We start from the raw sequence: 48,550 nt of genomic DNA on the forward strand, positions 1-48,550 counted from the left end.
AATCCAAAAGAATGTGTGAACTGTCCTCTGCTAAACCAATGTACCAAAAGTAAAAATCATCAACGAGTCATCACGAGACATGTTTGGGGAGATCTGATGGATGAAGTGGAACATCTTCGCCTAACGGATCTGAATAAATCAATTTACAAAAAACGGAAACAAACGATTGAACGAATATTTGCGGATGCAAAAGAAAAGCATGGGATGCGTTGGACCAAGTATCGAGGCTTGGAAAAAGTCGCGACGCATACGATGCTAGTGTTTGCTGCAATGAATTTAAAAAAATTAGCCACCTGGCTATGGAAAGGCAAGTCGCCTTTATTTTTTTGTCCTGAATGTCGAAAGAAATCAGATAAAAAGACGTCCCAAACTCAAATTACGAGTTCGAGACGTCTTTTGTCTACAGTCTGACTTGCTGATCCAGCAAGTTTTTTTGGTAATATATGTCAATTTTTTGGTAAGATATTGAAACATTTTGATTTATAAATAGCGTATGTTAGACCTATAACAATAAGTAAGGAGGTCTAATTAATGGCAGATTATCTAAAGAGAATTGAACGTATGAAAGAAAGAGTCACTAATACACGTCCAGAAGTTGATTTAGAGAACGCGCGCATTTTAACTAAATCTTTTCAAATGACAGCAGGACAGCCGTTAGTTATTCAAAAAGCAAAAGCATTCAGGGCTCAATGTTTGGAAAAAACAGTTAGGATTTATGATGACGAGTTGATTGTCGGTTGTGCGGGAAGTAAGCTTCGAGGAGGAATTATTTGTGCAGATACTTGTTGGTCGATACTAGATGATGAGTTAGAAACAATTAGTGAACGAAAGTATGATCCTTTCTATTTAACACCAGAGGACAAACAGATGTTTCTTGATGAAATCAAACCCTACTGGAAAGGCCGTTCGACTTTTGAAGCATGGTTAGAGCAAATCCCTGAAGAAACAAAGGATCTACGAGACACAGGAGTTATTTATATTAATCGAAAAGCTGTCCGAGGATTTGGAGAGGTAACCGCTGGGTACCAACAAGTCATTAATGAAGGGCTAGAAGGGATTCGTAAAACTATACTAGAAAGAAAGAGCAAACTTGATCTGACTATTCCCGGTGATTATGAAAAAAGTGTTTATTTGCAATCGCTATTGATCACGATGGAGGGGATCGAAATACTCGCTCGCCGTTATGCCAAGGAAGCTGCAAAAATGGCTCTTGCAGAAAAAGACCCAATTAGGAAACACGAATTGGAAACAATTGCAGAAACTTGTGAGCGTGTGCCCAAATATCCTGCTCGGAATTTTCGTGAGGCACTCCAATCACTGTTTCTTTACCAAATCGCTATTTTTATGGAACAGAATGCAGCCAGCTATAATCCAGGCAGAATAGATCAATATCTTTACCCGTTTTATAAGAAGGATATTGTTCAAGGAGAACTAACTGAAGAACAAGTTCAGGAGTTGTTAGATTGTCTATGGGTGAAGTTTAGCGAATCATGTCTATTTCAAGATGCTGAAACTGCGGAATTTGCGGCAGGCTATCCTATGTTCCAAAATGTTTGTGTCGGCGGAGTGGATTCTTCGGGAAAGGATGCAGTTAATGAGTTGTCGTATCAAATTATTCAAGCAACAATGGATGTCCAATTATATCAACCATCGTTATCTGTTCGTTATAATCTAGCCAAAAATCCGAATAAATTTTTACGCAAAGTCATAGATTTAATCAAGTTGGGAACGGGTTTTCCTGCATTCCATAATGATGATATTGGAATTCGAATGTTAATGAATAAAGGCATTCCGTTAAAAGAAGCATTCGATTGGAATCCTTGTGGCTGTGTAGAAACAAATCTTGAGGGAAGAACAAAGCAGTATACTGCTTTGGCTGATATCAATTTAGGCAGTATGTGTGAATTTGTTTTTACTAATGGTGTCAATCGTAAGTCTGGACACAAAGTATCAGTCGAAACTGGAGATCCTAGAGATTTTCAAACGTATCAAGCATTTGAAACAGCCGTGAAAAAACATCTGGTTTATGCAATTAGAGCCTGTGTAATGGGAAGTCATGTTATTGACGAAATATGTATGAATCGGCCCGTGCCGGCGCTTTCTCTGACTCACAAAGAGTGTATTACAAAGTGCTTGGATTATTCACAAGGTGGTACAAAATACAATGTCGGAAATGGCATCATTTTGATTGGTGTAGCTGACCTGATCAATAGTTTGGCAGCGGTAAAGTCATTAGTTTATGATCATCATTTAGTATCTATGGATGAACTATTCCAAGCACTATCAGCCGATTTTATTGGCTATGAGGAAATTAAGGAATTGTGTGAACGGGCACCAAAATACGGCAATGATAATGAAGAGGTCGATGACATTGCCAATGAAATGTTTACTTTCATCGCGGATGAAATTGAAAATTATCAAAGTAAATTCGGCAAAATGACGCCTGGTATTTTACCGGTATCAGGAAATACTCCTTTTGGTTTAGAAGTTGGAGCGCTTCCGTCTGGCAGAAAGGCTTGGACACCTTTAGCCGATGGTGTGAGTCCAAATGGAGGAACAGACACAAACGGACCTAGTTCAGTTATAAAATCTGTAGCCCATATTCCACATGATCGTTTTGTCCAAGGAACGCTGTTGAACATGAAAATCGAACCGGATCTATTGAAAAATGAAGCAGGAATAGCTCAAATGATGGCGCTTTTGAAATCAGTTTGCTCACTAGGTTTGTTCCATGTGCAATTCAATGTTATTGATCGGGAAGTTTTATTGAAGGCTCAAGAGCATCCAGAAGACTTTAAAGGTTTGTTAGTAAGAGTTGCAGGTTATACAGCCTATTTTGTCGAACTGGGTAAAGATGTTCAGGATGAGATTATTGGTAGAACACCTCAAACTGGCTTTGTGGCAGGCTAATTATGGAACGAGGAACTGTACTTCGTATGGAGAAAACATCGATTTATGATGGTGAAGGACTAAGAACTGTTGTTTATTTAAAAGGCTGTCCGCTAAGATGTAGCTGGTGCTCAACCCCTGAATCACAAAAAAGAACGATCGAAAAAGGCTTTGGAAGAATTATGACGGTTAAGGAAGTAATCAAGGAAATAGAAAAGGATGCGGTATTTTTTTTCCATTCGCAAGGAGGCGTGACGATCAGTGGTGGAGAGGCTCTGATGCAGGCTGACTTTGTTCGAGAATTATTGCAGGAATCTATGTATTTAGGAATTAATACGGCTCTAGAAACGAGTTTTTTTGCGGATTACCAAGAAATTAAAAAAATTGGTTCATTCCTCAATTCTATCTATATCGATATCAAATGTTTTGATACTGAAAAACATAAACAATGGACTGGGGTCTCTAATAAGTTAATTTTAAGTAACATTGAAAAATTTACTCAAGAATTCCATAGCTGTTCAGTACACATTAGAATTCCTGTCATTCCTACAGTGAATATGAATCAGAGCGAACTTCTAAAAATTGCAAAGTTTGTTGGAGAACTATCTGAGGTAGAGGACTTAGAATTACTTCCGTACCATCGTTATGGCCTTCAGAGCTATCAACAATTAGGTATAAAATACAGTATGGAAAATTTAGAACCTCCCTCTGAAGAAAAGATGTTTGAACTTGCGGAGTTCCTTGCAGAACAAGTTCCAAATATGAAGGTCTTAACTATGGGGAAAAGCTTTTAAGACAAGAGAAAAAAGAGCTAAATAGTGGCATTTAGCTCTTTTTCAGTTATAAATATTTCTCCAATCCCGCTGCGATCCCATCCTCATCGCAAGAAAGTGTCACATCATCAGCGATTTCTTTTAGTGCATCTACCGCATTGCCCATCGCAACACCGATCCCCGCGTATTCGATAATGGAGCGGTCGTTGTGCCCGTCACCAAATGCGATGATGTTCTCTGAATGGATGCCCATTTCAGGAAATACCGTATTCAATGCCTTCGCCTTATCAATTCCTTTGTCAGTGAACTCAAAATAAAACGGTGCAGAGAAGGCGGCTGTAACGATTTTGTCAAAAGGAGCATGGAGTGCTGGTGCAATCTTCTGCAAATATTCTGGTTGTGCTGCGATCAAAATCTTGTTGATCGGGAAGGTCGCAAAGGCTGCCAGATCATCAATCTCACTGAGTTTGAAATTACCGCCGCGTGCTTCATATTCAATAATATTGAATGCGCCATCAGGTAAATCCAGCATGCCGCTGTAAACGTCATTTACATAAAGATAATCTTCTTTGTCAATCATCGCTATGACATCAAATTTTTTCAAGTGTTCTAGAATTGCTTGGCCCGTTTCGATACTCATGGCCTGATTGAAGAGCACCCCTTTTGTCAGACAATCAGTGACGCGCACTCCGTTGTATGAAACGAGGAAGCCCTCATATTTAGTCATTTCCAATTGCTCTGCCAGCTCTAGCATCCCTGTCGTTGGGCGACCAGAAGCCAAAATGACTTTGATGCCTTTTTCTTGCGCCGCGATCAAGGCTTGTTTGGTTTTTTCCGCGATTATTTTTCCTGTGTTCAATAACGTACCATCAATATCTAGTACGATTGCTTTGATAATCATTCCATCACGTCCTAATCAATTTGTTACCTTAAGTCTACTATCGGCCAGATAAGGTGTAAATGGTTTCATTTGTAAATGACGGTGGAAAATCAACGAAAAAATCCTGCTCTTGCTTGGTAGAAGAGCAGGATTTAGTATCAATACGTCATTTAGTTTTTTTAACGTGGATGACAGGAATCGAACCTGCACCTCGTATTAAATGAAACAAACCGTCGTTTTAAGTCCCATTTCTGAGTTTAAATACCAAGTTCATCCACAAGAAGAGTGTACGACGGTTAGCTTATAGAAAGCTTAAACGGATGATAGAAAACAAAAAGAGCGAGAATCATTCATTAATTTTAGAATGTTCCTCGCTCTTTTCTTAATCTAAAAATGTCACAACTGAACTATAATGCTCTTTTACTTCGCTGAGAATTCCATCATCTGTGATCAACGCAGTTAATTGAGGAAGGTTAGCAAATGTCGCGATTGATTTTTTCTCGAATTTCGTGCTATCAATCAAAGCTATCGTTTGTGAAGCTAACTCTACCATCCGTTTTTTTAGTTCTACTTCATATAGATTGAAATCCGAAAGACCTTCTGTAGCAGAAATGGCATAGGCGGAGGTAAACAAGGTATCGATGTTGACTTTTTTTAGAATTTCAATTCCTAAAACGCCTTCCACCGCATTCGAACTCCCTTTAACGACGCCACCGATTAATACAACTGTCAAATTTAGATTTTCTTTTAAAAGAGAGGCAGTACGCAATCCATTCGTTAACACGGTGATACGTAAATCAGATTGACTGATGAGTTTCGCTAACTCATAGCAAGTAGAACTGGCGTCTAAAACAATACATTCACCATTTTCAATCAGCGGAAACGCCTTTTTGGCGATCTCGGCTTTCTTTTCAATATTCTTTTGTTTTCGAATGTCATAATTTTTATCGATTTTCAAGGTTTCGTCTTCTTTCGAACGAGTGGCACCACCATGTGTTCGGATCAACATATTGTTAGCACTAAGATAATTCAGATCTGAGCGGATGGTTGCCTTTGAAACAGATAATAGTTCGGTCAAGTCATTTACGGAAACAGAATCCCGTTCTTGCAACAAAGCAAGAATTTTTTCTCTTCGTTGATTTGTATACATAAGCTGGTCCTCCAAAAGTTCTAATTGACTATAGTATATAGTAGTAGTACCAAAAAAACAACAAAAAACAGCACTTCTATTTTCGTATTAATCGAATAAACACCTTTTGTTTTCGCTATTAGCAGAAGAAACGAAAATAAACGAAAATAATGATTGACAAAACGAAAGCCAACGCTTACTATGAGGGTACAAAGAGAAAAAGGAGAGAGAAAAATGAAAATTGGAATTGGATCAGATCATAATGCGTTTGAGATGAAACGTGAATTATTCGCATATATAAAAGCAAAGGGATTCGAAATAAAGGACTATGGGTGCTTTTCTCCAAATGAGGTTGACTATCCGGATATTGCCTTTAATGTTGCAAACGGGGTAGTAAATCAGGAAATTGATCGCGGGATTCTCTGCTGTGGAACGGGGATTGGCATGGCGATGGCAGCCAATAAAATTCCTGGAGTAAGAGCCGCACAAGTTCACGATACCTATTCAGCAGAACGAGCACAATTAAGTAATAACGCACAAATCATTACCATGGGCTCAAAGGTTATTGGATTAGAGGTTGCTAAAAAAATTGTGGACGAATATTTGTCAGTCACATTCGAAGGCGGCAATTCTGGCAGAAAGATTGATCAGATCATGGAAAAAGAAGCAGAGTATTCAAAATAGGAGGAAAAATGATGAAATTCTTTTTAGACACAGCGAATGTAGAGGAAATAAAACGAATCAATCAATTAGGATTGGTGGATGGTGTAACAACGAATCCCACGATCATTTCAAAGGAAGGTCGAGATTTTAAAGAAGTGATCACAGAAATCTGCGGTTTGGTCGATGGGCCTGTAAGTGCAGAGGTGATCGCTCTTGATACCGAGAACATGGTGAAGGAAGCTAGAGATATTGCAACGTGGGCGGACAATATCGTCGTAAAAATTCCTATGACAGAAGATGGCCTGCGAGCAGTGAATATCTTATCTAAAGAAGGAATCAAGACCAATGTCACCTTAGTTTTTACAGTCGCACAAGGTTTAATGGCCGCTAAAGCAGGTGCAACGTTTGTTAGTCCATTTGTAGGGCGCTTGGATGATATCGCTACCGACAGCTTGGCGTTAATCAGCAATTTGAAAAAAGTGTTAACCCAATATGGTTATCAAACAGAAATCATCGCCGCGAGTATTCGCAGCTTAAAACATGTGGAAGATGTTGCTGAGTTAGGTTCAGATATCGCAACGATTCCAGGTACTTTGTTCCCTAAACTTTGGTCACATCCACTGACCGATGCAGGAATTCAAGCCTTCCTGAAGGATTGGGAAGCCTTTAAAAAATAATTGTAGAAAAAATTTCTGAAAGGAGGAAATAGCATGCGTAAACCAATTGTTGGTATCAGTTTAAAGCTATATCAAAACCAAATTGACGATGCTCGAAATTTTGCCCACGCTATTGTTGAAGAAGTGGGTGACGAGAAAAAGGTTGAACAATTCATGTGTCCGGGAATGGGTGTGCTTTATCCGGTAGCTATGATTTTGAAGGATTCAGAAATCGGTTTGGGTTCGCAAAACATCGCACCTGTGCCAAACGGCGCCTACACAGGAGAATTCTCGATTGAATCTCTAAAGGAAATGAAGGGTGGCTATGCCGAGATTGGACACATCGAACGACGCACGCTTTTCAACGAAACGGACGATATGATCAATCAAAAAGTCCGCTTGGCACTAGATTACGAAGTGACACCGGTCTTGTGTATCGGTGAAGTTACGAAAACAGAGAATTATCAAGAGATTAAAGCGCTAATGAAGAAACAACTATTTCTGGATTTATTCCAAATCGAGGGCAAGAAGGCAGAGAAAATTATTTTAGCTTACGAACCGGCTTGGGCAGTGGGGAAAACCTGTGCAGCCAGCGCGGTTCATGTGCAGCAGGTTCATGGATTGATTCGTGAATGCATCAAGGAATTATACGATATCCAAACGTCAGAAAACATTCGCATCATATACGGTGGATCAGTTTCGCAGGAAAATACAAAACTAATCGTTTCCGATGAAAATGTCGATGGTGTATTCGTTGGTCGTTTTGGGCATAATCCGAAACAGTACGCGTCAATTGTTGAAACAGTAAAAAAAGTAAAGGAGGGGTAAACATGTTTGGCATTATTTTAGTATCCCATAGTCAGAAAATTACTGATGGAACCAAAGAAATGATCGAAGAAATGACTGGTACCAACGATGCAGTGCGAATTATTTCTGCAGGCGGTACAGGTGATGGGCGGCTAGGCACCAACTCGATCATGATCATGGAGGCAATCGAAGAGAATGCGGACTGCCATCATATATTAATTTTCTGCGATATTGGAAGCGCTATTCTAAGCTCGGAAACAGCGATTGACTTGATTGATGATGAAGAGCTGGCGATGAAAACGGAAATCATGGATTGTCCGTTAGTTGAGGGGGCATTTGCGGCAGCCGTTCAGGCAACCGTTTGTCAGGAGAAGGAAACCATAATCCAAGAGTTAGCACAGCTGTAAAGCTTTGTTGAATAAAAAAAGTGAGGAGCGAAAGAAATGAAGTTTCTGAGAAGTATGGTAGGTTACACGATCGCTGGCACTATTGTAATGTCTGTTTGGAATGAGTTAGGCAGTTTTGGCATCTTTGGCGGTTACTTGGCAGCTGGAATTATTATTGGACCCATGTGGTTTATGAATCATTACTTGAATTTGACAGGCAACGAAGATGATGCAGCATTTGTTGATATGGGGCTTGCAATTGGTATTTGCGGAATTGCTCGAGATACGTTCATGCAGGGTTCATCTGTATTAACTGATGCATTACCAACAATCGCATTAGTCATCGTGGGTGCGGTTATTGGTGGGATCGTAGCTGCAGCTTTTGAAAAAAGTGTGGCAAAAGAAGAACAACGCGATGAAAAGGCACCTGAACCAGGAATGACAGAAAAAGAGTTAGATCGTTTAGTTGGCGAAGAATAATCCATTAAGAAACGGAGGAAAAATAATGTCTTTGGGCTTAGGACTTGCAACAGTATGCGGCGGATTTTTATTCCCATTTGTAATTCGCATGGCATGGGGGAAAATGGTAGATCACTGGGGGCCAATCGGAGGCTGGATGGCCGCACTCTTTATTGTTGGAACTGTTTGGTGTATCAATCACGGTATTTCAACACCGATGATCGCACAAACAGGTGCGTGGGTCGATCAAGGGCTGGCAGCTGGTATCGGTGTCTGGGTAGCTTCTGCATTGGTCGGCGGGAACGTGAAAAAATCACTTCCTAAGATTGTCGCAGCCGTATCAGGAGGATTACTAGGCGGCTTGCTATTGTCATTGTTCTTATAAAAAAAATGCAGCATAACAACTAAAAACTATATTGTTAGGAGAATGGGAAGATGAAACGTTTAATCAATGATGGCTATGAAGTAGTAGAAGAAATGCTGGAGGGTTATGCAGCAGCGAACAAGCAATATGTGGACTTGGACTTGGAAAATCGTGTCGTTGTCAGTAAATTAATGAGTGAAGAACCGCGCGTTCGCGTAATTGTCGGCGGTGGATCAGGGCATGAGCCGATGTTCTTAGGCTATGTTGGAAAAGATTTTGCGGATGCGGCGGTTGTTGGAAACGTGAATACTTCACCGGCACCGGATGCTTGTTACGAAGCTGTGAAAGCGGTTGATAGTGGAAAAGGTTGTCTCTATTTATATGGAAATTACGCAGGCGATGTGATGAATTTTGATATGGGTGCGGAAATGGCGTTAGAAGAAGAGGGTATTCGGGTAGAAACGGTCACGACTACCGATGATGTCTATTCGGCTAAAGATAAAAAAGATCGGCGTGGCGTGGCTGGCGACTTGCCAGTCTTCAAAGTAGCTGGAAGTGCTGCGGCGAAGGGTTATGACCTAGATAAAGTCAAAGCAGTGACTGAAAAAGCCAATGACAATACCTATTCATTGGGTGTGGCGCTATCTTCTTCAACTTTACCTGTTACCGGCGAAGTGATTTTCCAAATGGACGAAGGCGAGATGGAGATCGGTATGGGGATTCATGGAGAACCGGGAATTGAACGTCGTAAAGTTGAAAAAGCCGATGTGATTATTGATGAGATGATGAAGATCATTTTGGAAGATTCTAAAATTGCAGCCGGTGATGAGGTGTATGTATTAGTTAACGGATTAGGGGCTTTACCGGTAATGGACCAATATGTCTGCTATCGACGAGTGGATCAAATCCTAAATGAAAAAGGGATTAATATCCATCGCACAGATGTGGGGAATTTTGCGACTTCGATGGATATGGTCGGAATGTCCGTCACATTGGTGAAGCTGGACGATGAGATCAAAGAATTGCTTGATGCACCATGTGATACACCTTATTATAAATTATAAGAAAAGGGTTTCATTTCTGGTATTAGGCTTTACCATAGGAACACGAAATTAGAAAGAATGAGGTGCGCTTTATGAGTGAAATGGTGTTAGATAAGCAGTTTTTTGCCGACAGTTTAGCGAAAATGGCAGAGCTTGCGGAAGTAAATCGTGATTATTGGACAAAATTAGATTCAGACATTGGTGATGGCGATCATGGAATCAATTTAAGCATTGGTTTTCGAGCGGTGAATGCCAACTTGCAGGATAATTTAGAAAAAGCGCCAGATATCAGTACGCTGCTAAAAAAATCCGGCATGCTGCTGTTGAGTAAAGTCGGCGGCGCATCAGGTCCCTTATATGGCAGCTTCTTTATCAAAATGGGCAAAGAGGATACAGGTAAAGAGACAGTCACTTTCCCAGAGTTTGCCGGGATGCTGAAAAATGGTGTCGAAGCCGTGCAACTGCGGGGAAAAGCAGAATTACAGGATAAAACTATGATTGATGCGTTGCTTCCAGGGATCGAATACTTAGAAGCACACAAGAACGATGAGGATGCCATTGCGGTAATGGAAGAAACAGTCGCGATCATGAAGCAAGGAGCAGAATCAACCATTCCTTTGGTTGCAAAAAAGGGTCGGGCAATGCGTTTAGGTGAACGTGCCGTGGGACATAAAGATCCTGGTTCGGAATCATCGTGGATGCTGATGAATATCTTTCTAGAGGAAATGAAAAAAATAGAGTGAACGGAAGATTATTATGACAAAATTAGAACAAAAAGCATTGGAGCTGCGGGAGTGGATTATCCGTTCTCTGGCTTCAGCAGGATCGGGACATCCAGGCGGATCACTTTCGGCGATCGATATTTTAACGACGCTTTATTATCAAGAGATGGATATTTCGGTGGAGAATTACGATCAAAAAGATCGCGACCACTTTATTCTTTCCAAAGGTCATGCGGCGCCAGCTTTATATACGGTGTTAGCAGATAAGGGCTTTTTCCCTAAAGAGGAGCTGCTTGATTTGCGAAAATTCGGCTGTCATTTACAAGGACATCCGGATCGGATCAAGACGAAAGGTGTTGATTCTTCAAGCGGTTCGTTAGGTCAAGGCTTATCCATCGCGAATGGGTTGGCTTTGGCTCAGCGTTTAGATGGGATTCAAAAAAAGGTTTATATTTTGATCGGTGATGGTGAGCTGCAGGAAGGGCAAGTCTGGGAAGCAGCTATGACAGCTGCGCATTACAAATTAAGTAATGTGATTGCCTTTGTTGATAACAACGGACTGCAGATAGACGGAACAAATGATGAAGTAATGGGTGTAAAGGATATCGGACAGAAATTTGCAGCCTTTAACTGGAACGTTTTGACTGCCGACGGACATGATTTTGATTCATTAACAGCAGCGATCAAGGAAGCGAAAGCCCAAGAAAAGGGACCGACTGTCATCGTCTGTCAAACGACCAAAGGCAAAGGGGTAAGCTTTATGGAAGATCAAGTCGGCTGGCATGGCAAAGCACCTTCGTCAGAGGAAGCTGAAAAAGCGCTCGCTGAGCTGAAGGAGGCGTTGTAAGATGAAAAAAGCCACAAGACAAGCCTATGGTGAAACACTAGCAAAACTTAAAGATCATCCTGACTTGGTCGTATTGGATGCCGATCTATCCGCCGCAACTAAAACCGATATTTTTGCCAAGACGGCACCAGAGAAATTCTTCAATGTGGGAATTGCCGAAGCAGATATGATCGGTACTGCGGCAGGCTTCGCTTTAGGCGGCAAGCGTCCTTTTGCCAGCAGCTTTGCGATTTTTGCAGCAGGACGGGCTTATGAACAGATCCGCAATGCCGTTGCCTATCAAAAGCTAAATGTGACAATTGCCGCTACTCACGCTGGGGTTACCGTCGGCGAAGACGGTGGGTCCCACCAGGCGATCGAAGATATTGCTTTAATGCGGGCGATTCCAGGGATGACGATTATCAATCCAGTGGACGATCTGGAAACAGAAGGTGCGATCGAAACGATTTTGGCGCATGAAGGACCGGTCTATCTGCGTTTGGGACGTTTAGCTGTAGAACGAGTTCACGAAGAAAAGCGACCTTTTGTAATCGGAAAAGGTGAAACGTTAGTAGATGGCAATGAAGGAACGATCATTGCGACAGGCTTGATGGTTCAAGAATCCCTCGAAGCAGCAAAGCAATTAGCCGAACAAGGTACTAAGATTCGTGTATTGAACTTTTCTACTATCAAGCCATTAGATGAAGATTTGGTCCTACAGGCGGCTAAAGAAACACCCTGGATTATTACTGCTGAAGAACATAGTGTGATTGGCGGATTAGGTAGTGCGGTTTCAGAATTCCTATCTGAGAATCAACCAACAAAAGTGATAAAAATCGGTGTTCAAGACCAATTCGGCCAATCAGGAAATCCAGAATTGTTGAAAGAACATTACGGTTTAACAGCGAAAAATATAATTAATAAAGTAAAACAATTAAGTTCCTAAAAAAAAGCAGATCAAGCGAAAAAATTTCGTTTGATCTGCTTTTTATTAATCGTAGGTGCTAGTTTTAGCTTTCTCCTGCTCAAAATCAATAAACAATTGAAATCCCTTGTCCTCTTCATCCTGATCCCAAATCTCAACTAATTTAGGCACTATTTCAATCAAAATTTCACTATCTTTATGAGGATAGGCGTTATAGCTTTTTTCCCAATATTTTTGATACAACTCCTGGAAGGAACAATCTGGCTGATCAACGACTAAGCCGTGATTTACAGCAATTCCTTCAATTTGAACTCCCCAATAGCAAATCGCCACTCGCGGATTCTCGATTAGCTGCTTTGTCTTTCGGAAATTCTTGTCTGTTTTAAATAGGATTTTGCCTTCGTGAATGATTACGCTGACATTGCGCACCATCACATGGTCGTTCAAACTAGTGGCTAATGCCATAATCTTTTTTTGTCCTAGTTTCTGATAAAAGTGTTCAACCGCTGTCTGAAAGTCCATTATAAATACTCCCGTCTAAGAAAGATGGCGCGCAATCGATCAAGAGAAAAATAGACAATCGCAGTGGTGACTCCGTATTTAATTAAATTAAAGGGAATGATTCCAATGACAACTAATTTCCAAACACTGTCTACCATTGGATTGACTGCTTGTGTCATGGCGATGATCGCCTCCATCGACATTCCGTATAGTTTGGTATAAAAGGGGATGATGAAGTAGACATTTGATAGACATGCCACAAAAGTAACCAATGCTGTGCCAGCTAACATTCCTTTTAGTGCCGAGCCTTTGTTAGTTGATCGTTGGTAAAATAGGCTCGCAGGTAAAATAAAACTCAGGCTTAAAATAAAGTTCTGAATTTCACCAGTAAACATCGAAGCAGTTCCGACTGTCGCTAACTTGATTAAAAGTTTGATCAATACGATAAAGATCCCCGAAACAGGACCTAATAAAAATGCTCCTAACAGCTCTGGAATCCCAGCCAAATCAAAGTCCATAAACGGCGGCATAAACGGCAACGGGAACTTGAATAGCATCAAGACGTAGGAAAGAGCTCCAAAAATTGCGATCAAGACTAATCTTCTTGCAGTAAATTTCATTTCTAACACACCTTTCTTTAAACATAAAAAAGAACCTTACAACAACATTTGCAAGGCACAGTCACAGTAGAAAAAGGTGGTTTGATTCATCAAATAGCGTTTGTTATCTGAAGATCAACAAACACACACTTTTCTTCTTCCATCCAGACTGTACTGTCGGTCTCAGAATTGCACTGAGTCAGCCAAAAGGCTCGCGGACTATCACCGCCGGTCGGGAATTAAACCCTGCCCTGAAGAACTTATTGTATTTATTTTCACATGGTTCTAGCGAGAATGCAAGCGTTTTTTTTAAATTCAAAGTAACTAGCTGAAGCCTGCATTAAAAAAAGTTTATGAAAAGTGTCATAAAAGAACAGATCTAAATCATTGATGTATCATGTTCCAGTAAGCATCGGGGACATTTATTTCTCGAACTTTTTTCCAGCCTTCCTTTTCATAAAAAGCTAGTGCCGGAGTGTTTCGTGATAAGCATTTTAATTTCATTGGTAACTCTAAGTGGTGCTTCGCTTTTTCCAAAAGCAGATGACCAGCTCCTTGTCCTTTGTAGCGAGCATCAACAAATAGGCAATGAATGAAGTTATCTGGAACATATAAAGAAATAAAGCCAATGACTGTTTCTTCGACTTCTGCAACGAAGACAAGTTCAGCCTCCGTATCACGATCAAAATCCTCTAAATGCATCAACTCGGGATCATCCCAATAAAAAGTTGTACGCCGACTTTCTAGATATAATTGTCTAAGTCTTGGCTTATCTTGAAGGGTCATTTCACGAATGTGAATCAAGCAAATTCTCCTTTCATTAAAGTATCTGACTTAAAAATTTTTTTCAAACTTACTTTAGCATATTTTAGTCGAAAGATTGAATGATTTTTATTACTAATGGTTGGTGAATAGAAGAATTAGAAAAACTCCGACCAAATAACTAGATGAAAAATACACCTTTCGACCCATGACGAATTAAAGGAGATTGAGCATAATATTGACATAAGATAAAAACACATCGCGAGTGGGAAAAACAAAATACATTCAAATCGGGTTCCAAAAAAATGTTTTTTGGAAAAAGGAGAAAATTAAAATGAAAAAATTGACGAAATCACAAAACAATCGAGTATTAACAGGGATGTTAGCCGGAATTGCGGACTATTTTGGAATTGATCCTACAACTGCACGTGTCATCTTTGTCTTCCTAAGCTTTTTCTTGGAAGGTGCACCAATCTTACTTTATCTATTGCTTGTGTTGCTTGTTCCTAAAGCAGAAAGTGAGAGCAGAGCCTACCAACAACCCTATGAATCATCAACAGGCAATCAGGCAAAACAAGCAGAAGCAGTTGCCGACGATACATGGAGCGATTTCTAATTAGAAAAACAACGCTTAAATCTTAAGCTTAAAATATAATCCGAAGAGTGAACTAAAAAAACAGTTCACTCTTTTTGTCAGTCCGACTTTTCGCAGTTTATTAGGTATAAAAAAAGATCAAGAATTTTATTCTAAAACGTTTGAAAATGTGTAGTCGGATGATATGCGAAGCGAAAACATCCTCATTTTTCTGGTTTTTAGAAAAATGAAGTCACTAAAATGAGCTAGCTGCGAGTCAAACTTTTTACAGTTTTTATTTTTAGAATTGAATCAACAACAAGAATAAATTTATTCTATGAATATAGTCCTTTCGACCCATGACGTGACGACGAGGGTTGTGCATAATAGACTCATAGAACATTTCGTCGAGGAGAGATTATCATGAATGAACGGCAAAAAATTTTAGAATCCATTAAAAAGGGGATATTATCGCCAGAGGAAGGCTTGGATTTATTAGAGAGTCTTGGATTAAATGAAGAAACAAAATCAGAATCAGCACCAGAGACTGAAGAAGAACCAATAGTTGAAGAACCATCAGCAACTGAAACAGAGAAAGAAACAGTGGAAGAACCTGTAAATAAATTAGAACAAGAGGAAACATCCCAACATGTAGCTGAGTTTGAAGGGGAAATCGAATCAAAAGACTTTTTAGGACCTGTTGAAGATGAAGAAAAGACAGAAATTGAAAAGGACTTGGAATTTGATAACGATGTAACAATTGAAAAAATATCCGAATCGGATTTAGCGGATGATGACCTTCTGGAGCAGCCAGCATTCGAAGAGCCAGCAGAGGTCGAAACAGAATTAGAGCTAGAACCAGAAACACCAGAAGAAGCACTATCAGAAAAGCCCCAGTCCTCTGACAGTGTTTCCAGCATGATTGATGAGTGGGAAAACAAGAAATCAGAACCTAAAGAGGAAGATCCAGTACGATCAAAAATTGATGAATTTGATGAAGCGTTGCAAACGAAAATAGAAGCTTTGCGAGAGAAAAAAGAAGAATTTAGAGAACTTAATCTTGAAGCTGAGCTGGGAATCATTTCAGCTGAAAATGAAGTAATCTATAATCAAATGAAGATCGAGCTGAAGGAACGGGAAGAAGAAATCGAACTATTGAAGCATGAGCGTCGAGCGATTGACGAGGATATGTTTGTTTCGCCAGAAGGTCCTTATGTATCAGATGGATTTTTTGAAGTCCCAGATGATTTTGAAGAGCAAAAGTACCGTCCAATGGATCGTCCTCATGAGGAACCAACAGACTTGGCCAGCCGTATTGCACGGATGGTAACGAGAACAACCGAGAGAGTTTCAGACAAGGTAACTAATGATTTCGACTGGAAAAAGATGAATCAAAAATTTTACGGAACGGCAAAAACACATTTTAGTCATCAATTCACCTTTGAAGATATAGATGCCAAAACCATCGATATTAAATTGGCGAAAGGGAAAGTAATTTTGAAGACTTGGGAAGATGAGACAATCAATGATATAAAAGTTGAGGCAACAGTCGCTCTTCTAGGTAAAATGGAGGAGCCAGATCCAATCGACGCCTTTTTAGAACGCAGCCATATCGACATTAACAACTATCAAATACTCTTCCATGTACCGAATAAACGAGTGGACGCCAAATTGACCTTCTACTTACCAAGACGTCAATACAATCATCTTTCTGTCCGTTTACTGACAGGTGATTTGATGATTGAGGAACTTGTAGCTAAGAATGCTTCGATTAAAGCAACGAATGGAACAGTGTTGATTAAAGAACTTGGTGCCTCGATGCTGGAATTTGAAGGTACCAACAATGACGTTGAAATTCGCGAAGGACAGATTACGAATGCATTGATTGAGACAGTTACCGGTACAATCATTTCAAAAGCGGATGTCGTGCGATCAGAATATTCCTTGATCAACGGAGACATCAAATTATCCGCAGGCAATGAGAATTTGAAAAAAATCGAAGCTCAATCCGTCAATGGCAATGTCAAGGTTTCATTGCCGCAAACCGTGGGTATCGAGGGTGTAGCCAAAACAGGAGTCGGTACGATTAATTATCGCTTTGCCAATTGTGAAACCATACAAGAACGAAATGGCAACACCCAGAAAGTATTGCATTTTCAACGAGCAGCAGGAGAATCAGCTGAAATCGAGGTTTCTTCGAAGGCTGGTAACATCTTCTTGAAGGACTATGAGAGATAGAAGGGACAAATTAAAATGAGAAAAAGAATGACAAAATCACAATCAAATCGAATGCTCACTGGAACCATTGGTGGGATCGCCGAATATTTTGGGATCGATCCTACTATCGCACGTGTCATCTTTGTTTTTATCAGTGTCATCTTGGTAGGCGCACCAGTATTTCTTTATATACTACTGGCATTAATCATTCCAAGAGCTGACAGTAGCAGAGGAAATAATTACCAACAATACCATTATGAACGTCCAAAACAGTCGAAAAAGCAACGCAAACGTGCAGAAGCAGTCGAAGAAGACAATTGGAGTGACTTTTAGTCGCCGATTTGAGAATTACTTAATTCAATCAAAAAGACATTTCTTGATTTTTTTAGAAATGTCTTTTTATATAGGGAAAGCATAAAAATTTCTCATGAATAATTCCTTTTACAGCAGGTATATCCATATCCGGCTTTACGAATGAGCTAGTTTACGCAGACAATGATTGCTAAATTCCTTTAAACACCGACAATAAGTAAAAATATTTCGAAATTACCAAGAAACACAATGATCGAAGAAAACAGATGTTGATTAGTGCCTAATTGGGTCCTAAAAGTTGAGCGACTCCGCAAAGCCTTTCTTAAGGAGATGCGTAAGAAAAATTCTTCGTGCTTATTTCAATAAAAATGGCGAAAAAAAACACTATATCCATACGTAGAAAAAGGGTAAAATAAAAACAATAAAAAAGTAGAATCAAAAAACGTTATTTAATTTAAAACTTTTGAATTCACGCTTTAGGATTGGTAGAAGTATGATACCGTACAAAAGTATCATTGTTAACGAAGTTGGAGGAGATAGGATGGATTTTCGTCAGGTTTTAGGAACAAGCAACAGACGACGATTAGAATTGATTGAACTGTTGTATTATAACCGACAAGGGGTGTCGAGCGATGCGATTCTTAACGAGTTAGATTGTTCATTGCCGATTTTATTGAATGATATTAGTCTTATCAATGACTTGCAGGATGATTTTATTGTTGAAAAGTCAAAGGGATTGCATCAGGTAAAGCTCAAGGAAGGGATCAGCATTGGAAAACTGTATGCTGAGGCGTTGACCAATTCACTCGAATTCAAGATTGTTGAACATTTATTATATGAGACCAGTGACAACATCGAAGGGTTATCGAAAAAATTATATTTGAGTTCTTCTAATACCCAACGGTACTTAAAAAAGATAGAGATTGATTTAAAACGTGTAGGTATTCAACTATGCTATCGTCCGTTACGTATAGTGGGGAAAGAAAGTGTGGTCCGGCACTTTTATTATCGGTACTTTACTGAAAAACAGTATACATTAAAGACAGTATTGCCAGATTTGAGCGAGAACTATCTAAAAGTGATTAAAAATTTTGTTCTAGAGTTTATTAAAATAAATGGGATGCAAAACCAGCATATTTTTCAAAAACGTGTGGCTTACAATCTGTTTATCAGCTTGTGGCGAATAAAAAACAAACATGCTTATCCTCAAGAAGAACTCCGAACGAAGCCGTTATTATTGCCAGAAGGAAAAACAGTAGAAGCACTCAGTTCGATGATTAAAGAAGTTTTTCAACTGACGGTATCAGATGAGCTGTTACGGGATTGCTTATGGTTGTCCTTCTCGGATTCACTTATTTTTAGTCAAGAGCATAGAAAGGCAGCACTAAAGGATAATCCCCGTTATAGAAAGCTTTTCAAGAAGCACATGGAATTGACGGAAGATTTTACAAGGTTGTTAGGCGGAGCATTTGATGAGGAACGAAAAATCGAGTTAACGACCGTTTTATTGAATGCCACATATCTTTTTGATGAAAAGGGTGACTTTCTCTCCATTTTGCGAAAAAATCGGACTATTTTTCTAGACATGGTCGCCATTATGCACCAGCATGCAGTGGAGAAGGTGACAGATATCGTGGAAGCCTTTGTCCATAAGCACGCAATCTATCAGACGCGAGATTTTATTACAACGTATGTCTATCTCTTGCTGACAGAAGAAGAAAAAAGTCTGGAGCTGTTGGCTTCACAGGATGAACCTCATCATTTATTATTAGTTTCCGATCTTACCCCTACGGAAGAGAAGTTTATCTCAAGGGTGATCACTCAGATCGTTTATGGAAATTTTGAGATACACCATTTAGACGAATTATGGGACAGTCATGAGGAGATGGTTAAGAAGGTTCTATCTTATGATGGGCTGATTACAACAGGGCCGAAAGAAGGTATTCCTAAGGATTTTCCTTTTGTTTCAATGGACCCTTACGTAACACCGCAAGCGATTGTGGCGATTCAAAATCTTGTCAATGATTTATCCGAAAGAAAACGGCATGTTCTACTATCTGGAAATAGTATCAACGAATAGTAAAAATCAGGTATCTCTTTGAAAAGGGACACCTGATTTTTTGCATAGGAAGAATTTTTAGAAGTTAATATTCAGCCATGATCCTTGTTAATATTTTACTCAAGGTTTCTAGATCAGTATCAATCGTTGATTCTAACCAATCTGACAAAATACTGATTATGCCCGACACAGCAAAGGAGACCTCGATATAACTTTGGAGATCATTTGGATCGAGGCTTTCGGCGGCAATCACTTTTGCGATCAATACTTCTTTGATTTTTCTCAAATCATTTCTACGTGTAGTTTCTTTAACGAGTAACTGAAAGATCGTTTGGTTCTCTGAAACAAAAGAAACTAAGTTCTGACAAAAGGTTTTAAAATCTGTGATTTGGTCGTTTGGATAGGTTGTGTCGAAAAGAAGGATAAGTGCCTCCAGCTTTTCATCAAGGAGCTGGTTATGCAGATCATAAATGTCAGAATAATGAGTGTAAAAGGTGCCTCTGCCGATATCTGCCAGCTCGGTGATTTCAGAAATTGAAATTTTATTGATTGGCTTGTTCTGCAACAGTGAGAGATAAGCCGATGCAATCGCCCTTTTTGTTTTGCGCGTTCTTCGATCCATTTTTCACCTTTTTCCTAGACAACTGTCTTCAAACTGTTCAAAAATGAACAGTTTTGTAGAGATTGCTTATAGTATTCTTGTCTTGTATTCATTATATTAGACATATGAACATTATTCAACAGTTGTTCAAGAATAGGAGGGATAAAATGGATACTATCGAAATCAAACAAATAAGTATTAATGACTTGGAGCAGGCAAGAAAATTCGCGGAACAGGGCATGCACCTTGATTGGTACGTCAATAATTCCCTCGAGCTATTTCTTTACAGCAAATACGTGCTGTATCTTGAGCTCTCGAAATCAACAGTTGCTTTAGGTGCTTATTTAGGTGAACGTTTAGTAGGATTTTTGTTCGCACGATTTAAGAATGAAGAACCTGCCATTGAATCAATAAAGCATAAGCTGTTTTTAAAACTTGGATCGGGCTTAATTAATCTATCTGGTCATAAGGACAATTCTGATGCTTACGATCAAGCGAATAAAGAGATGCTTCAGGCATTTTCAAAGAAAAACTATGAAGGAGAGCTGACATTTTTTGCTGTTGATCCTGAACTAAAAGGAAAACGAATTGGAACACTACTGCTTGAAAAGCTGGTCTCATTGAAGAGAGGCAAGACAATTTACTTATATACAGATTCAGGCTCTACTTATCAGTTCTATCTTCATCGTGGATTCGAGATTTTCAGTCAAAAGGAAGTCAATATGACAGTGAACAAAAAAGAAATCAAACTGACCTGTTTTTTGATGTACAAGCAACTGTAGAAAAATACTTTGTCAAGAATCGCTTGAATTTTAAATAACTAATTTCCTGAGATTATTTTTACATGTCGAAAAAAATACATTATTAAACTGGAGGTATATCTTATAACAATTTAAAAAATAACTTTTTAAATAACGTCAACACGATCGTTCGAAAAGCTATTTTCTGCTGCTTTTTGCTTGAAAAATTATTTATCATGAGTAAAATTATAAGTGAAGGAAGATAAAAAAAAGAAAGGAATGGTCAAAATGGCTAACAACATGATTCCTCGTCGCTCTGATTTATTTGACATGACACCTTTCAATTTTTTTGAGGACTTTGGACGGAATTTTTTTGAAGGCTTCAAGGGCAATATGGTTAAGACAGATATCCACGAAACAGACAACGAGTATTTGCTAGAGGCGGAATTACCTGGAATTCCTAAGGAAAACATCCAAATCAATTATGAAAATGGCATATTGACGATTGAAGGAAAACACCAAACAGATACGCAAAAGGAAGATGACAAGGGCAATTTGGTAAGAAGTGAGCGAAGCTTCAGCAGTGTTCGCCGACAATTTGCAATTAGAAATGTGAGAGAAGAAGATATCAAGGCTGAGTACAAGGACGGAATTTTGAAGGTTACTTTGCCAAAATCAGCGGAAAAATTGGAACGCAAGACCGCTATCCCAATTGAATAGAACGAGAAAAGGAGCTGTGACAAGATTCTTGTCACAGCTCCTTTCTTACGATTAGGCAAGAGAAATAAGTAGAAACTTCTTAAGGTTGACCACTTCCATCAAATTCTCACTTTTTTAAAACGGCTAACAAAAAGATTTTAAAACTATAACAAAAAATAAAGACTGACAAAAATTAAAATTAAAATTTTTCCTCGAAAATAAGATTGATAATTATAAAAAAGATCTATTGACTGACGGTATTTGAGCAATCAATAGATCTTTTTATATAGTTAGTTTAACTATAAAATAAATTTATAATTTTTTAAAATAGTTTACTTGGTCTTATAAAAAACTAGAAAAGAAATATTTCTTTAAAAAACAAATTAATTTATTTATCTTTTGATTTAAAATTGTTTTGTAATGCTATTATAAAATAGCGATTAGAAATAATCAATAATATTCATAAAAACAATTATTTTTGTTTCTCTTTGAAGATTCATTACAAAAAATAAAAGCTTTGAGTTCTCAATTTTGGGATTTAACTCATTATTAGTTGAAAAATGTGCCGTCATTTAAGCCGTCAGAATTGGAGGGGAACTGTCAATGAGAAAAGGAGAAAATATATATTTAAGAAAGGATGGACGTTGGGAGGGACGTTATTCAAAGGGAAGAAAAAACAATGGAAAAATTAAATATGGATATGTGTATGGAAAAACCTATACGGAAGTTCGGCAAAAAATGTTTCCGCTTAGGATACATTATATGACTGTCCAGCAAACTCATGGGGTTGCGAGTGAAACATTTGAGGAGTGGGCGAGTTACTGGTTGAGCTATGTCCAGCAGGAGGTCAAGCCGTCTACCTTTTCCAGTTATTATTATAAAATTTATAAATACGTGTTACCAACAATAAAGAGCATTCCTTTAAATGAACTATCTGCAGAGCAAGGAAAAGAAATACTTAAAGAACTTGGAAAAAAGCTTGCTAGTTCAACTGTACATGTGATTTTTCGAATTTTGAATAAATGTTTGAATCATGCAAAAAAATGCGGGAAAATTTTATCTAATCCCTTTTCCAGTATTCAGTTACCAAAAGTTAAAAAGAAAAAAATTGAAGCGCTCACTCGCAGAGAACAAAAGAGACTTATGAATGTAGCGTTGAACGAAAAGAAAGGCAGAGGTCTTCCGATACTGTTATCTCTCCATTCTGGCATGAGAATTGGAGAAATCTCTGCTTTAAGGTGGTCTGATATTGATTTTGAATCGAGTTTAATACATGTAAGTCACACATATCAACGAATAGGGATTTCACATGGAGAACGGAAAACACAATTAAATTTTGCTAGTTCAAAAACAGAAGCGTCTGTTAGAGTAATACCAATTAGTCGTACATTGAAGAAACTATTATTAAAGCACAAGAGAAAGTCAACGAGTCAATTTGTTTTTTCTTATTGTGGAAAGCCTTGTGAGCCGAGATTACTCACTTATTATTTTCATAAGATTCGCGTGAAAGCTGATTTAGCACATATACATTTTCATCAGCTACGCCATACATTTGCAACCCGCTGTTTAGAATCAAAAGGGGATATTTCTTCGGTCAGCGCTCTTTTAGGACACGCATCAACTCAAATGACATTAGATACTTATGTGAATGCTTTACTAGAACAAAGATATCAAGTAATCGAGGAAATGGAGAAGTCTATCGCTTAGAAAACGCTTCCAATAACGATTTCGGGAGGTTCTTTTTTCTTTTTCTGAGAAAGCGCTTTCAATTTATTCGCAGTTTATAATGATTATAATAATCAGTTAAAATCAGTGTTTCTAAACAAAAAATAAAGGCGTTATTTCATCTGAAAAAACTATACGCCGTCTTAAATCGTCAAAAAGCGTTCAAATCCTTCTAATAATAAAGGGATTGGGTGCTTTTTCTAGTTTTTTATAAGACTAGGAACAATTTTGACTCATCTGAAAAATCGTTATTTTAGCTAAACGTCAGTTTTTGTGTTTAAAAAGTATGGGTGTTGATTTTGATTACTAATCGCAGACACCAAAAACTTATAGTAATCAATGATTTATTTAAAGCACCACCATGCTTATGATAACAAATTTTCAGGAAATAGCGAGTGAAGGCTTCTGATTCAAGACTTTTATGGTTAATGCTTGTCTGTATGGCTGTAGAGCTATCCGATAAAAAAAGAGAAAAGGGAAGAGAAAAATGAATGTATTAATATTGACGAAATGTGTTTTTGCTGAAGAAGAATTGATAAAAAAATTAAATCTGCTCGGTTATGAGGTGTTTTGCAGTAGTCACTTGCTTGAGGGGTTAATTGAAGATACTAAAAACTATCCGGTAATTAACTATTTTCCCAACATTATTTTTAGCGAAACGATTTCTGATGACGAGGTATCACAGGTAGCTAAAAATGAAGACATCAAAGATTCGATTCTTTTTAGAAAAGCGACGACATTTTCAAAAAATCATCATGAATACGAAAATGATAAATTCAATTTTTTATTTATGGACGATTCCTTAGAAGAGATAGGAGAAAAGTTAAGGAAAAATCATGCTCAATATCAAGAAAGCAGCAAGCCGAATTTATTGTCTTTTAATATTAAAGATATCGATTCTATGTTGTTTTTGAGTAATCAGGAAAGACAAGTTTTTGAAATTTTATACAACGCTAAAGGAAAAGTTATTTCAAGAGAAGATATCTGTAATAAGATATGGGCCCAAGTAACTAATTCAAACTTAGCTCAGACTTCTACGATTGTGCGAAGGATAAAAGTTAAACTTGAGGATTCGGGATTTGTGAATTGTGATTTACAGACTATCTGGGGAAAAGGATATCGAATTATTACTGATTAATTTTTTTGCATCACAGTCGAACACGTACTTATAAAAAATTAAAGGAATCAGCTGGATGACTATGAAAGATAAAAATATAAAGAAATACAAAAGGATAGCCAATAAGATTATCAAACTAATACCAATGTATAAAGCAATGTCAGATTCCGATTTGCAAAACCAGACGATCCTATTGAAAGAAAGATTAGCAAATGGGGAAAAAGCCGAAAAGCTTTTGCCTCAGGCCTATGCGATTGTTGCAGAAGCTGACCGGCGGGTATTAGGGTTAGAGCCATACTATGTTCAGATTCTCGGTGGGATCGCTTTGTTTTATGGAAATGTTGCGGAAATGAAGACTGGTGAAGGAAAAACACTCACTGCAACGATGCCGATGTATTTAAGAGGTCTAATGGGCAAGGGAAACTTTTTGATTACCTCGAATTCTTATTTGGCTTGGCGAGATGCTGAAGAAGTCGGAAAAGTTTATCGGTGGCTAGGACTAACTATTTCTGTAGGAGTTCCAAAAGATGCTAGTGAAGAAGAGGTAGATAAGGAAGCAGTCTATGGTTCAGATATTATCTATACTACACACAGCGCTTTGGGCTTCGACTACCTATTTGATAATCTAGCAACGACTTTAGAAGAGCAATATGTCAATACGTTCAACTATGTATTGATTGATGAGATAGACGCCATCCTGTTAGATATGGCGCAGACACCGTTAATCATTTCAGGAGCACCCAAAGTACAATCTAATCTATTCGAAACATCTGACTGGTTTGTTAAAAGTCTTAGCGAAGGAGAAGACTATTTAAAAAGTGAAGACAAGAGAAATGTTTGGTTCAAAGAAGAGGGAATTAAAAAAGCAGAAAAATATTTTGGAATTCACGGAATTCTTATAGAGGAATGGCGCGACTTATACAGACATTTAGTTTTGGCTTTAAGAGCCAATCAATTATTAGAAGAAAACAGAGATTATGTAGTGGAAGAGGGTGAAATTCTGCTTTTAGATGAAGCAAACGGAAGAAAATTAATCGGAACGAAATTACAAGCGGGATTGCACCAAGCGATAGAAGCCAAAGAGGGGGTAGAAATTACCAACGAAACGAGATCAATGGGATCAATTACTTATCAAAATCTCTTTAAGAAGTTCAAAATTCTGTCAGGAATGACCGGAACAGCAAAAACTGATGCTGAAGAATTTAGAGAAACTTACAATGTGAACGTGATTCAAATACCTACAAATAAGTCTATCAAAAGGGTAGATCATCCAGATGAAGTCTATGTAACAAATAAGGCTAAAGTATTGTCCTCATTAAAAGCTGTAAAGGAAGCACTTAAAAAGGGGCGACCGGTCTTAGTAGAAACGGGTTCTGTCGCTATGTCTAACTTGTATTCCTTACTATTATTGCAGCAAAAAATCCCACACAATCTTCTAAATGCTACAACAGTTGCGAAGGAATCCTTGATTGTTTCTGAAGCAGGTAGAAAAGGCGCTGTTACAGTAGCCACATCAATGGCTGGAAGAGGAACGGATATTAAGCTTGATCCTGAAGCAAAAGAAAGTGGCGGGTTGTTAGTTTTGGGAACAGAACGAATGACCAGTGATCGGATTGATTTTCAGCTTAGAGGTCGTGCTGGAAGACAGGGAGATCCGGGTGATACAGTTTTTTTTGTTTCGATGGAAGACAAAATAGTCGTTGAAAGTGCGCCTAAGTGGGTTGCCAAGGCGCGAAAGAAGTTGGTCGAAGAAAACGAGCAAAAGGAAACAGCTGAAACAAAGCCTTTAAAGGAAAAGAAATACGACAAAATCATTAATAAATCTCAAGCAAATAGAAAGAATCAAGAAGTAGAAAGTCGCAAGAATATTCTTGAATATGATGAAATCATCAGTGTTCAACGGGAGATGATTTACACTGCAAGGAATAAGGTGATGGAAGGTTCTATTGCATTTTTAGAAGGAATCATCCAGCGTTCAACAGAAAATGTTATTGATTCTTTTACCTCGGAAAAAACGAATCTAGATAGAAATAAATTGATTGATTTTATCTATAACAATATCGCTTATAATTTTGACGCTTCGACCATTGATCGAGAGCTAAACGATTACGGTAAGAAGCATGTACGCGAGTATTTAAAAAGGATGATTTTAACTCAAATCGAACAGGTTCATTTCAAAATTCCCGATAGTTTTCAGCAGCTTTATTTTAGACGAATTGTTACCTTGAAGGCTATTGATACGATGTGGATTGAACAATCTGATAATTTACAGCAACTAAAGTCTGTTGTGAATGGACGTAGCTGGGGGCAACACAGACCAATTTATGAATTTCAAATTGAAGCAAGGCGATCCTTTTTTGAAATGAAGGATGAGATATGGTTGAACATATTGAGAAATCTATTATTGTCGGACTTGGTTTACAATTCCGATGGATCCATTGACGTAGATTTTCCATAATTTAGCCATCATTTAGTATTTTAAAAAAGGACGGTTATCAATGAAAAACAATAAAGAGATAGTCAAACGGATTGGTTGGAGTATTTTACTGCTTGCAGTTGTGGAGTTTGGAAAAAAGATCGAGGTTCCTGGCTTTTTAGCAATACCAAAAGAAGAAACCCAAAATTTGATCCTTCGTTTTCTTTCAACCACTACTGGAGGAAATTTATCAAAACCAACCCTGCTTTCTTTGGGAATGGGTCCATATATGACAGCTTTAATTATTTGGACCACGATTAGTATGATTGACACGGATAGGATCAACAATCTTTCAAATAAACAAAGAGGATATATTCAAAGAGTGCTAACGCTTATTTTTGCCATCGCTCAAGGAATTGCGTTAATGCTTAAATTTGAACCCCTAGTTGATTTCAAACAATTTCCCGGAATAAGTAAATTTGCCATTTTTTGCATGGTGATCATGATACTTACCACTGGTGCGATGTTTGTTTCTTGGATATCCGATATTAACAGTGAAAAGGGAATCGGTGCCCAGAGTTTATTTATTTTACCAGGTCTACTTTCCAATTTACCTGCGATGTTAATATCTGGACAAAGCGGCACTTTACGCTTAAACAGCAGCTATTTTCTAGGGTTGTTTGTTATCACCTTCGTTTACATTGTGATAACAATCTTTTTATACAACTCCGAATATCGGATAAATATCCAGAGAACGGGAATAGATAGTAAATTTAATAACTCGTATATTCCGATTCGCCTGTTAACGGCTGGAGCAATGCCTTTTATGTTCGCAGTGACGGTGTTTTCGATCCCGCAATTGTTACTACTAAATGAGCGTTGGAGCAATACGCTTTTTTCCAGTATTCTTTCAAAATTATTTTCCTTTAATACGGTAGAAGGAATCATTACCTATGGAGTTATTCTTTATGCTTTGGGAATGGGCTTTAGTTATATCAATGTTCGGCCGCATGATATTGCTAAGCATCTAAAAGAGTCTGGCGATTATATTTATGAGATTGTACCTGGAGCTGAAACTGAAAAGTATATCAAGAAGAAGCTGTCTACCATCGCTATGGTAGGGAACTCATACCTAGTGTTAGTTTCTCTTATTCCGTTGTTTATCGGATTAAAGGTGGAGATCATAGCTAATTTAGCATTTTATTTTGGGAGTGTTTTTATGCTGATCATTATTCTCGATACACTCACGCAAGAAATAAAATTTATTTTTTCAAAACGTAATTACCATATTTTTTAGTGAGAAGCAGGAGTGGATAAATCAATGATTTACTTAATCCCAAATTGGAAACAAACAGACAATAATTTAGAAAATGAACGAGTCTTGAACATTACGAAGCTTTTCACGGAAAGCGACGAACAATATAAGCTTTTCCTATTAAATCATTTGCCCTTTTTAAGATATAAGGCCCAAGAACATTCTTTACTATTTACTTCCTATTGGCGCGCTTATGATGTGATTCAGAATATCTCTGTATCGGATGGTCATCCCCTAAGTTTTGAAGATCTGTCATTTCCTAGTGATATTGAAACCATTTATACTCCCTTTGGCATTGTGCTTTTTCGAAAGAATCGTAAATATGGAGAGGTAAAGTTCAATAAATATGGCTGTATTGAAGGTGTGAAATATTTTAAAGAGGATCATAACTACTTTGAGTATTACGATGATCGAGGTTTTTTATCGCTAATTGAGCATATGACGAAACAAAATGTAGTGACAAGACGAGAGTACTTTAATGAATACGGTGAAAAGACACTCACAGAAATCTTGGATGGAAATCCTGAAATAATCATTGAGGAAGCAGGAAACGAGAGCTTAAAGAAAAAAATATTTTACACCATGGATGAGGTGATTGCAGAGGTCTTAAAAATCGAGTTGCAGCAAATCCCTGATGACAATAAAAAAATCATTGCAACAACAGATAATGACATTCTAAAAGTAACGCAATTTATTCAAGACGAGGAGGAGCTGGTCCGGATTGTTTCCGATGACGATGCGCTTCAGGCCTATGATAGAAAGCTGTTCATAAAAAGTATGAAAAAAGCAGCGTATGTCGTGACTGATACGAAAGCGAAATCTCAAGAATTATTAAAGGTAAAAAAAGCCAATCCGGAACTAGCCAATATAGAAATTACTACGATTCCGATGTTTAATACGGAACTAGCTTTAGGAATGAGTAATTCGATTGCGCAGCTCATCATCTATTGGCGAGTGGAGCAACTGACTGATTTTCTACTTGAAGCAAATCAGGTTTTCATAAAAAATTTGATTGATCAAACGAAATATAGCCTGATTGTTGAGGTGAGTTCCCTCTTGGATCAAAGTAAATTACAAGAGCATCAAAAGGAAATCATTGATTCCTATTTTGATGTGGATAGTGAGTCTGACGATTTCAAAAAAGTCGCTCATTTTATTGAAGCAAAAAGAATCAAGCGCTTGTATAAAGCCGATGAACTGGCAATTGAAGACATTCGAAAAACGGATTCATGGAAAAATTTGGTCAAAGCAATCAATGTATATAACCGCATAGAATTCCGTGTACAGCCAACGCTTCTCTCAATAAAAAACGATTTTCATAAAGCTCGGCTTTACGTGGATATTAATGAAAAATACAATTTACAAATGCAATCATTAGCAATCAGTGCAGGAATTCCTCAAATAACGAAGGTGAAGACTGATTTTATAGAGGATAAAAAGAATGGAGCAGTAGTTAGAAGAATTTCTGAATTAGAACCTGCCTTGACCTTCTTTCTACAAAATTTGAGTAATTGGAACAATGCCTTGGTAAAAAATATATCTGTGATTGAGGACTTTAGCCCGCAGATCATACTAGAGAAATGGAGGGATGTGTTGAATGGCTAAAAAAATTAACCTTCTTCATTTTGGGGAGAATAAAATCGCTGATTTAAAACAGTTATCCTCCAGTTTTCATTATAATTGGCTGCCAAATGATTACAATTTCCAGCTGGATGAGAAAGAGATTGAGTTATTTATCGATGGAGAATTCAACAAAAAATTTTCTAGAGCAATTTTTATTTTGGAGTCAGATGCGAAAATTTTAACCCAGGATAGCGAGTTATTAGTGCAATTACCAGCGTATCAAATTCTTTACGAGAGTCAAGCGAGTGTTTCGCCTGAAGTAGCCCGGCTATTAAAACTCAAAGAAGCACTTCCTATTGATATGATGAAAATAGATCAGGTCTTTTCATTTATTAATAACCAATACTCTGTCAGACAATCTGGTTATAAACTGTCAAATGATCATATCAAAGTTGATCCAACATTTGATGGAAATGTTCAAAAATGCGGAAATTCTTATATTGAGCTCGAAGGAAATTTTCCGCAGGAGTTCAAACAAGTACTCTCATGGAAAATGACTAATCTTATTAAGGCAGACGAAAAAATGGCGTTCTATTCAGAGCTGGCTGTTCTTTCTGGAGATGTTGAATTGCTATTTAAGATCTTTTTAGTAGAGGAAAATACTTCGGAGGTTGTTCAGATAATTGAGGTCCCGTTGGAAAAACTTCAGAGAAAAGAAGAAATAATATTTGAACAGCCAGTGAATGCCTATATCCATGTTTCGCTCTATGCACGTGGAAAAAAGGGGAAGATTCAAGTTAGCCAAGTCCATATTAGAAAAGCACTAGCTGATAGAAGCTCCATGATTCCTGGTGGGAATAAAATAGTGGATGAGGAGCAGCTTTCTGGAGAAGTTTTCTACTATTTTAATGCAGGCGATTTGAAGCCACCATTGGCGATTTATTTTTCGGGGTATCGACCAGCTGAAGGTTTTGAAGGTCGCAGAATGATGAGCAGCATGGGCGGGGGGCCTTTTATGCTGATAGCAGATCCCAGATTAGAAGGCGGAAATTTTTATCTAGGAAGTCAACGCTTTGAACAACAGATTGTTGATATTATCTTAGCTAAATTAGAGCTTTTAGGATTCGAAAATTCTGATTTGATTTTGTCGGGATTGTCTATGGGGACCTTTGGAGCGCTTTATTATGCAAGTGATTTGGAGCCTCACAGTGTAATCATCGGAAAGCCATTAGCCAACATCGGAACGATTGCTTTAAACGAGCGTGTGTTACGGCCAAATGGGTTTCCAACTTCCTTGGATATGCTTTATTACAACACTGGCGAAACCACAGTCGAAGCTGCCGAAAGATTGAACAAGAAGTTCTGGGATAAGTTTGCCTCTGGCGACTTTAGTAATACGACTTTTGCTGTGGCCTATATGAAGCAGGATGATTATGACAAAGAAGCCTTCCCACAATTATTTAATGTTTTAAAAGAGAATCGTTCTACTGCAAGAGTACTCTATAAAGGACTTACAGGTCGACACAATGACAACAGTACCGGAATCAATAAATGGTTTCTAAAGCAATATCGAAATATCTTATTCAATAGTTTTCAAAGAGTCATGGATGACTTTGAATAACTAGAGGGGTGAAGGCTTGGAAAATTTTTACATGATAAAGTGGGGAATTGACTTTAACGATAACTACAATTATGGAGCGAATATCCGTCTTTTAGAGGATGATTCTGTTCGCTTTTCTTCTCCATTTATGCCCACGGGAACCCCTATCAAAACGTGGTATTCAAGGACAGCATTTCATTCTGCTCGCAAATCTCCAATGCTGCCGATTTTGATGAATGGGAAAGGCTATCACATAAAGGTGCACGCGAAATTTGATACGACAAACGCGGTGCAATTAGTCATTGAGTTTTTTAATGTCAATGAAGAGGTGATCGAAAAAATTTATTTTAAAGAGTTGGAAGGGCATTTTATCTTTCCAAATGAAGCAATAAGCTACAATGTGCAGCTAGTAAATAAGAAGCATGAATTCATTATTTTTAATTGTTTAACTATTGTTAGTGATTCTTTGGAAGAACGATATGAGCTTCAAACAGATAAAAATACCGAAGTGATCTTTCTGAAGGTTCGACATCCGTACAAAGGAATCAAAACAAAAATTGTCTTACAGAGAAAATCGAAATATATGACGAGTTTGGTCTTAAAAGATTATATGAACTATTATTTTTTGATAGGAGATCAATCTGAAAAAACATGGTTGGATGGGATTGTCGATATGTGTGACGACCTCAAGGAGAATCATGAATTGAATTCACTCTCGATAGAAAGAGGTCCACGCTTTAATACACTGGAAGATAATATTCAATTGCTCCCTTTGGCATTAGAAGCCATACTGCCATCCAGTAGATTGACAAACGTTCGAACAAGCACAACTGCTGGATGGACAAAGTTAAAGGAACAAGCACAAGTCAACAAGTACGCACTAAGTATTTTACAGCACACTGTTGCGAGACAGGAGAATTTGACTCTTAAGAAGTCAAGACAGTAGTTCGTTGATGAATATCAGGAGGGAAGAAGAGATGAATTTTTTTATTAATAAAGCAATGGGAATAGGAAATTCTGGTGTCGAACATGCACAATTTTATCGAGCGAGATGCTTTGAAAAAGTCCAACTTCCATATAAGTACGTCTTTGTGGAGCTTGTAAAAAATTTACATGAAGCGATGGATGCCTGGGATATTCCAGATAATAAAGTAATCAACATGTGGGAGCTGTTTGTTTTCGGGAAAGACTATTTAAAGACTGGCGCTAAAAAAAGCTATGAACACAAAGAAGAGATACTGTTGGATTTCACCAATACTCATCGGATAAAAGAAACGATTACTTCTTCAGGCATGTTGATTGTGGAGCATTTAGAAAAATCACCAAGTAAAAAGAAAGAAAATTTGCTTCTCGTTTCTACCTATAAAATTGAACTCTTTGATTATAAAACGATGGAAAGAAAAGTCATGTTTGAATACATCGAACATAAAAACAGAGGCAGATTGCTAAGTAATATCCATCTCTTTGATTTTGAAGGAGAGCATTTATTTTTTCGGACAGAGGTCCTGCTGCAACGTTATTTCTTCGAATATTTAGCATCACAATTTGAAGGTGTCAAGAATTTTGTCATTGATCGAGGACAGGAGTCTGAATCTGCGCTTTTCAATCACAAACCAGCAGATACCAATATTATCGAGATTATTCACGCAGATCATCTTTCTGATCGAGATGTGTCGACTGCACCGCTATGGAATAACTACTACGAATACTTACTGACACACATGGAAATGGCGGATCGTGTAGTGGTGGCCACAGAGCTTCAGAAGCAAGATCTCTTGATAGATTTCCCAGAAGAAACTGAAAAGATATGGGCGATTCCTGTAGGAGGTATTCGAGATCAGGATATTCACAAGAAACAAGAGCCAATTCGTCACGTACCTATTCAAAAATTTATTACAGTTTCTCGTTTAGCTTCTGAAAAGCATATTGATATTGTGATTCAAGCCATTTGTGAGGTGAAAAAAATTTTTCCAGATATTTCTTTGGATATTTATGGACAAGGTGGAGAAGACGGAAAACTAAGAAAATTGATCCAAGAGATGGATGCTGAATCTTATATTGCTTTGAAGGGACACTCAAATCAAATGAATCAAATCTATCCAAAATACGATGCCTTTATTTCCGGTTCTTATTCAGAAGGCTTTGGTTTAACTTATATCGAAGCTTTAGATGCAGGGCTGCCAATTGTTACCTTTAAGGCAAGATTTGGAGCGGTCGAGTTGATAAAAAATGGAGTGAATGGTTTTTTAAAAGACTTTTCACGAACAAATGAAGAATATAGCAAGGAACAGCTAACAGAAGGAATTATTCAGCTTCTTGAATCAGAACAGCAAAAAATAATAGATCAAACGAGAGACTCTGTAAAAGAATATCAAGATTCTATTATTGCAAATAAATGGAAGGAGCTTATCAATGGACTATGAGTTAGTAAGTGTCATAAAGCCAACAGATATCGTTTGGAAAAGCCAAAAAGAGCGTTTGATTGAAAATAACGGAAAAGTTCTCTCTCTTTCCCCGAGTCCGAATTTCAATAAGTTAAAACATTCAGAAGAAGTAGAGGGATTAAATTTATTAGAGGTGTTAACCAAACGTGAATATCAGCCAGGTAATTTTCTGTTTTTTAATAGCATTCCAACAGCGGCTGCCGCAGAGATTTTCATGAATGAAGATCGGACAATTTCGGTGATCAATGATGGTGAAGAGATTGGACAAGTAATCACGTATCCAGAAACTAGAAGGCATGTAAAAGAAGTGAAATACTTAAATGTTGATGGTACGACTGATTTTATTGAAGAATACACGGATGATGGACAATTATATAGCAATATTTTTTTCTTTAAGAATCAGGTCCATGAAATAGATTTTTACAATAGTAAACAACGTCCAATTGTTCAATATTTTTTTTATGAGGGTCAAATCAACTTAGTTGTTGTAAGAGACCAAGATACTGGCAGAGTTAGCGCTAAATACAACAGCCTGACACAATTTCTAACAGATCAAGTGGCGAATATAGTAACTGAAAAAGACAGTGTATCCATCTCTTACATGGGATTAGAGCTGTTTGCTTTAGCAAAAACAAAATCAAGAAATGTTCTTTACTTAACTGAATCTCCTTTTACAAATACTGGAGGAATCAAGGGGAATTTATTGAGTATATTGGAAAACAAAATTTCATATATCAATGAAGTAAAGATGTTACGTGAACATTATAAAAAATTAGTAGGTAAAAATGTTTGCTTAGATAAAGTAACTATCATTGATTAAGGAGTCTACGACGATGACAATTCCAGCAGAAAAAATCTTCAACGAAATTCAGACATTATCAAATGAAAATCCTGATTCAGTATTGAATTTTGAAGAACAAAAAGAAATGGCCGCTCAGTTACTGGAGCAGCAGAGAAAGCATGTGACTGTCATGCAGGCAATAAATGAACAGATGAAGCAATTGGCAGAGAATAAAGAATACGCTGTTGAGCAAATCAGACAATTGAAAACGGATTTTAATACTATTTTTGATAAATATAAACAAGAGTATTCCTTATTAAAAGAAATATTGTTAACGTTACAGGTTTCCTACGATACTGAGCGATTTATAGCCAAACGATCCCTCATTACTGAAAATGAAAAAATAATTTCAAGCATTATGAACGAAGCATAAAAGAGGAAAAGTCTAATGGTGATAAGTCAAGATGAAATTTGAGATTATTTTTATTGAATAGACTATTTTGAAGCGCACTGAACTAAACCCGACTAAAATCAATTTTTTTCGGGCGTTTCAAGGATTTGCGTCAATAACAAATTGTTATTTATCTATCACGCTCCTTGGTGGCGTGTAGAGTTGATGGTTACGTAGTAGCGTATCCACCAAACGCGTAAATTTTCTTGCGGTTAAGACGAGTGCTCGTTTGTGTTGGTGTTTAGGTACCTCTTTATACTTGCTTTGATAAAAAGCTTTATATTCAGGAAGATAATTTTTTACTGAGTTGGCAGCTTCAACTAAGTAATAACGAAAATATCGATTCCCTTGCTTGGTCAGAGGTGTATTTTGAGACTGATAGTTTCCAGATTGTTTAACTTTCCAACTTAATCCAGCGTACTTCGCCAATTTTGTTTGATCTTCAAATCGTTCGATTTGACCAATTTCAGCGATCAAACCAGCAGCGTAGACTTTTCCAATTCCTGGAATACTGGTTAAACATTGATATTCTGGAATGACTATAACTAATTGTTCAATTGCTTTATCCAGCTCTTTGATATTCTTTTCAAGAGCCCGCATTTCACAAACAAGAACGCCCAGAACAATATCAATAGATTCTTGGGCTACAGTGCCTAAGCGATAGCTTGATCTGATGGCTCGTTGAATAGCCTTGGCAATTTTCTCGGGTTGTTTGAAACGACCTCTTCCTTTTTCTTGGATTAAGTCACTGAAAGCTTCCAAAGGAAGCTCAGCCAGTTCATCTAACGTGAAGTCTTCTGTCATTAGAGAAATCACTGTAGCACTAAAAAGACTAGTAGATTCGTCTTTCATTTCACGAACAAGTGTGTTGCATTTGTACGTTAGATTTTCAAGAAAGTGTTGCTTTGTACGAGTTAGTTGCTTAATTAATTGATAACGAGTTCGGGTCAGACGCTGTAACGCCATGTATTTTTCTTCTTTAATAGGAGACGTGGTAAAACGTTGAATGCGTAGAAAGTCAGCAATTCTTAGCGCGTCATTACGATCTGTTTTGTCTTCATCAAACATGCGTCTAAATTGTTTAATTCGAAAAGGATTTTCGATAGTTACAAGCGTATTGAGCTTTTTTAGTTCCTCGTCTTCATGAAAAAACATTGAAGGATGGAAACTGTACATGGACGTTGATTCCATGCCAATTATAATTTGATCAAATAGGTAATTCTCATTGAACTCAAGAATCATTTCTCGTGTTAATGAAGCACCTTCAATGTCATTGGAGACTGAGATTTCAGACAATGTAGACAACTGATCGTCGTCAGTTAGGAAACAGACATCTAACTTTTCAGAACTAACGTCAATACCGACAAATAATTTCATGGAAGAAGGACCTCCTTTCGATCTAAATTTTGGAAAATGCTTCGATACTGTGGGATTTCCCAGAAGCTCACTGTGTAACCACAACCTCGCCTAATAGAATACGGTGATAAAAGAGCTAGAAGCTGCCTTCCAAACTACTATCTGAAAGTCTAGTCCATTATCGAAACAGCTAATGAGTTGGTAGTGATAACAGTGGTTCGGGTAACAGACTTTGCAAGGTAGACAAAGCTACAGGAGGGCATAGCAAATTCCCGTTGGATCCTTTCCATGAATCCATTGTACTCTGAGAAATCACACAATAACGAAACAAATTCCGCAAGGAATGTGTTATTCAATAAATTTTTCGATTCAGAAGCATTTTGATTAAAAAGTATTAGACAAAAACTATTTTACGAGGAGTGCTATAAATGGAAACGATTATACCAGCAGATCAGCTTTTGCAAAAAATTCAACAATTGTTAGATGACAATCCCTCTTCTTTATTAAATTTTACTGCAGAAAAAGAAACGGCTAAGAAGCTAGTAGATGGACAGCATGAAAAAATAGCTCATTTGCAATTCTTGCATCAAGAAATGTTAGAGCTGCAAGATGATTCTGAAGTGTCAATTAATGAAATTAGGAGAATGAAAGCGACATTTGATCAAGCCTATCAAGCGTACAAGAAAGAATATTCTTCATTAAAGGAGCTCTATTTAACTCTTGCTGTTTCATTTGTTACTGAAAAATATGTTTTGAAACAATGCTTTTTTGGTGAGAGCGATCAGATGCTTTCCAAAATTATGGAAAAGACTGCTGATCAAGACCTAGAAATAGCTCAATTGAAAGAGTTCGTAAGTTCCTTTGATGAAGACTAGTTTTCTAGGTTGATAGTACTTAATGGTAGAAAAATACTTGGGAGCTCAAATGAAGGAGAGAATCCAATGAAAAAAGATCAATTATCAAGAGAAATAGAGGAAAAATTTGAGCAGGAAAGTAATAAAGTTATAGATAATGTAGAGGATAAAGAGAAGCATTCAAAGCTTTTGACCATCATTATTTCAGTGATAATGTCAGGAGTTATTCTAGGATCACTAGTCTATTCTTTACTTGAATCTATTGGGAAGTGACAATATCTATTAGCTCTATTTCTCATTCTCAAAGATGAGGATGAGCATAATGGCGGGAGAGTGTGGAGTGATGAAGAGCAGTCTATTAAGTGTTTGTAGATTGATTAATACGATGAATCCAACGCTAACTGAACCACAGAGTTCTGTTATAGCTGTAAATATTGATCGCGAATCAATTGAAGAAATTAGAAAAAGAAAAGGCATTTCAATCAGAACCTTAGAAAGAAAAATTAATCTTTCAAAATCTAGATACTATCGATGGTTACGTTATCAAACTGATCTGCCTCTTGAATTAGTCATGGGATTGAAAAAAGTATTGAATATGTCCGATCGCGAATTATTGAACTTGTTCGTATCTTCAACAGATGAGCAAATCCAGATGCTCGGACTAGTCATTTATACCTCAATGTCCAATTTAGAAAAAGAGTACAAGCAGTTTCTAAATCTGCGAAAATCCTTAGAGAAATTCAAAAATTCCAGTGACGACAATGGTGCCTATAAATTGATTTTAACTTATGCCAATTTGGTGGTAAACGGCAGGAACGGAAAACCTTCTTTAGCAGAGTTGCAACGTATTGAGAAATATTTTACATCGATTGATTACTTTACAATGTTTGACATCTTATTGTACTTAGCAACCCTACGAATTAGCCTAAATTACTCCTTATCCAATTCTGTAATGGAGAAAGAAAGCATTATTTTAGAAAACAGTTTGCTGAAGAAATTTTCCAGTAATCAGTCAAATGAGTGGAAGGATATTTTGATCGGTTGTGTGATTGATCTATCGTTGTGCTTCGTTGATATGAATAATTATGAACAGGCCATTAAATTACTTAATAAGGCGACGGTCATTTTGAAGCAGCAAAAAGGAGAAAATCAACAAACGAAAGAAATATTCCAATTTTTGGCCTATTTGTATGTTACCAAAGACATTTCTAGTGAAGATACAGTAATCAATCGAGTCAAGAGTAACATGAGCTATTCTTCGCTTTATCTTCCGAAAAATGAACGTGATTTCTTCAAAAATTTGTCAATCAAGGAGAAGTGTGTCTTTGAATAAGTGGATAACCTATATCGTTGAAGGAAATTCTGTAGATTCTGTTTCTAAAGCTAGAGGTGATGTCGCTGAAATTGCCGAGGGGATAGGGTTTCAAAAGTTATACATTTACCGCTACATCGACGAGCAGGAAAGTAGTCAGTCACTTCTATCAAGAATTGACGGTATTACTGCTGGCGTAGCAGCGGGTGATTTAATTGTGTATCAGTATCCAAGCTACAATCAGTTTAAATTTGAGAAAACTTTTGTTACACGTTTAAAACAGCGAGGTGCTCGAGTCGTTTTATTAATTCACGATTCTGAATTATTAAGAGATAACAGTTTTTTAAAAGAAATCGATCTCTTCAATCATGCGGATATGCTGATTACTCACGGAGAGAAAATGGAACAAAAGTTGAAATCCTTTGGAGTAACTACAGCGATGGTAGCTAAAGAATTATTTGATTATCGAATATCCTTGGAACAAGTGCTGACTGAAACTTCTTTAGAAAAGAGGATTGTTTTTGCAGGGAACGTTCAAAAATCTGTGTTTTTGAAGGATTGGACTTATCAGACGAAAATACAAGTCTTTGGAGCAAAGAGTGATTTTGAACTAGGAGGAACTGTTGAATACAAGGGTGTCTATTCTCAGAATGATCTGTTAAAAGCAATGCCGAAGAACTGTTTTGGTATTGCCTGGGATAACGACTTGTTCCAAGGGGGAAACTATCGAGAATATACACGGTATAATGCTCCCCACAAAATTTCATTGTATTTAGCTTTGGGACTTCCAGTAATTGTGTGGAGAGACGCGGCGATTTCAGAAATGATTGTTAAGTATAAGTTAGGGTATGTCATTGATTCATTAGCTGAAATCGATTCACTAATGGAAAGTATCACATTGGATGAACGAATACAGCTAAAAAAAAGAGTAAATAAATTCAGCTACTTATTAAGAGAAGGAATTTTTACTAAACGTGCCCTAATACAGGTAGAACAGGATCTTCTTCTTAAAGAAATGGAGACAATGAATGACAGCAAATGAATTAGAAAATGAGCTTATTGCCGGCAGAGCAACTTTAAATGAATTGTTGGAACGTATTCGAACACATATACAAGCTCGAGATGAGAAACTTTATGAAGTAAATAAGTTAGTTTCAATAGTAAAGGATAGAAAAGAAGTCTCAATAGACAATTTTTCCCAATTAAGAAAAGAAATCAATAGTTTGATAGTTGAATATACGAAAATCAATGAGATCAGTTCTTATATTAAAGGATTTACAGCCTGTTATGATCAAGTAGAGCCTTTGATGCAAGATATAGCCAGTATCTCTTTAATGATTGAACAGCAAAAGGAACAATTAAGGGCGCTTTCTGCTTCGGTGATGTCACCAAATTTGGCGGAGAGTATCAATCAACATGTGGAGGAATAAACAAGGCTAACAATAATTAAAAATAGGCAGACAGCTATCGGAGGTACTTATAGTGAAAACAGTTATTGCATTAGATATTGATCAGTTTAGGGTTGGAATTTGTGGATCAAATTATGAAGCAGTTTTCAGCTCGCTGTATTCGGATGTTAAAAAGAATTCGTGGAAGCCTTCTTTTTTTATGGAGCATTCTAACTCGATTGAGGGAAGTGAAATCAAATTAGAGGAATTTTCTGATTCCATTGTTTGGGGAATAAAAAAGCGCCAAAGCCGACGTTCAAAAGCATATCAGTCTTTTGGAGATGTTCTTGATAAATTAGATACTGTGGATACGATACAATTAGTGCGTTGTGTGTTAGCGTATCTGGCGAAGAATCAACAAGAATTATTTCAGGAAACAAGTAAAAATCAATTTCATTGTTCCTTGTTTATAGGTGTAAATTCTCAAAGTTCAAATGAGTTAAATGAAATCGGTCATCAATTCGAAGGCGAATTCGCTACTTTAGTTGATGGTGAAAACCTTTCTATCAATGTCGATAAAGTGGTCCTTGTTCCTAAAACATTTTGTTCGATCTTGGAAAATGAAAAACGACATCTTGAAACTATTGAAAAGACAACGCAGATGTTTGATGGACTCAACTATGTGATTGACGTAAGTGATCATTATGTAAAATGTGATATTTATGATAATGGCGAACTAATAAAAAGCGAGAATATCTCTCATGGAATCTATGAATTCTCTGATCGAATTGTTCAAGAATATAAAACGAACTGTGTTCAAAATAATCAACGTGCCTTTCAAATCGACAAAGATATGGTATACAACGTGATAATCAATAATGAAAGTACACTGATCGTTAATGGACGTCAACAAATTAATTTAAACACATTGATCGAGGCAGAAATTACAGAGGAAACAAAGAAGGTTTTGTCGTATTTAACGAAAGATCAAGATGTTCAATATGCTGATAATATTATTGTTAGAGATTTAAAAACGGGTATTATCAATCAAAACACGGTCAATCAGTACCTTGAAAGCTTTGGATTGCATTGCACAAGTTTAGATAATAAAAGTGCCAAAGGGATATATACTTTTGGAACGATTTTTCTAGGAGACAATTTTCTCGAGAGTAATGAGGACGATCAGGAGAAGCAATCAGAGAATAGTTTACAAACTTTTGATTCAGAAACGGATGAAGCGAATCGTAAGATGGAAACAAATCGTTCTGCATCAATGGAAATTGAGATGGCGGAGACTCAGGAAGTGGATGCACATGTGATAGATTCGGAACAAAATGATTCTTCAGCTACAGAAGAAGAGTTGATTCATGCTAATCAGACGGTAAAAATATCGGAAGAAGTCGAGATCGAGGATATGTTGAAAGAACAAAATGAGCTGTTAAGTTCCTTACTTGATTTTGAAGATGATTCTTTATAGAAGTTGTGTGAGGAATCAGAATATGTGGACAAAAAAAATAGTTATTTGTTTATTTATAGTAACGTTTTTCATGTTATCAGGCTGTACAGAAGATAATTCTTCCAAAACAACCGACAGCTTGAAAAGTGAAGTTTCAAAGTTGAAAACTGAAAATTCTAAATTAAAAAAAGATTTGACGTCTAAAATAAATGATAATCAAGAACAATCAACCGAAAATTCCAGATTTACACAAGAAGTCAAGACTTTCTCCGAGAATGAAGTAATCGAATTTGGAGATGGTGAAAAGAAGCTAGCAGAAATGAAAGTGGTGGAGGTTACTACAAAGCACTCAGCCTTTCCAAAACGGATGAATGAATTGGAAAATTATGATACAACGCGGATGCTTTCTGTAAAAATTGAGTATAAAAATATAGAAATGACTACTCCTTTCTTACCTTATGCGCAATCCTTTCAAGCTTATTCAAAAGATGGAAAACGATTGACCTCAGTTAACCAACAAAGAGGGCAGGACGAAGTTCCGAAAGGAAAATCAGGAACAACCCAAATTTTTTTTAAGCTACCTGTGAACGGTGATGAATTTGATAAGGTAGAAATTGATTTCGTTTCCGGAGAGCAACGCGTGGCAACATTCGACTTGAAAGTAAGCCATTAGTTATATTAAAATCCCCGTCCATATCCTTGGACGGGGATTTTAATATAACTAATGAAACGGAGAAGGAGGGATTTGAACCCTCGCACCGTGTTAACGATCTACACCCTTAGCAGGGGCGCCTCTTCAGCCACTTGAGTACTTCCCCAATCAACTCTTTTATTATAAACGAATAGTTAATTTTAAGTCAACTTAGTCTAATTTCTCATAACTGAATTTGTTTGTTATTTTAAAGCAGTTTTTAACAGCTTGGATTGTTAAGTATAATGGAAAACTATTATAGTATCAAAAAGAAAATTAAAAATGTTATGACTAATAACTAAATTGAGGATTACTAAAAAAATTTCTTACTTTAAAAAAATATTTGGGGCTCTTAACTTACTAATAAAAAAATTTGCTTTTGAAGTTTTACAGAAGTCTCAAATGAGAGATTTTACCATTTGTAATTAAGACTATTTTGTTTTTAACCAACGATAATATACAGATAAAAAACTTGTTTCCCAATATTGGTACATTCTAATCTAGCTATAATTTTCTGTGAGATAATTCCTTCAGCACTTCAAAAAATAAAAAAAGTATAAGAAAGGAGAGTTGTACTAAATTATGAGTCGTAAAAATAATTTGTACAAGCTTTTAAGATCGAATAAAAAAGAACGATACAAAATGTACAAAAGCGGTAAACATTGGATGTTTGCTACAATTACAGCATTTACAAGCGTTTTAGGCACAAGTACTTTGATTACACAAGATGTACATGCGACATCTGCTAATCCGCAAGATGACGCAGGAATGGAAGCTGATACAGATCAGATTCTCGCAAACCAAGATACCACCCAGATTCCAGCCTCCTCCACACAAAATAGCACATCCGTAGAATCAGAAAGTACAACAAATTCAATTATCACAGATTCTGAGAGCGTGATGGAATCTTCTAGTCAAACGGAATCCACTAGCCTTACGGAGTCAGAAAGTCAAACGGAATCAGAAAGTACTACTGACTCAGGTAGCCTATCTGAATCGGTGAGTATATCAGATTCAATCAGTGCATCTGAGTCGGTAAGCTTATCGGATTCGATGAGTCTGTCTGCATCAATTAGTGATTCAACTTCCACCAGTTTATTAGCAGCAACAGATGAAAAACAATCTACAAGTATATCTGAATCCATGAGTAATTCTGAATCTGCAAGTTCATGGGTTTCAACCAGTCTTTCTGAGTCAATGAATCATTCAGAAAAAAGAAGTGCAGCAAACTCTTTGAGTGTAGAGAAAAGTAAACAACCCTCCGCACAAGAACAAAGTAAAGATGAAACAAATAAAGCAAAAGAGCTTTTTGATCAAATCGTTCCAAATGGGACTGAAGTAAAAGTTGATTCAAAAACGAATGAACTTGTATTTACAATGAAATCAGGTGTTGCGCCTAGTACAGCCTTAATCCATGCTGCACAGAAATATGCAGCAGCAAATGATTTGGTTGCTTATTTTTCAGTTCGAGGTGCAAATGGCAAATCCACAAAAGTAAATGTTTCGGCTGACCCGGATATTAATCGTGAAGATTTTGAAGACAAGATTAATAATTTAGAGACACCAAAAACGCCAACTTCTGTTTATGTGGCTGTTCCAGATGAGGTTCAGAACGATGCTACCTATAAAGCCAATGCCATCACAAATGGCACCTACGCTGAGGTCACAACTTATGAAGAATTGCGAGCTGCTTGGTCTAATGCCAATATTACTTACATTGATATTACAGCTAAAATTACTTATTCTACAGGGGCAATGTCAGCTCGCGCAAATGGTGCCAGTGTAATCGTTCAAGGAAATAACAATATTGTTGATCTTGGAACACAAACCTTCAATTGGGGCTACATTACAAATTCTACAACGTTTACACTAAGCAACGTTCAAGCGCAGCAAGGTTTCGCTGTAAATGATGGAAATGGTTACTCCCTTATTAATCCATCAAGCGCTACTCAATTGACAGCCAATGTTAATAATGTGACATTAAGTGCTAGTGAATTAAATGGAAACAATCCTATTCACCTTATGTATGGAGTGGGATCTAAAGTAGTATTCTCTGGAACGAATGTCTTCAATATATCAAATGAAGTTACTCGATCAGTTGGAAGTATTAACTTTGCGAATAATTCAAGTGTAACACTCAATCGTACTTCCAATGATATTGGTTTCTCACAATTCTACTTCGAAACTCGAGCAGCTGCAGGAAGTGTTGGTTATGGGAACACAATCACAATGGGGGATGGATCTTCAAATACTGCACGTACCTATAATGGTCAAGCTGCAAGTTACCCTGCAATGTACTATTTAATAGATGGAGTGACAGTAGGAGATAACGTTAGTTGGACGCAAACAGGCTTCCAATATTTCATTAACGGACAGCAGGGCTCTTCAGCAACTGCAAAATTTGTCTTTGGTCAAAATTTTAATTTATCTATTCCGCAATCAACACAACCTGGAGCAATTCGCATTCAAGGAACTCAGAGTGTGGTATTTAATGCCGGAACAACATTGGATATTAATCAATGGGCAAATGGTGCTGTAATTCAAATGAATAGTGCTGGATCAAGCGTTACTTTCATTTCTCCAAAGAAATTACACATGGCAGTTAATACTTCGTCAGGAGCACCAAGTACAGGACCACTTGTGAGTGGGGCAGGAACATTCACAAATTTCAACTTGGCAAGGAACGGATAGCCAAGCAGCCAATCCCGCAGGAAATAGAAATCTTAAATTTACGAACATGACGATTCGAAACGGTGTGACAACTGTTACCGACACTGCTGGGAACGTGACTACATCGAATATTGTTGATTCTAGTACACGCGAATTGACAACGGTAGCTATCGATCCTGGTACGGTTAAATTAAAATACGTAGATCAATACGGAAATGTAATTAAAACAATTGATGTACCAATTGATCCAGATGTTAACTATATTGGGCAGTATATCAATTTAGTGAATAAGGATTATGCGTTAGACAATATGCCGCCAAATTATATGTGGGCAATTGCAAGTCAAGTTCCAGCATCCGCCTTATCGGATAAACAAAGCGGTGGAGATGATACAACTACTGCCGATGACGGTGATGCATATGGTCAAGCGAATGTAGCAATTGTACCGATGGAGGGGTCTGAGTATGTCTATAATATCTATGTATACGGGGTAGCGAATAATAATATTCAATATCAATATGTAGATGCTAAGACAGGCATGGTCGTTTCTGCGGATTATCTAAGCTCTGGACAAGAAGCAGCAGGAAGTAATTTACCACCAGCGAACTACGGGAATGTTATTGATTGGCTAAATAGTTACTACACAACGACAAATGTTGCTCCAGGTTACCATTATGCTACGGGTTCTGAATTAAACGGATTTGTACAACCAACTACTACAACGGTGGGGACGGAAGCAAGTTTAGTTACCATTTATGTCACAGCGGATATTCAAACTGTTAATATTACTTTTGTAAATTCTGATGGGACGGCTCTAGTAGGTCAAGTTCCAAATGTTTCTATCAATGGTACATCAGGAGCAGAAATCAGTTATGCGGATTTAGTTGTGGGATATTTAACTCAGGCGGGTTATTATGCAGATGCCAATGGCACATTCACCTTTGACTTTACTGCGAATGGAACCAGTACAACGGATTCTGATCCTCAAACGTTAACGATTACTTTATACCCTGATTATCAGTTAGCTGGAATTATTTCAAATAATCAACCAGCTACCGATCCAGCAACTGGAAATCCATACACTCAAATACCGACGAGTGTTTCTGAAGGCCAATATGGTGTTGCAGGAGTTTCAAATGGAACAATCGTATTAGGTGTAACCGATGCAGACTTAGTTAGGAATGGTTATATTTATACTATTACAGGACCAGATGGTCAAGTGTATGCGACGTTAGCGGAAGCGTTGGCAAGTAATAGTATTTTTGATACTACGACAAATAATGGGCTTTCAATCGATGGAGCACCGCAATCCTTTGTTGTTAACTATGAGGTAGATCCTGTTTCTGAATCAACGTCAATGTCAGAAAGTGAGTCGACTTCTAATTCAGAAAGCGAGAGCAACTCAATTTCGACTTCTAATTCAGAAAGCGACTCGTCCTCAACGTCTTTATCTGTATCGGAAAGTGAATCAATTTCTCAATCGGAGGATTCTACTTCAGAGTCAATTTCAGAATCAATCTCAGAAAGTGAATCTATTTCAATTTCAGAAAGTGAAAGTATTTCTACTTCTGAATCACTATCTGAGAGTGAGTCAGTTTCAGAATCAATCTCAGAAAGTGAATCAGTTTCTACATCAGAAAGTGATAGCAATTCTACATCCGATTCAATCTCAGAAAGTGAATCTATCTCGAACTCAGAAAGTGATAGCGAATCAATATCAACGTCAACATCCGAAAGTGAATCTAGTTCAGACTCCGAAAGCGAAAGCTCATCAATTTCTGAATCGATTTCAATTAGCGAATCAATATCCGAGTCAGAAAGCGAAAGTAAGAGTACATCAGAAAGTGAAAGTACTTCTGAGAGTATCTCTGAGTCGGAATCATTGTCTATCTCTGTAAGTGAGTCATTATCGGAAAGTGATAGTGAAAGTAATAGTGCTTCAACTTCCGATTCATTGAGTGATAGTGAAAGCACCAGTATTTCGGATAGTAATAGCACTTCTGAAAGCTTGTCGAATTCAGAATCGTTATCTATTTCGGTAAGCGAAAGTTTATCCGAAAGTGAAAGTAAGAGTATGAGTGAATCAGTTTCTGATTCATTAAGCAATAGCGAAAGTGAAAGTGGCAGTCTATCAGAAAGCAAAAGTACATCAAATAGTGTATCAGATTCAGAATCACTATCAATTTCAGTAAGTGAAAGTTTATCAGAGAGTGAAAGTAAGAGTATTAGTGAATCAATTTCTGATTCATTAAGTGATAGTGAAAGCGAAAGTGGCAGTCTGTCGGAAAGCAATAGCACTTCGAATAGCACATCAGATTCAGAATCATTATCAATTTCAGTAAGTGAAAGCTTATCAGAGAGCGAAAGTAAAAGTATTAGTGAATCAATTAGTACATCAACAAGTGATTCAAACTCAACTAGTACAAGTCTTAGCAATAGTGAAAGTGCAAGTATCAGTGATTCGATCAGTGCATCAATTAGTGAATCTATTTCAACTAGCGCAAGTGAATCTGCAAGCGAGTCAACAAGCTACAGCGGCAGCAGTTCAGTCAGTGCGAGTGAAAGCACAAGTATTAGTGATTCGAACTCAATCAGCACAAGTATTAGTACTAGCGAAAGTACAAGTGATAGCACATCAATCAGTGATTCAAGATCGGATAGTACTAGTGTAAGTGACAGCGAAAGCAGTAGCTTAAGCACAAGTGTTAGCGATTCAAACTCAATCAGCACAAGTATCAGTAACAGTGAGAGTGCAAGTATCAGTGATTCGATCAGTGCATCAATTAGCGAATCGATTTCGACTAGCATAAGTGAATCCGCAAGCGAGTCGACGAGTTATAGCGGTAGCAGTTCAATCAGTGCGAGTGAAAGCACAAGTGATAGCACATCGATCAGCGATTCAAGATCGGATAGCACTAGTGTAAGTGACAGCGAAAGCAGTAGCTTAAGCACAAGTGTTAGCGACTCAAACTCAATTAGTACAAGCATTAGTACTAGCGAAAGTACAAGTGCAAGCACATCAATCAGTGATTCAAGATCAGATAGCACCAGCGTAAGTGACAGCGAAAGCAGTAGCTTAAGCACAAGCATTAGCGACTCAAACTCGATCAGCACCAGCATCAGTAACAGTGAAAGTGCAAGTATCAGTGCATCGATTAGCGAATCAATTTCGACTAGCATAAGTGAATCCGCAAGCGAGTCGACGAGTTATAGCGGTAGCAGTTCAATCAGTGCGAGTGAAAGCACAAGTGATAGCACATCGATCAGCGATTCAAGATCGGATAGCACTAGTGTAAGTGACAGCGAAAGCAGTAGCTTAAGCACAAGCATCAGCGACTCCAACTCAATTAGCACAAGTATCAGTAACAGTGAAAGTGCAAGTATCAGTGATTCGATTAGTGCATCGATTAGCGAATCAATTTCGACTAGCATAAGTGAATCCGCAAGCGAATCGACAAGTTATAGCGGTAGTAGCTCAGTTAGCGCGAGTGAAAGTACCAGCACAAGTACGTCAATCAGTGATTCAAACTCAATCAGCACCAGCATTAGTAACAGTGAAAGTGCAAGTATCAGTGATTCGATCAGCGTGTCAATTAGCGAATCGATTTCAACCAGCGCAAGTGAATCTGCAAGCGAGTCAACAAGCTACAGCGGCAGCAGCTCAGTAAGTACGAGCGATAGTACCAGCGCAAGTACGTCAATTAGTGATTCAAACTCGATCAGCACAAGTATCAGTAACAGTGAGAGTGCAAGTATTAGTGATTCGATCAGTGCATCGATTAGCGAATCAATTTCAACTAGCATAAGTGAATCCGCAAGCGAATC

The 48,550-nt window shown here is 37.5% G+C and carries 44 protein-coding genes, 2 tRNA genes, 1 pseudogene and 1 riboswitch; of the genes and pseudogenes, 38 read left to right on the forward strand and 9 right to left on the reverse strand.

Features of this window, described 5'->3' with window-relative positions:
• The 3 genes from OMU_RS00715 to OMU_RS00725 form a co-directional block, all read left to right on the forward strand.
• Positions 1-411 (forward strand): transposase (locus OMU_RS00715; RefSeq protein WP_016178051.1); only part of this gene is annotated, 411 nt, incomplete at its 5' end.
• 120 nt (positions 412-531) lie between these two features.
• Positions 532-2,910 carry a glycyl radical protein gene (locus OMU_RS00720; protein ID WP_016178052.1) on the forward strand — a complete coding sequence of 793 codons (2,379 nt, stop codon included), beginning with the start codon at positions 532-534 and terminating at the stop codon, positions 2,908-2,910.
• 2 nt (positions 2,911-2,912) lie between these two features.
• Positions 2,913-3,683, forward strand: coding sequence for a glycyl-radical enzyme activating protein (locus tag OMU_RS00725; protein WP_016178053.1), 771 nt, complete (start codon positions 2,913-2,915; stop codon positions 3,681-3,683).
• Between the two features lie 46 nt (positions 3,684-3,729).
• Here the strand turns inward: OMU_RS00725 and OMU_RS00730 are convergent, their stop codons facing one another.
• From OMU_RS00730 to OMU_RS00735, 3 genes are all read right to left on the reverse strand, one after another.
• On the reverse strand, positions 3,730-4,563 hold the full coding sequence (locus OMU_RS00730) for a Cof-type HAD-IIB family hydrolase (protein ID WP_016178054.1): 834 nt from the start codon (positions 4,561-4,563) through the stop codon (positions 3,730-3,732).
• A 162-nt stretch (positions 4,564-4,725) separates the two neighbouring features.
• Positions 4,726-4,820, reverse strand: a tRNA-OTHER gene (locus tag OMU_RS23115).
• 104 nt (positions 4,821-4,924) lie between these two features.
• Positions 4,925-5,692 (reverse strand): DeoR/GlpR family DNA-binding transcription regulator, encoded by a 768-nt coding sequence (locus tag OMU_RS00735; RefSeq protein ID WP_016178055.1) that lies wholly within the window; start codon positions 5,690-5,692, stop codon positions 4,925-4,927.
• A gap of 213 nt (positions 5,693-5,905) precedes the next feature.
• On the opposite strand from OMU_RS00735, the gene rpiB reads away from it, so the two are divergent.
• The 10 genes from rpiB to OMU_RS00785 all read left to right on the forward strand — a co-directional run bounded on the left by rpiB (position 5,906) and on the right by OMU_RS00785 (position 12,543).
• On the forward strand, positions 5,906-6,355 hold the full coding sequence (gene rpiB, locus OMU_RS00740) for a ribose 5-phosphate isomerase B (RefSeq protein WP_016178056.1): 450 nt from the start codon (positions 5,906-5,908) through the stop codon (positions 6,353-6,355).
• An 11-nt stretch (positions 6,356-6,366) separates the two neighbouring features.
• Positions 6,367-7,011, forward strand: a complete 645-nt coding sequence (gene fsa / locus OMU_RS00745; RefSeq protein WP_016178057.1) for a fructose-6-phosphate aldolase — start codon at positions 6,367-6,369, stop codon at positions 7,009-7,011.
• Between the two features lie 33 nt (positions 7,012-7,044).
• On the forward strand, positions 7,045-7,818 hold the full coding sequence (locus OMU_RS00750) for a triose-phosphate isomerase family protein (RefSeq protein ID WP_016178058.1): 774 nt from the start codon (positions 7,045-7,047) through the stop codon (positions 7,816-7,818).
• A gap of 2 nt (positions 7,819-7,820) precedes the next feature.
• Positions 7,821-8,204: a dihydroxyacetone kinase phosphoryl donor subunit DhaM gene (gene dhaM / locus OMU_RS00755; RefSeq protein WP_016178059.1), complete on the forward strand. Its 384-nt coding sequence runs from the start codon at positions 7,821-7,823 to the stop codon at positions 8,202-8,204.
• Positions 8,205-8,240: 36 nt separating this feature from the next.
• Positions 8,241-8,663, forward strand: a complete 423-nt coding sequence (locus tag OMU_RS00760; RefSeq protein ID WP_016178060.1) for a Lin0368 family putative glycerol transporter subunit — start codon at positions 8,241-8,243, stop codon at positions 8,661-8,663.
• A gap of 25 nt (positions 8,664-8,688) precedes the next feature.
• Complete coding sequence (locus tag OMU_RS00765; RefSeq protein WP_016178061.1) at positions 8,689-9,027, forward strand: Lin0368 family putative glycerol transporter subunit; 339 nt, start codon at positions 8,689-8,691, stop codon at positions 9,025-9,027.
• A 50-nt stretch (positions 9,028-9,077) separates the two neighbouring features.
• A complete protein-coding gene (locus OMU_RS00770) occupies positions 9,078-10,070 on the forward strand; it encodes a dihydroxyacetone kinase subunit DhaK (protein ID WP_016178062.1) in 993 nt (330 codons plus the stop codon).
• A 71-nt stretch (positions 10,071-10,141) separates the two neighbouring features.
• The gene (dhaL, locus tag OMU_RS00775; RefSeq protein WP_016178063.1) at positions 10,142-10,792 is read left to right on the forward strand and encodes a dihydroxyacetone kinase subunit DhaL; all 651 of its coding nucleotides are present in this window, start codon (positions 10,142-10,144) and stop codon (positions 10,790-10,792) included.
• A 13-nt stretch (positions 10,793-10,805) separates the two neighbouring features.
• Positions 10,806-11,618, forward strand: a complete 813-nt coding sequence (locus OMU_RS00780) for a transketolase (protein ID WP_016178064.1) — start codon at positions 10,806-10,808, stop codon at positions 11,616-11,618.
• A gap of 1 nt (position 11,619) precedes the next feature.
• A complete protein-coding gene (locus OMU_RS00785) occupies positions 11,620-12,543 on the forward strand; it encodes a transketolase family protein (RefSeq protein WP_016178065.1) in 924 nt (307 codons plus the stop codon).
• Positions 12,544-12,588: 45 nt separating this feature from the next.
• Here OMU_RS00785 and OMU_RS00790 read toward each other — a convergent pair whose 3' ends face one another.
• The 3 genes from OMU_RS00790 to OMU_RS00800 form a co-directional block, all read right to left on the reverse strand.
• Positions 12,589-13,044 (reverse strand): pyridoxamine 5'-phosphate oxidase family protein, encoded by a 456-nt coding sequence (locus OMU_RS00790; protein ID WP_016178066.1) that lies wholly within the window; start codon positions 13,042-13,044, stop codon positions 12,589-12,591.
• Positions 13,044-13,643 (reverse strand): ECF transporter S component, encoded by a 600-nt coding sequence (locus OMU_RS00795; protein WP_016178067.1) that lies wholly within the window; start codon positions 13,641-13,643, stop codon positions 13,044-13,046. The genes OMU_RS00790 and OMU_RS00795 overlap by 1 nt, the downstream gene beginning before the upstream one ends.
• A 127-nt stretch (positions 13,644-13,770) precedes the next feature.
• A riboswitch (FMN riboswitch) is annotated at positions 13,771-13,885 on the reverse strand.
• Positions 13,886-14,006: 121 nt separating this feature from the next.
• Positions 14,007-14,426: a GNAT family N-acetyltransferase gene (locus tag OMU_RS00800; RefSeq protein WP_016178068.1), complete on the reverse strand. Its 420-nt coding sequence runs from the start codon at positions 14,424-14,426 to the stop codon at positions 14,007-14,009.
• A 292-nt stretch (positions 14,427-14,718) separates the two neighbouring features.
• Between OMU_RS00800 and OMU_RS00805 the strand changes: the two genes are divergently transcribed.
• The 4 genes from OMU_RS00805 (at position 14,719) to OMU_RS00820 (ending at position 19,567) form a co-directional block, all read left to right on the forward strand.
• Complete coding sequence (locus OMU_RS00805) at positions 14,719-15,000, forward strand: PspC domain-containing protein (RefSeq protein WP_016178069.1); 282 nt, start codon at positions 14,719-14,721, stop codon at positions 14,998-15,000.
• Between the two features lie 381 nt (positions 15,001-15,381).
• On the forward strand, positions 15,382-17,196 hold the full coding sequence (gene liaX, locus OMU_RS00810) for a daptomycin-sensing surface protein LiaX (protein WP_016178070.1): 1,815 nt from the start codon (positions 15,382-15,384) through the stop codon (positions 17,194-17,196).
• 15 nt (positions 17,197-17,211) lie between these two features.
• On the forward strand, positions 17,212-17,508 hold the full coding sequence (locus tag OMU_RS00815; RefSeq protein WP_016178071.1) for a PspC domain-containing protein: 297 nt from the start codon (positions 17,212-17,214) through the stop codon (positions 17,506-17,508).
• 520 nt (positions 17,509-18,028) lie between these two features.
• Positions 18,029-19,567, forward strand: coding sequence for an AcpB/EbpR/MafR family transcriptional regulator (locus OMU_RS00820; protein ID WP_016178072.1), 1,539 nt, complete (start codon positions 18,029-18,031; stop codon positions 19,565-19,567).
• Positions 19,568-19,631: 64 nt separating this feature from the next.
• Here OMU_RS00820 and OMU_RS00825 read toward each other — a convergent pair whose 3' ends face one another.
• Positions 19,632-20,168, reverse strand: a complete 537-nt coding sequence (locus tag OMU_RS00825; RefSeq protein ID WP_016178073.1) for a TetR/AcrR family transcriptional regulator — start codon at positions 20,166-20,168, stop codon at positions 19,632-19,634.
• 146 nt (positions 20,169-20,314) lie between these two features.
• On the opposite strand from OMU_RS00825, the gene OMU_RS00830 reads away from it, so the two are divergent.
• From OMU_RS00830 to OMU_RS00885, 12 genes are all read left to right on the forward strand, one after another.
• Positions 20,315-20,929 carry a GNAT family N-acetyltransferase gene (locus OMU_RS00830; protein WP_016178074.1) on the forward strand — a complete coding sequence of 205 codons (615 nt, stop codon included), beginning with the start codon at positions 20,315-20,317 and terminating at the stop codon, positions 20,927-20,929.
• A gap of 246 nt (positions 20,930-21,175) precedes the next feature.
• Positions 21,176-21,607 (forward strand): Hsp20/alpha crystallin family protein, encoded by a 432-nt coding sequence (locus OMU_RS00835; protein WP_016178075.1) that lies wholly within the window; start codon positions 21,176-21,178, stop codon positions 21,605-21,607.
• Positions 21,608-22,189: 582 nt separating this feature from the next.
• Positions 22,190-23,293, forward strand: a complete 1,104-nt coding sequence (locus OMU_RS00840) for a site-specific integrase (RefSeq protein WP_016178076.1) — start codon at positions 22,190-22,192, stop codon at positions 23,291-23,293.
• A gap of 505 nt (positions 23,294-23,798) precedes the next feature.
• Positions 23,799-24,449 (forward strand): winged helix-turn-helix domain-containing protein, encoded by a 651-nt coding sequence (locus tag OMU_RS00845; protein WP_016178077.1) that lies wholly within the window; start codon positions 23,799-23,801, stop codon positions 24,447-24,449.
• 61 nt (positions 24,450-24,510) lie between these two features.
• The gene (gene secA2, locus OMU_RS00850) at positions 24,511-26,886 is read left to right on the forward strand and encodes an accessory Sec system translocase SecA2 (RefSeq protein ID WP_034876036.1); all 2,376 of its coding nucleotides are present in this window, start codon (positions 24,511-24,513) and stop codon (positions 26,884-26,886) included.
• 40 nt (positions 26,887-26,926) lie between these two features.
• Positions 26,927-28,141 (forward strand): preprotein translocase subunit SecY, encoded by a 1,215-nt coding sequence (locus OMU_RS00855; protein WP_016178079.1) that lies wholly within the window; start codon positions 26,927-26,929, stop codon positions 28,139-28,141.
• A 24-nt stretch (positions 28,142-28,165) separates the two neighbouring features.
• Positions 28,166-29,764, forward strand: coding sequence for an accessory Sec system protein Asp1 (gene asp1 / locus OMU_RS00860; protein ID WP_016178080.1), 1,599 nt, complete (start codon positions 28,166-28,168; stop codon positions 29,762-29,764).
• Positions 29,757-31,343, forward strand: a complete 1,587-nt coding sequence (gene asp2 / locus OMU_RS00865) for an accessory Sec system protein Asp2 (RefSeq protein ID WP_016178081.1) — start codon at positions 29,757-29,759, stop codon at positions 31,341-31,343. Before asp1 ends, asp2 begins: the two co-directional genes overlap by 8 nt.
• A 16-nt stretch (positions 31,344-31,359) precedes the next feature.
• Positions 31,360-32,268 (forward strand): accessory Sec system protein Asp3, encoded by a 909-nt coding sequence (gene asp3, locus OMU_RS00870; protein ID WP_227131708.1) that lies wholly within the window; start codon positions 31,360-31,362, stop codon positions 32,266-32,268.
• A gap of 31 nt (positions 32,269-32,299) precedes the next feature.
• Positions 32,300-33,745, forward strand: a complete 1,446-nt coding sequence (locus tag OMU_RS00875; RefSeq protein ID WP_016178083.1) for a glycosyltransferase — start codon at positions 32,300-32,302, stop codon at positions 33,743-33,745.
• Positions 33,735-34,586, forward strand: coding sequence for a hypothetical protein (locus OMU_RS00880; RefSeq protein ID WP_016178084.1), 852 nt, complete (start codon positions 33,735-33,737; stop codon positions 34,584-34,586). Before OMU_RS00875 ends, OMU_RS00880 begins: the two co-directional genes overlap by 11 nt.
• A 13-nt stretch (positions 34,587-34,599) precedes the next feature.
• On the forward strand, positions 34,600-34,980 hold the full coding sequence (locus OMU_RS00885) for a DUF3110 domain-containing protein (protein WP_016178085.1): 381 nt from the start codon (positions 34,600-34,602) through the stop codon (positions 34,978-34,980).
• A gap of 144 nt (positions 34,981-35,124) precedes the next feature.
• On the opposite strand, the gene OMU_RS00890 is transcribed toward OMU_RS00885, so the two are convergent.
• The gene (locus tag OMU_RS00890; RefSeq protein ID WP_016178086.1) at positions 35,125-36,375 is read right to left on the reverse strand and encodes an IS110 family RNA-guided transposase; all 1,251 of its coding nucleotides are present in this window, start codon (positions 36,373-36,375) and stop codon (positions 35,125-35,127) included.
• Between the two features lie 407 nt (positions 36,376-36,782).
• Between OMU_RS00890 and OMU_RS00895 the strand changes: the two genes are divergently transcribed.
• From OMU_RS00895 to OMU_RS00925, 7 genes are all read left to right on the forward strand, one after another.
• Positions 36,783-37,229, forward strand: a complete 447-nt coding sequence (locus tag OMU_RS00895; RefSeq protein ID WP_016178087.1) for a hypothetical protein — start codon at positions 36,783-36,785, stop codon at positions 37,227-37,229.
• A 66-nt stretch (positions 37,230-37,295) separates the two neighbouring features.
• The gene (locus tag OMU_RS00900) at positions 37,296-37,481 is read left to right on the forward strand and encodes a hypothetical protein (RefSeq protein ID WP_016178088.1); all 186 of its coding nucleotides are present in this window, start codon (positions 37,296-37,298) and stop codon (positions 37,479-37,481) included.
• Positions 37,482-37,530: 49 nt separating this feature from the next.
• Positions 37,531-38,541, forward strand: coding sequence for a helix-turn-helix domain-containing protein (locus OMU_RS00905; RefSeq protein ID WP_016178089.1), 1,011 nt, complete (start codon positions 37,531-37,533; stop codon positions 38,539-38,541).
• Complete coding sequence (locus OMU_RS00910) at positions 38,528-39,562, forward strand: glycosyltransferase (protein ID WP_238054241.1); 1,035 nt, start codon at positions 38,528-38,530, stop codon at positions 39,560-39,562. The genes OMU_RS00905 and OMU_RS00910 overlap by 14 nt, the downstream gene beginning before the upstream one ends.
• Positions 39,549-39,950 (forward strand): hypothetical protein, encoded by a 402-nt coding sequence (locus OMU_RS00915; protein ID WP_016178091.1) that lies wholly within the window; start codon positions 39,549-39,551, stop codon positions 39,948-39,950. The genes OMU_RS00910 and OMU_RS00915 overlap by 14 nt, the downstream gene beginning before the upstream one ends.
• A 52-nt stretch (positions 39,951-40,002) precedes the next feature.
• Complete coding sequence (locus OMU_RS00920) at positions 40,003-41,385, forward strand: hypothetical protein (protein WP_016178092.1); 1,383 nt, start codon at positions 40,003-40,005, stop codon at positions 41,383-41,385.
• Positions 41,386-41,407: 22 nt separating this feature from the next.
• A complete protein-coding gene (locus OMU_RS00925) occupies positions 41,408-42,037 on the forward strand; it encodes a hypothetical protein (RefSeq protein ID WP_016178093.1) in 630 nt (209 codons plus the stop codon).
• A 57-nt stretch (positions 42,038-42,094) separates the two neighbouring features.
• Here OMU_RS00925 and OMU_RS00930 read toward each other — a convergent pair.
• Positions 42,095-42,182: transfer RNA gene (locus OMU_RS00930), tRNA-Ser, on the reverse strand.
• Between the two features lie 455 nt (positions 42,183-42,637).
• Between OMU_RS00930 and OMU_RS00935 the strand changes: the two genes are divergently transcribed.
• The gene (locus OMU_RS00935) at positions 42,638-44,746 is read left to right on the forward strand and encodes a KxYKxGKxW signal peptide domain-containing protein (protein ID WP_016178094.1); all 2,109 of its coding nucleotides are present in this window, start codon (positions 42,638-42,640) and stop codon (positions 44,744-44,746) included.
• Positions 44,700-48,550 (forward strand): annotated as a pseudogene (locus OMU_RS23265) (hypothetical protein); the annotation flags it as partial. The gene OMU_RS00935 and the pseudogene OMU_RS23265, both read left to right, overlap by 47 nt.

The organism is Enterococcus avium ATCC 14025, from assembly GCF_000406965.1.
Taxonomy (GTDB): Bacteria; Bacillota; Bacilli; order Lactobacillales; family Enterococcaceae; genus Enterococcus_A; species Enterococcus_A avium.

Coding starts and splice junctions, on each gene's coding strand:
- OMU_RS00845 (WP_016178077.1), top strand. CDS start 23,799: ATGAATGTATTAATATTGACGAAATGTGTTTTTGCTGAAGAAGAATTG.
- OMU_RS00815 (WP_016178071.1), top strand. CDS start 17,212: ATGAGAAAAAGAATGACAAAATCACAATCAAATCGAATGCTCACTGGA.
- asp2 (WP_016178081.1), top strand. CDS start 29,757: ATGGCTAAAAAAATTAACCTTCTTCATTTTGGGGAGAATAAAATCGCT.
- OMU_RS00765 (WP_016178061.1), top strand. CDS start 8,689: ATGTCTTTGGGCTTAGGACTTGCAACAGTATGCGGCGGATTTTTATTC.
- OMU_RS00730 (WP_016178054.1), bottom strand. CDS start 4,563: ATGATTATCAAAGCAATCGTACTAGATATTGATGGTACGTTATTGAAC.
- OMU_RS00825 (WP_016178073.1), bottom strand. CDS start 20,168: ATGGATCGAAGAACGCGCAAAACAAAAAGGGCGATTGCATCGGCTTAT.
- OMU_RS00785 (WP_016178065.1), top strand. CDS start 11,620: ATGAAAAAAGCCACAAGACAAGCCTATGGTGAAACACTAGCAAAACTT.
- asp1 (WP_016178080.1), top strand. CDS start 28,166: ATGATTTACTTAATCCCAAATTGGAAACAAACAGACAATAATTTAGAA.
- OMU_RS00915 (WP_016178091.1), top strand. CDS start 39,549: ATGACAGCAAATGAATTAGAAAATGAGCTTATTGCCGGCAGAGCAACT.
- rpiB (WP_016178056.1), top strand. CDS start 5,906: ATGAAAATTGGAATTGGATCAGATCATAATGCGTTTGAGATGAAACGT.
- OMU_RS00805 (WP_016178069.1), top strand. CDS start 14,719: ATGAAAAAATTGACGAAATCACAAAACAATCGAGTATTAACAGGGATG.
- OMU_RS00770 (WP_016178062.1), top strand. CDS start 9,078: ATGAAACGTTTAATCAATGATGGCTATGAAGTAGTAGAAGAAATGCTG.
- OMU_RS00725 (WP_016178053.1), top strand. CDS start 2,913: ATGGAACGAGGAACTGTACTTCGTATGGAGAAAACATCGATTTATGAT.
- dhaM (WP_016178059.1), top strand. CDS start 7,821: ATGTTTGGCATTATTTTAGTATCCCATAGTCAGAAAATTACTGATGGA.
- OMU_RS00750 (WP_016178058.1), top strand. CDS start 7,045: ATGCGTAAACCAATTGTTGGTATCAGTTTAAAGCTATATCAAAACCAA.
- OMU_RS00900 (WP_016178088.1), top strand. CDS start 37,296: ATGAAAAAAGATCAATTATCAAGAGAAATAGAGGAAAAATTTGAGCAG.
- OMU_RS00890 (WP_016178086.1), bottom strand. CDS start 36,375: ATGAAATTATTTGTCGGTATTGACGTTAGTTCTGAAAAGTTAGATGTC.
- OMU_RS00820 (WP_016178072.1), top strand. CDS start 18,029: ATGGATTTTCGTCAGGTTTTAGGAACAAGCAACAGACGACGATTAGAA.
- dhaL (WP_016178063.1), top strand. CDS start 10,142: ATGAGTGAAATGGTGTTAGATAAGCAGTTTTTTGCCGACAGTTTAGCG.
- OMU_RS00835 (WP_016178075.1), top strand. CDS start 21,176: ATGGCTAACAACATGATTCCTCGTCGCTCTGATTTATTTGACATGACA.
- OMU_RS00795 (WP_016178067.1), bottom strand. CDS start 13,643: ATGAAATTTACTGCAAGAAGATTAGTCTTGATCGCAATTTTTGGAGCT.
- OMU_RS00830 (WP_016178074.1), top strand. CDS start 20,315: ATGGATACTATCGAAATCAAACAAATAAGTATTAATGACTTGGAGCAG.
- OMU_RS00905 (WP_016178089.1), top strand. CDS start 37,531: ATGGCGGGAGAGTGTGGAGTGATGAAGAGCAGTCTATTAAGTGTTTGT.
- OMU_RS00895 (WP_016178087.1), top strand. CDS start 36,783: ATGGAAACGATTATACCAGCAGATCAGCTTTTGCAAAAAATTCAACAA.
- OMU_RS00925 (WP_016178093.1), top strand. CDS start 41,408: ATGTGGACAAAAAAAATAGTTATTTGTTTATTTATAGTAACGTTTTTC.
- OMU_RS00935 (WP_016178094.1), top strand. CDS start 42,638: ATGAGTCGTAAAAATAATTTGTACAAGCTTTTAAGATCGAATAAAAAA.
- OMU_RS00875 (WP_016178083.1), top strand. CDS start 32,300: ATGAATTTTTTTATTAATAAAGCAATGGGAATAGGAAATTCTGGTGTC.
- OMU_RS00880 (WP_016178084.1), top strand. CDS start 33,735: ATGGACTATGAGTTAGTAAGTGTCATAAAGCCAACAGATATCGTTTGG.
- OMU_RS00720 (WP_016178052.1), top strand. CDS start 532: ATGGCAGATTATCTAAAGAGAATTGAACGTATGAAAGAAAGAGTCACT.
- OMU_RS00840 (WP_016178076.1), top strand. CDS start 22,190: ATGAGAAAAGGAGAAAATATATATTTAAGAAAGGATGGACGTTGGGAG.
- secA2 (WP_034876036.1), top strand. CDS start 24,511: ATGAAAGATAAAAATATAAAGAAATACAAAAGGATAGCCAATAAGATT.
- OMU_RS00735 (WP_016178055.1), bottom strand. CDS start 5,692: ATGTATACAAATCAACGAAGAGAAAAAATTCTTGCTTTGTTGCAAGAA.
- OMU_RS00790 (WP_016178066.1), bottom strand. CDS start 13,044: ATGGACTTTCAGACAGCGGTTGAACACTTTTATCAGAAACTAGGACAA.
- liaX (WP_016178070.1), top strand. CDS start 15,382: ATGAATGAACGGCAAAAAATTTTAGAATCCATTAAAAAGGGGATATTA.
- fsa (WP_016178057.1), top strand. CDS start 6,367: ATGAAATTCTTTTTAGACACAGCGAATGTAGAGGAAATAAAACGAATC.
- OMU_RS00760 (WP_016178060.1), top strand. CDS start 8,241: ATGAAGTTTCTGAGAAGTATGGTAGGTTACACGATCGCTGGCACTATT.
- OMU_RS00855 (WP_016178079.1), top strand. CDS start 26,927: ATGAAAAACAATAAAGAGATAGTCAAACGGATTGGTTGGAGTATTTTA.
- OMU_RS00885 (WP_016178085.1), top strand. CDS start 34,600: ATGACAATTCCAGCAGAAAAAATCTTCAACGAAATTCAGACATTATCA.
- OMU_RS00780 (WP_016178064.1), top strand. CDS start 10,806: ATGACAAAATTAGAACAAAAAGCATTGGAGCTGCGGGAGTGGATTATC.